We start from the raw sequence: 57001 nt of genomic DNA on the forward strand, positions 1-57001 counted from the left end.
CCAGCCGAAAACCGCATGCTCCAGCCGCTGAGCCAACGCTCGCAACTGTTACAAACCCTGTCGAACACCGCCGCTCGGGCCCTGCAAAAAGTCAGCAGCAGCACCGACCCTGTCGACATGCTCACCTCAACCCGGGCCATGTCGGCGTTTCACCTTGAAACCGTGCTGAGCGCCAAGATGATCAGTAAAACCTCGCAAGCCATAGAAAAGCTCACCAATTTGTCCTAGGTAACCTTATGGCATCGCGCCCGATCAAGAGCGTATTCCTGATGTTCGTGTTGTGTATCGCCGGTTGTGGCGAAAGCGTGGAGCTGCATGGCCGGCTTTCTGAGCAGGAAGCCAATGAGGTGATCGCTGAACTGGCAGACAAACAGATCAGCGCCGAAAAAAGCACCTCCAAAAACGGTGTATCCGTGCGCGTGGCCGCGCAAGATATCAGCCGCGCCATCAATTCGCTGACGGCCGCCGGGCTACCCAGAATCGCACGTTCGACCCTGGGCGATATTTTTCGCAAAGAAGGCGTCATCTCTACGCCACTGGAAGAACGTGCCCGCTATATCTACGCCCTGTCACAGGAGCTTGAAGCTACGCTGTCCAGGATTGACGGGGTTATCGTGGCCCGCGTGCATGTGGTGCTGCCGGAGCGGATCGCGCCGGGTGAGGCCGTGCAGCCTGCCTCTGCCTCGGTGTTTATCAAACATGACGCCAGACTGGACCCCGACAGCATCCAGTCGCAGGTACGGCGACTGGTGGCCAGCAGTATTCCGGGCATGGCCACGGCAATCGACAATCCCTACAAGATAACCACGGTATTTGTGCCCGCCACTGCGTTTCAAGACAAACAGCATCTGGTGTTTTTCGGGCCATTTCTGCTGCCCGAACAACGTCTGGGCTTTTGGAAAAAAGCCTTCGCCGCAGCGGTGTTCGGCTGCCTGCTGGCAATCATTGCCCCACTTGCCTGGCTAACCTTGCGCAACAAGGGGGCGGCATGAACGATACCGACCTATGGCTGCTGTGGTGGGCTTGTGCCTGGCGCCACGCTCACCCGCACTGGCCCACGCTTGTTGCCACGCCCGCCGAACTGCGCAGCCTGCATGCAAATGCCAGCAGCCGTTTCGGCATCACGCCCTGCCTGCCCTGCCCGCCTGCCGCCAGCCTGAGGCAACTGGCGTTGGCGCCACTTGCGCAGCATGACGCATGGTTGCAACGAATCGGGCATATCTGCCGCCCCGCACGCCCCACGGCACTGGACGCCACTGAGCGCCTGTGGTGCCAGCGCCTTGGCAAGGCATTGCGCCCTCAAGGCTGGCTTGAACCGGGCGATGATGTTTTGCAATTGCTCAGGGCATGGGTCGAGCCTGCGGTATGGCAACGCTTGCGATTGCGCTTTGCCCCTGCACGGATCCAGACACTGGAGCAAAAACCGCTGCTGGCCCTTTCTGCGGCCAAACTGCAGACGCTTTGGCAAACCGTGCTCTGGCACACACGGCTCGCTGTCGAGGGAAGCAACCATGCTGTCACGTCGCACCCTTGAACTGCGGCCAGGCACCAGCGGGCTGCCCCAGACCCTGATCGCCAGCCAGACCCTGAGCGACTGCGGCCAGGCCAATGCCCTGCTGGCCCGGGCATGCGCTCAGGCTGATGAATTGCTGGACAACGCGCAACAAGCGGCCCGGACCCTGCTGCAAAAGGCCCACGATGAATTCTGGCAACAGGCCAATGTACAACTGGCGCACTGGCAACAGGAACATGGCGCCTTGTGTCAGGCCATTGAAATTCACGCCTCGCAAGTGGTCAGGCTGGCCCTCGCGCAATTGCTTGATGAGGTGCCGCCGCCTGCCCGTATCGACGCCTTGCTGAGGCAACTGCTGGCAGCCCAGTGCCCGCCCGTGAATGCCACCCTGCGCTGCCATCCACAGATGCTTGCTCCTGTGCGCCAGTGGCTGAGTGCCAACCCGGGCGGTGCATGGCAACTGCACACCGATGAGCGTCTCGACCCGGAGGCGCTGATGCTGGTTACCGCGCAACACGACCTGCGCATTGACTGGAGCCGCACGCTGCAGGCACTGCTGGCGCCCACGCCCGGCGATGGAACCGATGCGCCAGGCACCGCCACTGAGTCGTGAACATTGACCGATGGAGGATGTATGGCTTCGTTCGAAAGTATCCAGCGCCGCATTGATGCCCGCTTTGTTCTGGCGCAAAAAAATCTGCATGAGATTGCCCTGAACAACCAGGGCGGCCCTGAAGACATGGCCCGCTTTCTGGACGCCGCGCGCAAAGTGGCCACTGCCACTTTTTCGATCAACGAGCAAACCCGATTCAAGCACAGCCTGACCAAAAGCATTATTGATGCGGTCCAATGATGAACTGGAACCTGCGCACCTGCAGGCAGGCACTGTTGCCCTGGGCTTTTCTGCTGGCCGCCGAAGCACTGGCCGCTGTTCCCGAAGAGTGGAAAAACACGCCCTATGCCCATGAGGCCAATAACCGGGCGCTGCGTGTTTTTTTGCAGGACTTCGCCCATACCGTGGGCCTGCAACTGCAAATTGACGGGCCGCTGCAGGGTGTCGTAAACGGCAAGCTGCGGGCCGACACCCTGATCAAGCTGCTGGACAGGCTCGCACTCGAACACCGCTTCCAGTGGTTCGTGCATAACCACACGCTCTACATCAGCACCCTGGACCAACAAACCTCAGCCCGCCTTGAAGTGGCGGACGATACCATCGCCGATCTGAAACAGGCCCTGAGCCAGATAGGCCTGCTGGATGAGCGTTTCGGTTGGGGCGAGCTGCCCGATATCGGCGTGGTTCTTGTGTCCGGGCCCAAACGCTATATAGAGCAGATCAGGCAGTTCAGCCGCAAACGTGCGCAGCCGGCGAATAAACAGGCTGTGTTGAATTTCCCGCTGCAGTTCGCCAACGCGGCCGATCGGCAGATCGACTATCGCGGTGAAAAACTGAATATTCCGGGCATCGCCAGCCTGCTGCGCGGGCTGGTTGATGCCAAGCCATCTGCCCCGTTCAATGTTCTCTCCCCGCGCACCTCACCGATACCCGGTATTGCCGCCAACATGCCTTATCCAAGCATGCCCCCCTTGCTCGCGCAGGCCCCCGAGCTGAAATCCTCAGGCCAGAACGCCATTCGCGTGGAGGCCGATGTGCGTAATAACAGCGTGCTGATCTACGACGCCAGCGAACGCCGGTCGCTGTATCAAGCGCTGATCGCCGAGCTGGATGTGCCGCGCAAACTGGTGGAAATAGACGCGGTGATTGTCGATATCAACCGCACCCAACTCAACCAGCTGGGGATAAACTGGGGCTTGCAGAACGGCCGTTTTGGGGCAGCCACAGGCGTGTCGGGCAGTGCCTCGACCACCGTGTCGACGATCCAGATTGATCGCTTTGCTGCCCAGATCAAGGCCCTTGAGGCGCGCGGCCTGGCCACGGTGGTGTCCAACCCCTCGATCATGACCCTGGAAAACCAGCCCGCGGTGATCGATTTCAATCGCACGCACTATATCCAGGCCATAGGCGAGGGGGTGGCCACTATCCAGCCGGTGACCACAGGCACCAGCTTTCAGGTGATCCCCAGGGTGATAGAGGCCAATGGCGCCAGGCAGATTCACCTGATCATCGACATTGAGGACGGCACCTTTGCCAATCAACCAGGGCCGCAATCCACACCGGATGTGCGCAAAGGCAATGTCAGTACCCAGGCGGTAATCCAGGAACAGCAATCCCTGGTCATCGGCGGCTTTCATGTTTCCGAAGCTGTCGACAGCCTCGATCGCGTCCCTGTGCTGGGGCAGATTCCCTGGCTGGGCAAGTGGCTGTTTTCGTCCTCGCACAACACTCAAAATCGCCGTGAACGACTGTTTATTCTGACGCCACGCCTGATCGGCGATCAGACCCATCCCGCACGCTATTTACCGCAAGCGGATCAGGCGCAACTGGAGGCGGCACTTAGCCCCTTGGCGCGGCGTGCAGCCAGGCAACCGGTGATCCCGCGCGCCGAGATTGCCCAGGTATTCAGCCAACTGGTCAGAGGCCATGTTCCCGCTCATTTCAGCGCCATGCCGATGCCTGCACCTGCGCGCAATCTGTGTAAAACACCGGGGTCTACAAGGGTCGATGGCGACCGTCATCAATGGTACGAAAGCGCGGATTACAACGTGGCCGTGCTGGTCATGCACAACCGCAGCCAGCACCGCGTGCGCATCGATGAACGTGACTGCAGCTCGGCCAGCACCCTGGCGGTCAGTGTCTGGCCGAGCCCGTGGCTGGCGCCCGGCGAGCGCGCCGAAGTGTTTATCGCCACCCGGGCGCCCGATATCGATGCCCGCACCACCGAACCTCGACCATCATTGCTGGGGGCCTCGCCATGAGCCGCCTGATCACGTTGGCCATGACCGCAGCCCTGATGGCGCTGCTGCAAGGCTGTACTCCCTATTGCCGGGGCGACCTGTGCGAGCGCCCGGCCTCCAGCGCCAGCGCGCTGGTGATCTGGTGGCCGCCGCAAATGCGCAGTGAAACAGGCCCGAACGCTGAGCGTTCAGACCATCAAGTCGTGCCCCTGGAACGATAAACCCGCCTGCCTGAAGCTCAGGCAGGCGTTTGCCTCAGATCACGGGATTACGCGCATCGCGGATTTTCTGGTCCCGCTGTTCAGGGTGCAGCTCCCGGGCCGGGGCCGGGGGCAAAGTGTCCTTGAACTCCAGGCGTAGCGGCGCATCCGGGTCCTGGCCGTATTTCAGCTCGATGTTGAGCAGCTTGCCGGTATGACCCAACGTGGCACTGCTGGTATAGGCCAGTAAAGGAACAGGCGTCGTCAGGCTGTGGGTCCGGCTTGCGGTGTAGCTCACGGCCAGTTTTTTGACCCGCAGGTTGTCGTTGTTCTCCAGGGCCTTTTGCACCTCCCCTTTAGCGCCTGGCCCATCCTGGAACCGCTGCGCGATCATGCGCAGCACCTGTGGCTTGACCTCCAGTTCCATAACCACCGAAGTACCCTGGCTGCTTTCCAGATCCCTGAGCAGCCGGGCAAACTGCGGCTGCTGCGCAAACAGGCGCACAATCGCATCCTTGTTCGCCGGCGCAGCCTCATTCAGCCACTCATGCTGCGGGCCACCTTTCAACCCCACATATGACACCGTGCGCTCTATCGATTGCAGCTCACGCAAGCCTTGTGCCGCCAGCGTCTGCTGATGCAGGTGATCCTGCAACCTTGCCTGGAGACTGTGGTGCTCCTCAGACCGCGCAGGGGGTGGCGGTACCCGCTCGAACAACTGCTGCAGATCCTGCAGTTGCTCGAACGGTGAACCCTCTTTCGCCAGAGAGGCCAGTTGCTGCTTCAGTTGTGGGGAGTGCCTGGACATATCATTGCGCAAGGTATCGATCTGCGCCTGTTCGATCACCTGGGGTTGTTTGACCGTAAAGCGCATGGTGCGGGCCTTGCTGCCATCAAAACTCAACGAAAATGATGCATCGGCCGCGGTATACGCCACCCAGCTCGAATCGGGACCATTGAGTGCGACCGACGCCGCCGCATTGGCAGGTGCCCCCCCTGAAGAAACACTGCCCTTGGGCAACAACTGGGCATTCAAGCCAAGAGTCCGGGTGATCCCGGATTCACCCAGGGTCACGGCGTTACTTTTATCAAGATGAAGCAAATGAACACTGGCACCGGTGTTGACCATGGCCCGCGCCAGCCCGCTCACTGCCTCCGGGTTTTGCGGCGAGACTACTTGAGCCCGGGGCTGCACATGGGTTGAAACGCTCCAGTCCAGAGAATATTGCGCGCGTTGATGGCTGTTGTGATGACTCCCCAGGTTCAGCAAGTCGAAAACATCCCCTTTTGCCCCCGTCAAAATATCCATCATGGCGGGAAAGTCTGCTTCCTTCACCTCAAAACTAACCCCCTGCTTTTTTTCATGTGCCAGCGCCAGGGTTGTCTCCGCCCCCAGCCTGAGCGGCAATTCATTAGTAATGGGCAACGCCATACCGCCCCCCACTGAACCAGTCGCGGCATGAGTCGTGCCCATGCTGATGTCAAAACTGACCCCCTGATTGGTTCGGCTCATCGTGATGCCGTTGGTCTTGCTCCTTGAAGCCCCCACGATGATTTCCAGCAAAGGGGCGGGCAAAACAAAGGCCGACATGGATTTGGCTTTAGTCCGGCTCGCGGTAATCGACTGCCCGCTGTCCGAGCCCTGGATGGCGTGCAACAGGGCCTCTTTGACTGTCTGCTGCTCGCCAAGCCCCATTGTGCGGGCTATATGAAAATTGAGCGCAGACCCAGGGGTACCAAGGTCCCTGGCCAACAGTTTGAAGTTGTTATAAAGGGTTTCTGCTTGCGCCAAACCGTTGATGTTCTGTGATGTTTTCTGGTGTACCTGACTGTTTTTATAGTCCTCCATCACCGCCTTCAATCCGGCATGGATAGCGTCCTGATCGGGGGCTATACGCTCCAGCCCACCGATCAGATCGGCGAGCCCGGAGAGGGTCCGGGCATGCAGAATCAAATCACTCTCAAGCAGGCCTGTCGGGTTGCTCAGGTCACGCTTGTGGTCGGCATTGTGCGGCGACAAAACCACCCCCTGGCGCTCATAACTGCGCAACAGCGCAGCCGTGGCATTGGTTTTTGACGGCGCCAGGTTTTCGAAGGCACTGCACATCATGCGCAGCCTGCCCGCCGATGGTTTTGCGCCCGCTTGCATCTGCGGTACCAACTGCGCGCCCTTCAAATCCCCCAGGCGTATGGCCAATTGTTCGCTGCAGGCTTCAACCTGCTGCAGAGCAGCCTTTAACTCGCTGGCCAAGGCCTGGATCGACGCCTTCTCGCTCAGGCGATCAAGGCGGGTCGTCATGTCCAGTGCATGGGGCCTCGTGTTCGCCAGCGCCTGCAGTTGCCCGTGCAATTCGCGCTCCTGTGCGTACAGGGCTGCCATGCCGCGACGGCCATTGGCCCGGTGCTGAATGTCGAGGCCGATATTCTTGATGCCCTGCAGTGGCTCCAGATGAGCGCGGGCACCGCTGAAAAAACCTCGATCCAACGGCAGGCCTTCGGTCTTGCTGCCCATGACCGCAGAATTCACCGCCCAGGCAGTCCCATTGTTCTGGCCTTTCATTTCACCGCGGCTCAACATCGACGCCAGTGACGGCGCACGGTTGCTGGCCCGGGAATCAAACGGCTGCCACTGCTGGGTGCCATCTGCTGCCGCAGACAGCTGCCAGTATTGTTCAGCAAAGGCTTTGTGCTTGGGCCCATGCTGTTCCCAACTGGCGACTAACCCCTGGTCGGCATCCATGCGTAGCGACTGCACACGCGCATTGCCCGGCAACGCCAGTGTTGTCCAGGCCAGCGCTGCAGCGGGGGGCGTTTGCCACCGGGCTTTGTCGAGCTTGAGCAACTCTGCGGCCCGGGTCTGGGCATAGAGGTCGCCAAGACGGTCAAGGGCCAACGCCTGGATTTCCCTGGGCGGGGCAAACGTCAACGCGATCTCTTTATTGTCGATATGGGCAACCAACTGGTTGTGTTCATCAAGGGTAACGAAGCGCCTGGCGTTATCGACCGCAAACGCCGCAATTTTGCGCCCGGTGTTTTCCGTCAAAGTGGCATCGAGAGTGACGTGGTTGCGAGCATCATTGATCGGGGCCAGGTCGTAACTTGCGCCGCTGTAGGCCGGGGCTCGCGTTTTATGACTGGCCAGCGCCTTGAGTTCTGCCCCTTGTAATACATAGGCGCGACCATCCAGGCCCGGGGCCAGGAGGTCCACATCCCGATGCGCGGTTTTCTCCCATTGGCAGGCGTGCTCATCCCAACTCAGCAGGGTGCTGCCCTCAAGCGCGACCTTGCCCCGCGCGCCGAGGTCAATCGCGCTGGCCAGCGCGCGCAGGCCGGGCTCGGGCAAACCTTTATCGTTGACCTTGAGCAGCACGTCACTGAGGTTCCAGCCCGTGGCCTGTAGCGGCGTATTGATCAGGGGCGTGCTGTGCAATTGCTTGCAGTGGTTGAGTAACAACGCATTGAGCTGGCCATTGTCGTCATGCATAAAGCCCTTGAAGCTGACCGCCCCCTGGTGCAGATGCTCAAACGCCTCGACCGTCTCAGGCCGCATGACCACCCGACCGTCTTGAGCCGTGCTCAGGCTGGCACGCAACAGTTCGCCCTGCGCCGTTGAGGCGTACAGCGTATCGCCGGCCAACCCTATACGATGCAACGGCACGCGCTCGCCCGTTTCGCTAACTGGCAGCAGATGTAGCTCGGAGCCCTCTGCACTGTGCCTGATGCGCAGGGCACAACCGCCAGGGTCAGGTTGTAGGCACACCTGCGCCTGCCCCTCGACACTCATATCGGTAACACCCACCGGCACTTTTATCAGCCGCCCATCGCTGCTCAGGCCCAGGCGGTTGTAGCGGGCGTCATCCTTGTCGGGCAGCCAGCAATGGCTCTGTGGCTCGAAGCGCAACAGGCGCCCTTCATCCAGGCGAAACTGCTCGCCCGCCCGGGTGGTGTGCACCCCACTGATCTGCCCCAGGTGGGCACGCCCGGGATTGTTCGGCGGCAAGCGCAAAAAACCCGTGGGGCAACTGCTTTTGAGCACGGCCGCAGCAGCAGGCGTGGACTGCAGATGAAACACATTGCGCTCGTTGTCCAGCAAGCGCAGGTCCTGGCGATGACCTGCGTAGGTGGCGTCTTGAATAAACTGCCTGGGCAACTGATTGAGTTGCTCGGCAATGTCCTGCCCCACATGCGAGCCCTGGGTCACAACTTTGCCTGCAACCAGGCTGGCGCTGAACTCCAGGGAAGGCTGCTCATAGTGGCGAAAGCCGGTCAGTTGCACAGCTCCTGTGGCGGGGCGAGCCGTGTGCGGGCAAATAGTGGCGGGGATTTCTGCCAGGACGGGCTTGGCGAGATCAAACGACTTTACGGTCATAAAGGCTCAACTCTGATGGGCTGATGCAGAGTGAGTGACCTTGAAGCAGCATGCAGTTCCTGCCCCGCTCAGCGTTGCTCAAGCTCAGCCAGCTCGATGATGCCGCCCCGGGCGTCATCCTCCAGCTCCCGCAGGGCACGGTAGACCAGCGCCACCGCCTGCAGGGTGTCGCGGCTGATGCAGTGCCCGGTCTCGATGTTGTACAGCGTTCGCGCCAGCCACACACACTGAACCACCGGAACATCCGCAGCCCGTGCCCTGTCGATCATTCGTCGTGCCTGGGCATCGGCCCCCTTGGCGATCAGTGTCGGCAAGGGGTTTTGTGGCGGCCGGTAGTACAGCGCCACGGCAAAATGCGTGGGGTTGATCAGCAGGACATCGGCTTCTTCCAGCGCCGGCGCCCTGGCCGCAGGCGCTTCATGGGCCAGCTCCTGGGCCAGGGCCCGGCGCAACATCTTGATATGCGGGTCACCCTCCATGCCCTTGTACTCCTTGATCACTTCGACATGGGTCATGCGCATGCGCCGGGCAAAAAAATACCGTTGCAACCCGAAGTCCACCGCCGCCAGCACCAGCAGCAGGCCAAGGCACACATGCAGCAAATACCGGAACAGGACGACAAGCGCGGTGATATAGCCCGGCAGGTCAGCGTTGACCAACCCCACCAATGCCCCAAGGGACGGCCCGATTACCTGGTACAGCACCCCACAGATCAGCAGCGCCTTGATCAGGCCGGTGAGCAGGGTCATCAGCGACTGGGGCGAAAACATCTGTTTGGCTTGATTAAAGGGGTTGAGCCGGTTGAAGTCCGGGGTCAGGACCTCGGGGGCAAACAAAAAACCGAATTGCAGCCAACTGCTGGCCAGTTTCATCGCAATGGCAGTCCCCGTCATCAGCAAGGCAAACCCGAAAAAAACCTTACCTGCCTCGGCAACCACAACCTGCAGCGAACGGCTGAACGGCTGCCCGACCAGCGACACGGGCAGCATCAACAATTGCCCGAATTGCTCCAGGCTGTTCTGGGCCATGAGCAAGGCAATTTCACTGATGACCGCCAGCACCAGCAATTTTCCGATGTCCTGGCTTTGCGCGACCTGGCCTTTTTTGCGCTGGTCCTGCAGTTTTTTTTGGCTCGCGGCGTATTTCTTTTCGCCGCTGTCTTCACTCATGGGGACGGCACCTTGAACAGCAGGGCCAGTGCATGTTCAAGATCCCCCAGCAGGCTCATGCGCGCCACAATCAGCGCCTGCAATTGCGGCAGATAGAGCAGCAGGAAACACAGCCCGGCCAGGCTCTTGGCCGGCATCGACAACACAAATACCTGCAACTGCGGGCTGTAAAGGCTCAACAAGGCAACGGCGAACTCGATCATCAACAGCAAGGCGATAAAAGGCGCGGCGTATAGCACCATGTGGGTAAAAGTATCGCCCAGCAGCGCCAGGAACACCCCTGGCCCGTCCGCAGCCGGGGCCGGAAACCAGAGCGCAGCGGGCCAGATCAGGTAGCTGTCCCAGATCACCTGGGTCAGGCTGCCCAACCCCAGGGTGACCATCAGCAAGAAGATGCTCAGTTGCTTGAACAGATGCCCGACCGGCGTGGCATCCGGCCCCAGTGAAGGGTTGAGCTGGCCGCCGATCAACGCGCCACGCTGGTTGTCGAGCAACGCCCCGACCGACTCGAACAACCAGAAAGGCATGGCCAGCAGAATGCCCAGCAACACGCCCAGCACCGCCTCTTTGAGCAACAGACCGCTGAGTGCCAGCAGGCTGTAGTCCATGCCCGCCAACGCGTGATGAATGCCCGGCGCTGGCATCAGTGCCAGGGCAAAAACAATGACATGCCGGGGCATGCCGCGCACATGTTCAAAGCAGAATGCCGGGATCAGGAAACAACAGGGATATAAACGCGCCATCGCAATGGCGAGGCTGGGCAGGTATTCGAGAAACGGGATCTGTGGGGCCATCGCGTGTTCCTTTTACAGTGCCGAGCGGGCGGCCATGTCGAAGGTGAGGTTGACCAACTGAATCAACTCCACCCCGATCCAGCGCCCCGTCAGCGCCAGTGTGACGCCCACCGCAACCAGCTTGATGCCGAACGGCAGTGTCTGGTCCTGGACCTGCATCAGCGCCTGCACCAGCGAGGTCAGCACCCCCACCACAACGGCCACGATCAGCGGCGGTGCAGACAGCACCACCACCAGCAACATGCCCTGCTTGAATAACAATACCGGGTCCATTGGCGCCTCACAGAAAGGACAGAAAAAGGCTGTCCAGCAAGCGCGTCCAACCCGAAACCAGCACAAACAGCAGCAACTTGAGCGGCAGGGAAATGGTCATCGGCGAGACCATTTGCATGCCCAGGGCCAACAGCAGGTTCGAGACGATCAGGTCGATCACGATAAACGGGATATAGATCAGAAAACCGATCTCGAACCCTGCCTGCAACTGCGAAAGGACAAAGGCCGGGACCAGCAGTATCAGGTCATCGCGGCTGACCTGTCGGGCCATGTCGGCGGGCCACAGGCGTACGGTGCTTTCCTGCAGATGGGTCAATACATCCGGGTCGGTGTTGCGCAGCATAAAGCCCTGCAACGGCTTTATTGCCTGCAGCCCGCTGCCCTGCAAGGCTTGCACGCTGCTCATGTCCAGCGGCGACTGCTTGAGAATTTGCGCGGTGTCATAGCCCACCGGCGCCATGACAAACAGCGTCGCTGCCAGGGCAATACCGTAGAGGGCCATGCTCGGCGGCACCTGCTGCACGCCGATGGCGTTGCGGGTGATCATCAGCACGATGCAGATTTTCAGGAACGCGGTACACACCACCATCAGCATGGGCAGCAGTGACAAGGCGCCCAGAAACAGCGCCAGCAGAAAAGGATCGACCCCTTGAACGGTCATTGCGAAAAACTGATGCGCGACAGTTGCAGGCCAAGGCGGCCCTCGACCTCCACCAACTGCCCGTGACCGATCGCGCGGTCGCCGTAATACAACCCCGCCATGCCCGGGTCATAACCTTCGAGGCTCAACACCATGCCGGGGGCCAACCGGCGCAGCTCACCCAGGCTCACCCTGAGGGCGCCACAGCGCACGCTCAGTTCCACCTGCAAGGTTTCAAACGGTTCATCACCGGTTTGCAGTTCAACACCCGTACCGGCAAACATCACTTCGTCCACAACCAACTCCTCGACAGCACAAATGGCCAGGCACCGGTGCCCGCCGTCATCATCAATCTGCGATGCGATCCTCCACCGCCCCAGCCGCAATTGCCCCTCGCCGGCGGCGTTGAACAGCAAACGCTCCGGCACCAGTACGTCGCCGGGGCGCAGGGTGCGCAGTTGTTCAAGCATCAACCCGAGGCAGCCGAGCACGACGGGGGCTGGCACTGCAAAGTCATCCGGCAACGGCGCCTTGACTGCCTGCCACGGCCCCGCCTCGCACAGCGCCAACAGGCTGTGTGGCGAAATCATCAATCGGCCGATCGTTCGCGAGGGCCCCAGCATCACGCTGAAACAGCACTCAAATGCCCCCGCCTGCCGCTCGGCCAGCGGCCGCAAATAACCAAAAAGCGCCGTCAATTGCGCACTCATGCGCTGCTCGAAATATGCCCAAAACCATGACTGCGGGTCATTGCCGGTATCGGCCAGCACCACCGGGCATTCGCCGAACAGGCTAAGCAAGGGGCCGGCCTCAGTCAGGGTAAAAACCCCGCAACGGCTCTCGAACGACAGGGCCGCCCCGCCCTCTGGCGCACGCCCCGGCTCGAGCAAAAGCTCACCGCACTCGCCTGCAACCTGGAACGCATAGCGCAGGCCACGGCCCAGGCGTCGGCTGGCCGCCACCGTGGTTGAGTCCAGCCGCGGGCAACTGATCGGGGACAGGCTCATCACAGGTACTGCGCCATTAACTGGAGGCTGACCGGCTGCCCCAATGCCCGGGCCAGTCGTCGCTGGCATGCTTGTCGCTGCCGGGCGAGCCAGTGCCGGGTACCGGCTTGCTGCGCCCCTAATGTGATGTGCCAGCCTTGAGCGGCATAACCGGCGCTGACATTGACCTGCCCGCGATGCGCCAGATGCAGCACAAACTGCACAGGCCACGGCCCACGCCCGGCTATCCGCGGCATCAGCGCCTCGCCCAAGGCCTGCGCCAGGCCCATGTCCGCGCCTGCCAGGCTGTCTGCAAACAGCCTGCTGTCGGCTGCACGCCCAAGTGCGCCAGTCAGTGGCCGAGGCCATGCCAACGGGCTTATTCCTGATGATTCGGCCACCCCGCCTCCTCTGCCAGCAGCGCCGACAATTGCTCAAGTTTTTCGACGTTTCGCAGACATTCAACCGCGTACTGGCGGGCACTCTCGACATCGAGCACAACCTGGCGCTGCTGCTCCAGCAGCCCCTGCAGGGCGCTGGACTGCTGCGCTGTTTGCGCCGCCAGCTGGTGTTGTGACGCGTGCCAGCCCGATAACATCCTGGGCGATAGCAGTTGCCCCTGATACCGCCCGGCCAGTGCCGCTTGCTGCCGGCTTTCGTGTTGCCTGGCCAGCTCCACAGCCGCGCGGGTCTGTTCGATGCTCAGGCTCAGGGCTTGCTGCTCGCGGCGTTTGAGCTGCAACACGCGTTCGGCCCGATCGGCCCGGTGCTGGCGCAAAAGCCGCAGGGGGGCGGTGGCCTGCGGGCTGTTCTCAGAAGGGCACATGGGCCGTCAACTCACGCAGTTGCTCAAGCGTCACGTCAAATGCCGCAGGGTTGCGCAAGTCCTGACGCAAAAAGGCCTCAACCTGCTGGCGGCTGTCCACGGCCCTGTCGGTCAAGGGATCATTGCCTGGCTGGTATTCACCCAGCTTGAGCATCAATTCGATCTGCTGATGCGCACTCAACAGGCGCCTTAACGCCGTGGTGTCCTGCACATGCCGAGGTGCTGCGACATTGCCCAGGATCCGCGACAGGCTGCCCTGCACATCAATCGCCGGGTAATGACCGCGCTCGGCCAGTTTGCGGGACAACACAATGTGCCCGTCCAGCAAGGAGCGGACTTCATCGGCAAGCGGATCGCCCATCGAATCCTGCTCGATAAGCACGGTATAGATCGCGGTGATAGCCCCTTCTTGAGTCAGGCCGGCACGCTCCACCAGGCGCGGCAGCATGCTGTAGACCGAGGGCGGCAACCCGCCGCGCCCCAAGGGTTCGCCCGCGGCCAGGCCGATTTCCCGCTGCGCGCGGGCAAAGCGGGTCAGCGAATCGATCAGCAGTAACACCCGCTGCCCCTGGCGCCGGAAACCTTCGGCCAGGGCGGTTGCCGTAAAGGCTGCCCGCGCACGCTCCATGCTGGAACGATCAGAGGTGGCGCACACCAGCACGGTTTTGGCCCGCAGCCCGGCGTCCAGCTCATGGTCGAGAAATTCACGCAGCTCGCGACCGCGCTCGCCAATCAGGCCAAAGACAATGACATCGCAATCCACGTTGCGCGCGATTTCGGCCAGCAGGGTGGTCTTGCCGCACCCGGCACCGGCAAACAGCCCGGCCCGCTGCCCCTCACCCAGGGTCAACAACCCGTCGATAGCCCGTACCCCGGTTGGCAAGGCGCGCGCAATGCGCGGCCTCTGCGCGGCCAGGGGCGCATCGCATACGACTGCACGCGCGCCCTCGCAAGGCGCCCTGGCAAAAGCGCTCGCGCCGCCCTCGACAAGCGCCCGACCAAAGCCGTCGAGCACCTGCCCCAGCAGGTCATTGCCGACGCGAACCTGATGCACGGCCGCCAGGGATTCAACTGCCGCCCCTGCGCTAATACCTTCAAGGCTCGCCAGCGCACTGAGCGTGGCGTCTTGCTGATCACAGCCGATGATCTCCGCCAGTATCCATGCGTTGCCCGCCGCCTGAACCCGGCACAGATCCCCTATGCGGGCCTGGGGCAGACGACAGTGTAGCAACAGGCCATTGATCCGCAGGACCCGACCGTACCGGGTCACCGCACAAAAGCCCGCCAGATGCGCAAACTGGCCTTGCTGCCAGCGTTCAAGACGCTGTGCAATGGCGCGGCTCACCAGTTCACCTCATGGCGCTGCCTGCCTTCAAACAGTACGCGGCGGTTGTCGATCGCCGTCAGACGCAACCCCTGCACTTCGTCACCGAAAAACAGGCGGCGACCGTCAGCCAACACAACATGGGCCTTTGGGCCGCCGATGATCTGGACGATCCTGAAGGGCAGCACCGTGCTGGTCTGCTGAACCTGGTTGACGATCGCAACCGGGGTTTCAAACTGCACTTCGAAACGCTCGAGCATCCGCGAGACCAGCGCCAGCGAATCCTGGCCGACCTCACCGCCCAGGGTGATTCGATCAGCGGCCACCTGCAGGCGCACAGTGTTGCCCAGATCACGCTCGATCAACATCTTGAGCAATTGCTGATGGACCTGGGCCGTTGTTGCCAGCTGACGCTTGTTGCTGGCTGGCGATGGCTTCGGGGCAAGGGCCGGTGCCGTGCCCATAGGCTGCCAAGCCAGTGCCATCAGTATCGGTACGAGCACCAGAACCCCCGGTGCCAGCCACTTGCTCTTGCTCTTGCTGCCAGCAGTTACTGGCGCACCCGGCTGTGCCACGGCGTCTGCCGGCTCATCCCGCCAGGCACTTTGCGTATCGGCCACACACAAGCGAATCCCGCCAATGGCAAAAGCCCTGCCAGGCGCCAGATCGGCAATCTGTGCCCGCACAGTACCGGCCTCATCCTGCAGCAGACCTTCCTGGGCCTGCACGGTCCAGCGCCCGGCCATGCCGTGCAACCGCGCATGTCGGGCTGCAACGCCCGGGTCGTACAACTCCAGGTCAGCGTCTTGATCAGCGCCGATGCTCCAGCACTCACCAAACAAAGGCAGTGCAGCCCCCTCATGCAAGCCGCTCAACACTCGCAACTCGAACAGCACAGCAGGCTGCGGCGGCTCGGGCACCACGGCTGCACCATCAGACACCACCGGCCCCGAACTCAAGACACGGCCTCGTGCTGTACACCGTCCAATTGCAGATCAAGACGCCCGAGCACCCTGACCTTGGCCGAGCCCATCAACTCGGAGAAGGACATCACCGGCACATGGTTGAACTCATCGAACAACAAGGTGCGCAACGGGCTGCGCAGATCCTGCGCCACCAGCAGTACCCTGGCGTCGTGCTGGCGGGGGGCAAAGGCCTCCTTGAGCAACTCCACAAGCTGGGTGCTGTGCTCATTGTCCAGAGCAAAGAACACGCCCGACTGGGTTTGGCGCAATGCCTCGCGAAAGATGTTTTCGCTATGGGCAGACAGCAGCCAGGCATGCAGACCGTCAGCCTGACTGTACAGATGATAGATCTGCGCCTTCAGGGCAATGCGCACATAGTCTGCCAGCGCTGTCACTTCGCGTTCGTACTGGCCATGCTCGGTCAGCACTTCGACAATCAGGCGGACCGCGCGCAAAGGCACCCCTTCACTGGCCAAGCGCTGCAGCACGGCAGAAAATCGAGAGACCGGCATGATGCGTTGCAGCTCTTGAGCCAGCTCAGGCTGGCTTTGCTCGAGCCAGCCGAGGATCAATTTGCTCTCCTGCAATCCCAAAAACTGCGGCCCACTGATCATCATGGCCTGGCGCATGCGCTCAATAATCAGGGTATGGGCGCTAAACGACTCGACACCTTCCCGGGCCAGCAGCGGGTCATCGGGCTGCAGCCATACCCAGCCCAGCTCGTCGCGCTGCTCGCTGCCTCTGAGCGCATCCGGGGGCGCCTCGCTGACACTGTCCCGGGCCACGGCCAAACGTTCAGCCAGGGTGGCCTTGAGCATGGGGACTTCGTGAATGCAAAAGCGAAACTCATCTTCAAGCAACACATCGCTGTATTCGATTTCAAAGCTGGGCAGTGTCAGGCCGATGCGCGTGACGATACTGTTGCGCACCTGACGAATCCCGTGAATCAGCCGGGTGGTGCGCTCCAGATGTTGCTGGGCACTGGCGAACTGCAACAGGTAAGGGCGTGTCGGCTCGAAGGACCTGAGGTCTTCGTCACCATTGTGCTCGGGGGCCACCTGCGAAGCCTGCACCGGTTCCGCCTCCCCGCCCTTGCGGCTGCGCGACCACAGGTAAAACCCCAGCGCAAAGGTACACAGGGCAATACCGCCAAACACCGCTGCGGGCATTCCCGGCAGTGCGGCGAAGGCCAGCATGCCTGCCGCTGCGATCATCCAGCTCTTGGGCTCACGGGTTACTTGCTGGCCGATCTGCGCGCCGATATGGCTGCTTGGCGACTGGTCGTCGGGGGCGACACGGGTGATGATCATCCCCGCAGTCAAGGCAATCAACAACGCCGGAATTTGCGCGATCAGACCATCGCCAATGGTCAATACCGAATACAGCGTTATGGCCTCGCCAGCACTCATGCCGTGCTGCAACATGCCCGTGGAAAATCCGCCCAGAATATTGATCAACACAATTACCAGACCGGCGATGGCGTCGCCTTTGACGAACTTCATGGCGCCGTCCATCGCCCCGAACAACTGGCTTTCCCGGGACAACTGGTCACGCTTGTGGCGAGCCTGCGCCCCATCGATCAAGCCGCCGCGCAGGTCACTGTCGATGGACATCTGCTTGCCCGGCAGCGCATCCAGGCTAAAGCGCGCCGCCACTTCGGCGACCCGCTCCGAGCCCTTGGTAATCACCAGAAAATTGACGATGGTGATTATCAAAAAAACCACCAGCCCCACCGCCAGATTGCCCCCCACCACAAAGTTGCCAAAGGCCTCGACAATATCTCCTGCATCCTGCTCCAGCAGGATCAGGCGGGTGGTGGCAATCGACAACGCCAGACGAAACATCGTGGTCAGCAGCAACAGTGCCGGAAACGAAGAAAATGCCAAAGGGCTGGGCAGATAGAACGCCAGCACGATCAACAGGCTGGCGATGCAAATATTCAGCGCGATCAGCACATCCACCAGCCAGGTGGGCAACGGCACGATAAAGATAAATACAATGCCCAGCACCACCGCAGCCCCGAGCACTTCGCCCGGGCTTGCCACAGTGCAAAGGCCCTTGTTGAACCATTGCACCAGCCTCATCGAATCTGTCTCGACAACCCTGGCGACAGCGGGACCCGGCCTTCACTCTGGGTGTGCTCCCCCATCCGGCGCAAAATAGCCTGCAATGCGTCCTGACGACTTTGCGGGTCACTCCACACTGCCAGCGGGAGCTGCTGAATCAACGGGTAAAGCTGATTGAGCGAAAACAATTGGCTGGAAAGGCTGTGCCCAGCCAGCTCCCGACTCAGGCGTTGTACCTCATCGTCAGCGATGCCTGTGCTCGCGTACCCCAGCAGGCGCTGCAACAGGGAGACAGGTGACAGCCCGGCCTGCACGTCAGCGCATGACAATCGCTCGACAAGCAACCGGCAACTGTACAAGAGGCTGCTCAACTGGGTGCAGCCATTAAGCCCGCTCAGCAAGGTACGCAGCTTGATGGTCGGCAGCGAAGGGCGGTGAGCAGCAAGATCATCCGCCAGGGCACGCGCCATCATGCGCACCCCGTCACTGACCCCCTCCTCCCCGAATAACTCCAGCAAGGCCTGGGTGATGCTCGCCAGGGATTGCTTGAGCACCACACTGGTGTAGTAAAGCGTGCGAACAGCCTGGCGCAGCGCGGCATCGCCTTCGGTTGTTTTCAGCGCCAGCGCAATATTCAGGCCCGCCTGGATTTGCCGGGCATAACGGGCATGCAGCTGCTCCTGAACAGTCTGCGCCAGTACGGTGTCGCGTTCACGCCCTTGAGCCCGGGCCTGGGCGGTCACATAGTGCAAGACAACACTGGTACGGGCCGGGTCGTCGCCGGTCAGCCCCAGCAAGGTCTCAACCCCCGCATTGGCCGCCAGTTCCTGACGAACCTGCCGGGCCAGCAGCCCCAGGCTGAGCTGAGCGGGATGCCCCAGTTGCTCATAGAGCGCGTTCAACTGCTGGATCCCCTGAACCTTCTGCACCCGGGCATCCACCGTACGCAGTTCGCGTTGAGCCAATGCCTTGCTGCTGCCCTCGGCTTTCTGGCTGAACAGCATGCCGACTTCTTCGGCAGCACTTTGCGCTGATGACTGCGCTGTCGCCCCCCCAACGGGCCTGGAGGAGAGCAGGATCTGCGCGGTGTCGTTTCGCCCGTCAACTTTCATGGCAGTGCCCAGTCAGGAGGTTTCGATGACCTGTGTGGCTGACCACAGGCAAACAGTTCCCTGGCAACGGCATTGAAATGCTTTTGAAAAAACTGGCGCACGCACAAGGCCTGCAGCGCAATATCCGGCACGGCAGCCGCTTCAAAAAACCATATAAATACTTATAAATCAGACACTTGAAATAAAACAAAAGATTGGCACAGGCGATGCTTAGGAGGTTGTTATCGAAATCATTTCGATCGCACCTACTTTGAGGATAAACAATGGATCACCTTGATGATGCTCCCCCCCCTGCCCCCGACATTCTGGATCTGTCGGCTGACCTGCAAAAAAAGCTCAAAGCGTTTATCCACAAACGCGTGCTGAACCCCGAAGATGCAGAGGATATTTTCCAGTTGACCTGCCTGGAGGCGTGGCGCAGCCAAACACGCTTCAACGGCCAGGCAACCCTCAGCACATGGATGTGCGGCATTGCCCAGAACCTGATTCGCAATCATTTTCGTCGGTTGTACGCTCGGCCGGTGCATTGCGAGTTCGACGAGATGCTGTGCCATGAGCAGGACTGCAGCCGCGACCTGTACGGCCAGTTCGAGACCCATCGCCGGCTTGAACGCACGCTCGTTGCCCTCAACCGGCTGCCCAGCGAAATGCGCGATACGTTGTATGCCTCCGTGCACAGCGGCGGCAGTTATCGCGACACCGCCAGCGCTCTGCAAATCCCCATAGGAACGGTTCGCTCACGCATCTCGCGAGCGCGCGAACAGCTGAAGCTGGCGACCCACTGCTAGTGCCCGCCACGGACGCTCGGAAAGCGCCATGCTTGAAGGCACGTCTGCAGCAAGGCCAGGGAGTGGCCCCCCGCTAACGATTCAGGCTTTTTTCGTTCGCGGCAGCAAAATCGCCAGCACACCGAACAACGGCAGGTATGAACACAGGGTGTACACATACTCGATGCCATGAATGTCCGCCAGATGCCCGAGCAAGGCTGCACCAATCCCGCCAAAACCAAACATCAGACCAAAGAAGATACCGGCAATCATCCCCACATTGCCCGGCACCAGCTCCTGGGCATACACCACGATGGCCGAGAATGCCGAAGCCAGAATAAAGCCGATGATCACGCTGAGCACACTGGTCCAGAACAGATCGGCATAAGGCAGCAGCAAGGTAAACGGTGCCACCCCGAGAATTGAAAACCAGATCACCGCCTTGCGGCCGATCCGGTCACCGATGGGGCCGCCAAAGAACGTGCCCGCCGCAACTGCGCCCAGAAACAGGAACAGGTACAACTGCGAGGTGGCCACTGACACGTCGAACTTTTCGATCAGGAAGAAGGTGTAGTAGCTGGTCAGACTCGCCATGTAGAAGTACTTGGAGAACACCAGCAAGCCGAGCACCACCAGGGCACCGAGCACCCGCTGCTTCGACAACCCGTGAGTCGCCTGCTGCCCGGCCTTGAGCTTGAACAGATTCAAATGGCTGCGGTACCAGCGGCTAATGGCATACAGCAGCCCGACGGCGAACAGCGCAAACAGGCCGAACCAGGCCACGTTACCCTGACCAAAGGGAATGATGATTGCCGCAGCCAGCAACGGCCCAAAGGCCGAGCCGGCATTGCCACCTACCTGGAAGGTTGATTGCGCCAGCCCGTAGCGCCCGCCTGAAGCCAGCCTTGCGACACGGGAAGCTTCGGGGTGAAACGTAGAAGAGCCGATACCCACCAGGGCGGCGGCCAGCAAAATCAGTTCAAAACTGCCGACCTGAGACAACATCAAAATCCCGACCAGGGTGCAAACCATCCCGGCTGGCAACAAAAGCGGATTGGGATGACGGTCGGTGTAGTAACCCACCCACGGCTGCAATAGAGAAGCGGTCATCTGAAACGTCAGGGTAATCAGCCCGATCTGAGTAAAGGTCAGATCATATTTGGCCTTGAGCATCGGATAGATCGACGGCAGTACAGCCTGGATCAAGTCATTGATCAGATGCGCCAGGGCCACGGCGCCGATAATGCGCATGACTAAGGGGCTGGTCTGTGGGGCAGGAGAAGACGCTGTTGTAGTTGTTTGTGCGTTGCTAAGAGCCATTGGGGTTTCCGTACGACTGGTGAATGCGCGCTTGCAGGTGGGTCAATGTGCCATTCTTTTGCAAGATATTGCCATCCAAACGCCGTAAAACCTTAAGCAATTGATAGAACGAAGATTTTTTTTAGATATTTGCTTGACACACCCCCCGTACGAGGGAATAATGCGCGCCATCGGCTACATAGCTCAGTTGGTTAGAGCATAGCATTCATAATGCTGGGGTCCGGGGTTCAAGTCCCTGTGTAGCCACCAAACGCTTGTTTACAGAAGTCTCCATGAGCCTGCAGACAGTACAAGAAGCCCGCCTAGTGCGGGCTTTCTTGTGTCTGGGGGTTTCTCCTTGTCTCCCCCTATACCTTCCCTGCGTGTATCCCCTCCTGTGTATCCCTGGCCAAAAAAGCTACAAAGGGAAAACCAATACCTCAGATAGTCCTGCAGACATGTTGCTGATCTCTAGGCGCGCACCTTTGTTGGATCAATACCTTGTGACACATCGGTCTCCCCGACTCCCCAACTGAATCAGTACAACCTGCCATAATTTGCCAACCTATAGGCAAGTTGCGTACATTTTAAGCCAATAAGAACAGTTTTCTTTGAAACTACAAGCTTCACCGCCACGGTAGGCGACTACCTTAACGACGATGAATATCGGCAGCTTCAGGTAGAAATGCAGGCGAACCCGCTTGCGGGCGATGTGATGCCGCGCACAGGAGGATTCAGAAAGCTACGCTGGCAAGATACCCGCAGAGGGAAAGGCAAGAGAGGTGGGTTGAGAGTGATCTATTACTGGCTGTTGGATGATGGTCAGTTTTGGATGTTTGCAATCTACGACAAAGATGAGCTGGAGAACCTGACCGCCGATCAGGAGAAAGCGCTAAAAACAGCCATCGGCGCAGAATTGAAACAACGAGGTGGGAAATGAAAAAGCGCGATCTGTTTGCCGAACTAATGCAAGGCGTAAACGAGATGGGCGAGCAGCGTGAAGGAAAGATCACCCTTCGCCAGTACGAAATGGAGGCGTTACCAGCTCCTGAAGTAACTGCTGCCGAAATCGTTTCCATCCGCAAAAAACTGCATATGTCCCAGCCAGTTTTTGCCCGGCAGATCAGAACCAGCCCGGACACCCTGAAAAACTGGGAGCAATCAAAATCGAAGCCAAACGCCCAGGCGGCGCTGCTGATCAAATTGGTTGAACGCTTCCCGGATATGGTTGATCGACTCAACGCGGTTTGAGTTGATCACTTCTCGCAGAGCGATGATTATTCTGTGGGAGCGTTGCGCGGTTACTCCAACCTGACAATGTCCACCGATATCTCCACCGCCTCAATCACACCCCTGTTTTCCAGCCAGTGCGTGGTGTGCCTGTCTTCAGGCCAGCCCGCTCCCGGACCATACTCCGTGGCAATACCATTTCGATGGTCAGTGATGACTCCGTGCAAAATGTAGACGGTACCGGGCCTGTCTATATGGTTATGAAGCGGGCCGAAAACACCCCCCGGCTCAATCGTCACCCTGCGCATACGAAGCTGGCGCCCGGCCATTCCCTCGATCTCGGGACCCAGGTCGATGGTTGCCAGCAACTCGACCGTAACGCCTTTCGTTGCGGGTACTGCCTGTTTACTGCTCATCGCGCCCACCTCTTCAAAAGACAAAGCCTTATTGGAAGTAAACACCCTGAAAAGCGTATTGAGTGACGAAGCGACAAAGGGATAGACAGAACAGCGTTTTTCCACCCGAAAACAAAAAACCCCCGACGCCATGAGGCATCAGGGGTTTTGCTGTTGTGGTGCCCAGAGACGGAATCGAACCGCCGACACGGGGATTTTCAATCCCCTGCTCTACCGACTGAGCTATCTGGGCAAGGCGGCAATTAAACGTGTTTTACCGCCGGGGCGTCAAGCACGAAATAAAAAAAGACCAATGATTACCTGCGCTTACGTCCTCGCCCAGGCCCGATATCAGCCCTGGGGCAGGATTTTGCCCGGGTTCATCAGCCCTAGCGGGTCGAGCGCCTGCTTGACCAGGTGCATCACACCCAGCGCCGCGCCATGCTCCAGGGGCATGAACTTTATCTTTCCCGAGCCGATGCCATGCTCGCCGGTGCAAGTGCCCTCCAGGGCAATGGCGCGCTCGACCACCCGCTCATTGAGCGCTTCAGCCTCGGCCATCTCTGCTGCGTTATCCGGGTCGACCACCAGCCCCAAATGAAAGTTGCCATCGCCCACATGCCCGACCATGCCCACGAAAAATGAAACCCTGGCCACATCTTCTGCGGTTTCGGCAATGCATTGGGTCAGCGCTGAAATGGGTACGCAGACATCCGTACTCCAGATCCGCCCATTCGGGCGCATGGCCTGCATTGCATAGTGAACACTGTGCCGGGCACGCCACAAGGCATTGCGCGCATCGGTATCCTCTGCCGCTTGAAAACCCAATGCAGCATTGCTTTCAACGATGTCCCGGGTCAGTTCAACCTGCTCGGCCACACTGGCCGGGGAACCGGCGAATTCGAAAAACAGCGTCGGCGTTTCAACCAGGCCCATGTGCGAGAAACGGTTGACCGCCTGCACCGTGCGCGCATCGAGCAACTCGACCCGCGACACGGGAATGCCGTACTGAATGATCGACACCACCGAACTCACCGCCGCCGCAATCGTCGGGAAGGTACACACCGCCGCGCAGGTGGTTTCCGGTATACCGTACAGGCGCAGGGTGACTTCGGTGATGATCCCCAGGGTGCCTTCCGAGCCGACAAACAGGCGCGTGAGGTCATAGCCTGCGGAAGATTTTCGCGCCCGCCCGCCGGTCTTGATCACCTGACCGTCAGCCAGCACCACAGTCAGGTTCAATACGTTTTCGCGCATGGTCCCGTAACGCACTGCGTTGGTTCCTGAGGCGCGGGTCGCCGCCATGCCCCCCAGGGTACTTTCACCCCCCGGGTCGACCGGAAAGAACAGCCCGGTGGTGCGCAGTTCGGCATTAAGCTGCATGCGGGTAACCCCGGCCTCCACCGTGACATCCAGGTCATCCGGGCGCACGGCGATGATGCGCTGCATGCGGCTCAGGTCGATGCAGACCCCGCCCCGGGTGGCGCCTACATGGCCTTCCAGTGAAGTACCACCCCCAAAGGCAACGATCGGCACTCGCTGCGCTGCGCAGAGCTTGACGATGGCCGCGACCTCGGCCGTGGACTCGGCGTAACACACCGCGTCCGGCGGCAGGCTCGGGTGGTATGACTCACCTCGACCGTGTTGCTCGCACTCGACACGGCTAGTGCTCAGGCGCTCACCGAGCAGCTCGCGCAGGTCATCGAGCAGGGTGGGCATGGAATACGCTTGAAACGCTGGGTTAGAGGCCATGAAAACGTCCATATTATTGTTGGGAGGGACGAATCCAAGGTACAACAAACCGCCACAACGATCACCGCCAGATCAACCAACCCGTGAAAACAGACCGCACATCACTGGCCCTGGGGGTACAACGCTCCGTCAACCAGCCTTGCGACAACCTTGCGCAAGCGTTCGAGCAACACCTGGTTGGCCTCGACCGAAGCCGGGTTCAAGGGCTCACGCAGCAAGGCCATTTCGCACTGATTGCAGGCCTCAGCCAAATTGACAGCGCCCACCGTGGCAAATGAGCCGTGCATGCGGTGTACATAACTGATCAATTTCGAGGTATTGGCCTCCTGCAAGGCCAGCTGCGCTTGCAGCAGATCATCCTGCATGGTGGCGATAAACAGCCGGTGCATGGCGGGCGAAAGGGTAATCCAGTCGTGCAGATCATCCGCCTGCGGCAGTGCTGCGGGTGCTTCAAGGGCACCAAAAGGTGCCTCTGCAGACGGCGGGCACCAGGCCGACAAGGTCTGGCGCAGGGTTGTCAGGCTCAGGGGCTTGACCAGCCACACATTCATCCCTGCTTCCAGGCAGCGCTCACCCTCTTCACGCAAGGCATTGGCGGTGACACCAATGATCGGCACCTGCGGGTCAAGCTCACGCAAACGACGGGTCAGTTGATAGCCATCGAGCTTGGGCATATTGACGTCGGTGATCACCAGATCGAACGACGCCTCCTTCCAGCGGGCCAGGGCTTGCTCGCCATCGTCCGCCAGCGTAACCCTTACCCCCAGGGCCTCCAGTTGCTCCCTGAGGATCTCCTGGTTGACGAGGTTGTCTTCAGCGACCAGCACGCTCAATTCCAGGCTGGCAGCATAAGGCACCACACTGGCAGGCGTCTGGGGCACAGTGCCGTGGGCGATTTGCATCAGCGTTCTGCCAATGGCGCGAATATCGTACGCGTTGACCTCCCAGCCGCGGCCCGTTCTTTGCGGCTGGCTGCGCCCCGACCCGGTCGCCAGCACCCGCTCGCTTGGCCAGGGCACGGTCAGCGGCTGGTCAGGGTCCAGATCGAGAAGGATGGCGGGGGTGTCAGGGGGGGCCGCTGCCGGCAGTACCTGGGCGCGAGCGCCCCAGCGGTTGAGCCAGTCCGCCAGAATCTGCCCGATATCATTGCGCGCAGCACGCACATAAACACTGACACCCTGAAGGTCAATATCGGCACAGTTGTCCAGTGCGCCAGCGATAACCGGCAGGCTCATGTGCAATGAAAAGCTGCTGCCCAACCCCGGTTCACTGACCACCCGCAGGTTGGCGCCCATCATCTCGCTCAAGCGCGCGCAAATGGACAGGCCCAGCCCGGCACCGCCCGCCCGCTCACTGCCGCCCACCTGGGAGAACGGCTTGAACAGGCGCGTCAGTTGCTCCTCGCTGATGCCCACACCGGTATCGGAGACCTGCCACTGCAACGTTGCCTGCCCTTGTTCGATGCCGATGACCTTGAGCCTGAAGACCACCCAGCCGGTGTCGGTGAACTTGATCGCGTTGCTCAACAGGTTATTGATAATTTGCCGTATACGCACCGCATCGCCACGCAACAATGGCGGTAACTGCGCGTCGGCACAGGCAAAGATCTTCAGACCCTTGTTACCCGCCGCGGCGCAATAACTACGCACGCAATCCTCGAACAAATCCAGCGGGCAGAACGTCTTGGCCTCGACAGCCATTTGCCCGGACTCGATTTTTGACACGTCCAGCACGTCGCTGATCAACTGGAACAACACCGTCGATGAACGCTGAATGGTCTGCAGGTATTCACGCTGACGCTCACTCAGAGGTGTAAGGCCCAATAGTTCAAGATTGCCGAGCACCCCGTACAGGGGCGTACGAATTTCATGGCTCATGGTTGCCAGAAACAGAGTCTTGGCCTTGCTCGCTTCGTCAGCCGAACGCCGGGCCTGCTCCATCAGGTTGGCGTCGTCTACATGCCGGGTGATGTCGTTGAAACCGCAGAGCACCACGTTCTTGCCCTTGTAACGGGTGAAGGCAAAACAGGCCTGCAGATAGCGCCCCGCGACTTCCAGCTGGACCTCACCCAGTTCGTGCTCACCATAATCGCGCTTCAACAGGGCTATCAGCTCAGGCGTACCCTGCCATTCGTGTGCCCGCTGGTTTTCCAGCAATACCACGCCGGTGCCGCGCTCGACCACGCACAGTCCCACGGGGGCGCTGTCGAGCATGGCCCGGTTGAACTCTTCGCTCTCGGCCAGGGACTGGCTGGCCCGTTGGGCAGGTTCGATGATTTGCTTGCGATACCAGCGGTTGACGCGCCAGCCGATCAATACAAACACCACGAGCAGACCCACTGCGCCCGCCAGGGGCCACTTGGCATAACCAAAAAAGTTCTGATAACTGATCGCGTACAGCCCTATCCAGGGCGAGGCACCGCCTGAACTCAACTTGAAGCGCAAACCATCGCGGGTAATGCTCAACCCCAGGGGCAGATCCTCGACATCCCCGGCATCCCCCAGCAATACATCGCCGGCAGGCGAGATCAAGGTCAGACGGCTGTTGGTGGGGTGCATCAGCAAGCGCTCCAGATCACTGATATCGCTGACGTCCAGCAACGCGCTGAGGATCACCAGGTCATTGGCTTCAGCCCCCGGCGGCAAGAAGTTGCGCGACAGGTTCAGCCCGATGGCACCGATAATGTACTTGCGCTTTTGAATCAGGCCCTGCGGGGCTTTTAACCAGATCATCTGATCAGCACCAAGGGCATGTTGGCGCGCCACCAGCTCATCATACAAACGCTTGGTCACATCGAAAAAGTTGCTTTTGAGCAGCAGGGGAAACTGCCGCGTGCCATCAATCCCGGGGACCGCAATGGTGAATTGATCGCTGGGGGAAAAAACAAACACCTGCGGCGCCACATAGTGGGAATCGGACCAGTAAGCCGTGAACAGGTCGGTCAACTGCACACCGAACGAGTAAACCCCCTGCATGTCAGCATGGCTGAACTTATCTCGCTGGCTCACCGTAAAAGGCAATGACTTGGCCGTGTCACGGTTCTGGAACAAACGCTCATCCCCCTGGCGAATCAGCGCCTGATGCGAATGCGGCTGGTTATCTATCAGCAGGTTGTCGTTGGCCTGGCTGTAGCTCTGAACGGCAATGCGCAAAAAGGCCTCATGCTCATGGATGCTTTCCATCAGCCGCGCGAAATGAAAGTCCGTCTTCTCGCCCTCCTCCTTCAGCACCCGGTTAACCGCCCAATAACTCATGCTCACCAGCAGCAGGGCAAGCCCTGTCAGCAGCAGCAACAGCTTGTTCAGTCTGAGTGAGCTCAGTGCCAGCGCACCGAGACGTACCTTAGCTTGCTTCATGATTTAGCGCCGTCGTTTACCTGAGAGGAGATTGGCAAGCCTGTTGCCAGCCAAAGGGTTACACATTGCTCCATGCGCCAGCACCCCGTCAGCGGTCGCAACCAGCAGAACACCGGCCCCGTCCCCACGCCCCCGAAACGCTCTGAGCAAGACGAACAGGAATCGTCTGATGGGGATTGTCCGCTGGCAATTGCATCCTGTGCATCACCTGCCGCGGCTAGCCGTTGACAGGAGGGGCAGTAAAAAAATGGAAATCACACATCACTTGTTTGTAGAGGGCTTCTCTCATGTTTCAAAAAATTGGCAAATACACCGCGCTCTGTGGTTCTTCGCTGCTGATCGTGATGGCTGCTGCTACCGCTCAAGCGGCTGATGGCCAGGTTGAATTCACCGGCACTATCAACGACAACGCATGCACCATCAACAGCGAAAGCGTGAAGAAAGCGGTTGATATGGGCCAGGTCCGCATTGCCGACTTCCCTAACACCGTTGGGGCTGTTGCCACTGCTGGCGCCACCCCTTTCTCGATCTCGCTGGAAAACTGCAGCGGCTCGACCCTGAAAAACGCTTCCATCAAATTCAGCGGCCAGCAGTCCGGCACTGATGCCACCGTGCTGGGCATGACCGGTGACAACCAGGTTTCCGGCGTCGGTATCCAGATCAACGATGCCCGCACTGGTAACAAGTTGCCGCTCAACACGGCCAGCAACGACTACGTTCTGCGCCCGCAGTCCAACACGTTTGACTTCACCGCGTCCTATGTACGCCTGGTTGCCGACACCGAAGCCTCGGGCGACACCCCGGGTGTACGCGGTATCGGCACCGGTAAAGTCAATGCACTGGCCAGCTTCGACGTTACCTACAAGTAATTCATGAGCTTGACGAAGGAGCTCGCGGTCTATCGCGAGCTCTGGCGTTAACAAGAGGACACCTTGATGCGTTTAAAAGTTGCAGCCTTTTTGGCACTGGCAGCAAGCTTCTGGCTGCCCCAGGTTCAGGCAGGCGTCAACGTGGGTTCCACGCGCGTTGTGTATCAAAGCAAGGAGAAGGAAGCCAACCTGGCACTTTCAAACTCGGGTGATGACGGTGTGCCATATCTGGTGCAGTCGTGGGTCAGCCCGTTCGATGACCGCGACGCGAGTGCCGATGAGTTTATTGTCACGCCGCCCCTGTTTCGCCTGGATGCCAAGAGCCAGAACATTCTGCGGATCATCGCCACCAACGCACAGAACCTGCCCGACGACAAAGAAAGCCTGTTTTTGCTCAACGTCAAAGCCATCCCGGCCAAGAGTGAGGAACAGCGCAACCAGAACGTGCTGCAAATAGCACTCAAGACCACGATCAAACTGTTTTATCGCCCCGCCAACCTCAAGGGCACCCTGCCCGAAGCGGTGGAGAAACTGCAGTGGCGGGCAGAAGGCGGAAAACTCACGGTGCATAACCCGTCGGGTTACAACGTGGTGGTCAGTGAATTGCTGATCAACAACAGCGCCAGCAAAGGCATGCCTGAGGTCATCAAGCCCGGCAGCACCGCCACCACCCCGATTGCGCTGAAAAACAGCGACAGCCTCGAACTCAGCTACATCAACGAGTACGGCAGTACGGTCAAGGCAAAACCCGTTACACCTCATTGAAAACTGCCGATCAGTCGACTGGAAGGACTCACTCATGCTGCGATTGCGCATGTGCGCCTTCGCGCGCCGAATAAAGTGCTGGAGCACGCTCACCGCTGCTGCTGCGGGCCTTGCAACCACCGCCGTGCATGCTGAATACAGCTTCGATTCATCCTTTCTGGAAATTGGCGGCGGCAACGCTTCGAGCGAAGTGGCCGAGCAGGTAAAAGCCATGAGCCAGGGTCAACTGCCGGGGATCTACCGGGTTGACCTGTCAGTGGACGACCGGCTTGTGGAGCAGCGCGACCTGCACTTTGTGCGAGAAACCGCAAGCCAGGTCTCGACCCCCAATGGTCTGTTCCCCTGCTTCAGCCTTCAGGCCCTGACGGATTTGGGGGTTGACCCCACACGCCTGAAAAACGCCGACATCAGCACTGACAACTGCGTGTACTTCAACCGTGACCTTACCGGCGTCACCTACGATTACGACTTCAACAAGCAGCATTTGAGCCTGCAGGTTCCCCAGGCGTATATCGGCAGCGTGCCGTTTGAAACCCGGCGCAAGACCTGGAGCGATGGCGAGCAGGTGGCCTTCGCCAACTACAGTTTTTCCGGCAGCAACTACGAGAACCAGTTCGGCAGCCGCCAATCCCAGTTCGGCAGTGTTCATAGCGGGTTCAACAGCGGCGCCTGGCGCTTTCGCAATTTCTCGACCTGGCAAAAAGGCACTAACGTCGACGGCAGCTGGAAATCGGTGGACACCTATGTCCAGCGCGACCTGGGCAACCTGATGGCCATTGCCACGGTGGGTGAGAGCGCCACCGACAGCGATCTGTTCGACACCATCTCTTACCGCGGCGTGGGGATCGCTTCTGATCTGGACATGCTGCCCGATGATGCGCGTAATTTTGCCCCCGTAGTGCGTGGGGTTGCCAACGGCCGCTCGCTGGTGACATTGCGCCAGCGCGGTTATGTCATCAGTGAACAGTGGGTGCCATCAGGCCCGTTCGCCCTCAAGAACCTGTACTCGACCGCGGGCAACGGCGATATCGAAGTCACCATCGAAGGCCCCAATGGCGAGCGCCAGGTCTACATCCAGTCATTTGCCTCTGTGCCTTACATGTTGCGTGAAGGCCAGCAAAGCTACGCCGTGACCGCAGGCCAGTATCGCCCGGCAGAAGGCGCGCAGAATTCGCCCAAGCCCAGTTTTGTACAAGGCACCTATCGTCGTGGCCTGACCGAGGGCACCACGCTGTTCGGCGGCAGCATCGTCAGCGAACAATACACATCGGCGCTGCTTGGCTTTGCCCACGATTTTGCCGGCTTTGGTGCCATTTCCCTGGACGTGACCCATGCCATCAGCGAAGACATGGGCACAGACGCCAAAACGCTGTCGGGCCAGTCATATCGCTTCCGGTACTCCAAATCCATCGACCTGACCGATACCAGCTTCAGCCTGATTGGCTATCGCTACTCCACCAGCGGTTACTACAGTTTCAACGAGGCGATCAACGCACGCTCCAACAACTCGCTCGTGCCCTATGTCGATGAAACTTTGAGCAACAGTGCGGCGTTTTCACCGTATTTGACCGGCCATATGAAAAGCAGCTTTACCGCCAACGTATCGCAACAATTCGGTACCTGGGGCGGCATGTACGCCAACCTGACCAAAACCGATTACTGGAACCGGGCCAAGAGCAATACCTCCATTCAGTTGGGCTACAGCTTCAGTATTGCCAGCGCCTCCTACAACCTGGGGCTGTCTCAGAACAGCGGTATGGGCGACGACATCCGCAGCGTGTCGCTGAGCGTCAGCCTGCCGCTGGGCAACCCGGGCAGCAGCAGCCGGATCGGCCTGAGCACCAACCAGGACTCCGCCGGCAATGCCAGCCGCAATGCCACCTTCAGCGGCTCGCAACTGCAGGACGATGCCCTGTCGTACAACCTGGGCATCAATCAGCAGATCAGTGACGAAGACCGCGTGCTCGGCGGCTCGGTGGCGGCCCGCTACAACGCGGCCAATGCCATTTGGCACGGTTCCTATAACAAGGATCAGAACACCCGGCAGATGGACTATGGCGTGGAGGGTGGCGTGGTTGCCATCCGCAATACCGTGATGTTCACCCAGCCATTGGGCGAGACCAACATCATTGTCGCCACCCCCGGCGCCGCCGATGTGGGCGTGCTGACCAAGAGCGGGATCAAGACCAACGGCAGTGGCTACACGATTATTCCCTCGGCGCAGCCGTACCGCAAAAACAAGGTATCGCTCAACACTGACTCACTGTCGGACAACACCGACATTGCCAACCTGGTACAGGAAGTCACCCCCAATCGTGGTGCCTTTGTCCTGGCCAACTTCGAAACCCATAACGGCCGCCGCCTGCTGGTCAGCGTCAGCTCAAGCACTGGCAAGCCCGCCCCTTTCGCCGCCGAAGCGCAGCTGTATGACCTCAAGGGCACGCTGCTGAGCAGCGCGATGGTAGCCGACAAGGGCCGGGTATTTATGACTGGCGTGCCGGACAAGGCGCGGCTGCTGATCAACGTCAACGGCCAGCCTTGGTGCGCCAAGGACCTGGACCTGAACACCTACAACCTGTCAGAGACCGGCATCGGGCAACTGCACATTCGTTGCGATGCCCTATCGCCAGACACTCAAGGTACTCCCGATGCATGAATCAACCGTCAAATCATCTCGTCCGGGCCGGGGCAAAGTCAGCATGCTGCTGCTTTGCCTGTTGCTGGGTCTTGTCAGTCAGCAAGCGTTTGCACTGATTCAAAACAACCTCGCATGCACCGCTACGGGCACCACCGGCATCATTCAGCTGGGCGACCTTGCGCCATCCACCAGCTACACCGCCAACATGACAGCCAACTGCCGGGTGACCCGCTGGTATCCCTATGGCTCGTCACTGCAGCACAGCCAGTTCTACAACCAGGGTAGAGGCAGCAAGGTCCAGGTGTTTCACACCAACTCCGGGCTGATGGTTCCCGAGCTGCCCATCGGGACTGCGAGCAGTACATGCATGCCCTCAAGCTGTGTGCAGCTGTTCGTGGGCAATACCTTTTCCTACAACGTTCTGCTTTATGGAACGGCGCCCGTCACGCCTGGCAACTACATGGTCAGTGTTTCGCTCACAGACACATCTATTCGAGGTTATGAGGCTTATGGCGACTACTTGCAGACCGTCATTCTCAGCTTCCGGGTCATCCAGCCCGCCTGCTCGATGGGCTCGGCAAAAACCCTCAACCTGCCCTTTGGCACACTCAGCAGCAATGACTTCGCCAGTTCACAGCAAATTGCCAATATCACCATGAATTGCACTCGCGGTACGCAAGCGACCGCCACGCTGGTACCCACCCAGGCGGCCATCAGCGGCAGCCCGGGGGTTTCAGCCACAACCCTGGCCGGTCTGTCGATGGCCGCCACCTGGGCTGACACCAACACGGCAGTGACCTTCAACAGCCCACGCACGCTGGCGCTGACCAATGGCAGCAACAACATCCGCCTTGGTTTTCGCCCGCGCCTGAATACCAGCGTTTCGCCGACCGGAAATTTTTCCAGTCAGTACACCCTCAACATCACCTATCTCTGATCAGGCACAGGAACTCGACCATGAAATTATCCGTAACGCTGGCCGCAACACTGTTCGCAGGCCTGCTCAGCGCAACCGCCAACGCCGCAACAGACACCGTGACCATCAACCTGAGCGGAACCCTGACCCGCCCGCCCTGCACCCTGACCAGCAGCAAGACGCTGACCGCCAACTTCGGCAGCCTGCGCTATGACCAGGTGGCCGATGCCCCGCTGATCGACATCCCCCTCACCATGACCTGCCCGGCCAACTCGGTGCTGGCGGTGAGCATTCTGGCAGCCCGCACGATTCAGGGCTCAACCACACAGGCCTCAACGGGCAAGGCCAATCTGGGTTATTCATTGCTCTGGAACAGCGACAGCACGGCCGCCAACGTTACCGGGGTCAAACGTAACCTGACCAACCAGAGCGGTACGGTCGACCTGAGCATGAAAGCAAAGTTGATTGCCCAGGGCGCACTGACCGAGGGTGCATTCAGCACCTCGGCCGTTATCAGTATCGAGTACCTGTGAGGTGTCCATGCTAGCCAGAGTGAGCCTGTGGGTGGCGCTGCTGTCCACCGCCGCACTGCTGCTCAGCCCGGCCAGCTGCGCAGAGGATGCGGCCCGGATAGAGGTGGTCGGCACCCTGATAAAACCGCCCTGCACGGCTAATTTCCCGGCCTCGCAAAGCGTGGATATCCCCAAGACAAACCTCAACTCGCTGAACTCGGACATCACCGGCTGGACCGATGTCAGCCTGGACTTCCAATGCATCAAGGGCAGCCAGGTACACCTGCGTTTCAGCGCCGGCAATGGTGCTTTTGACAGCAGCACACTGCGCACCACACTCGACAGGCTGGGGCTGAAAACCCGCCTGAGCGACATGACCAGTACATTGAAAGTGATTGACTTGAAGCTGGGCGAGCAATTGATCTTCCCGGTTGAAGAAACGCGGCTCAAGCTCCAGCTCTCTGTGCGGCCGGTCAAGACCGGGGAGGAACTGCCCGCAATCGGCAGTTACAGCTCAACGCTATTGATGGAAATAATCTATCTGTGAACCGCTGCGTCAGGCAAACAGATTGGCCTTGACGCACAAGATCAGCAGCGCCTGATCATTGTCGACATTGAGTTTGCGCATCGCCGAAACCTTCAGGGTGCTGATGGTTTTAATGCTGCGGTTCAGGCTCTGCGCAACATCGCCCACACTCACCCCCGTAGAGAACAGACGCAGGACCTCAAACTCCTTGACCGTCAACTGGCTGAGCCTTTGCGAAAGGTCATCGGTATCTTCACTCAAGCCACCTTGCGGCTGGTCCTGCTGGTAGTGCCCCTGGCGATAGAACGCGTCCAGCGCCACCAGGATCTGCTCAAGCCCAGCGCTCTTTGAAATGACACCGCTGATACCCAGCTCATACAGCCAGGTCAGCACTTGGGCATTGGTTATAACGGTCAGGATCAACACCTTGGGTTCGGGGAAATGCCGGCGCAGGTATTCCACCAGGCGGGTGCCATCACCGTATTGATCATCACCTGGCATGTTGTAGTCGGTAATAATCACGTCAGGCTTGAGCAACGAAATCTTGTCGATCAACTCGGACGAACTCATTGCTTCACCCACAACCTTGAAGCGCGGGTCACGCTCAATGATTTCACGCACGCCCATCAACACAATCGGATGGTCGTCGGCCAATAAGACTTTCATTTGCGGCATGGCAAACATGACTCCTGCACGGGAAGAGCGCTACAACTATTCGAAGGGGTCCGCTTTGATGCAATAGGTCAGCAAGGCGTGGTCGTTAAGCACTTCCAGCTTCTGCATGGCGGCTACTTTTTGGGTGCTCACGGTTTTGACGCTGCGGTTCAATTGACGGGCAATGTCGCCCACACTGTTGCCGGCCACAAACAGCCTGAGCACTTCGACTTCACGAGGTGACAGCGTGGAGAAACGTTCATCAATGACCTTGGGGTTGGTCACCACCGAAATGGCTGCAGCAGCCGGCGGCGCATAGCCCCGATCGTTGGCCAGCGCACTCAGGGCCTTGCCTATTTCTTCGCGAATATGGCTTTTAGCAATCACGCCCGCCACGCCCAGCTCCAGCAAGCGCGAGATAATCAGATGATTGCTCATGACGGTCAGCACCAGGATCTTGACCCCGGGAAAATGCTCAATGATGTACTCGATCAGTTGCAGCCCGTCGCCATAGATGTCATCGCCGGGCATATTGAAATCAGTAATCAGCAGTTCAGGTTGATGCAACTGCAACTGCTCGACCAACTGCGACGAACTCAGTGCCTCACCTGCCAGGGTGAAATACTCATCGCGCTGGATCATCTCCCGAAGCCCCAGCAATACCACCGGATGATCGTCGGCAATCACTACCTTTAATTCGCGCATTGCCTGGCTCCACTTTGATGACATGGCAAGTCCGGCGCCCCCGGGTTTCTACAGATCGAGCGCAGAACAAGACCCGTGGCGCCGCACTCAGCTACCCCGGTGATGGCTTAGAGCTATCGTCCAGTAAAAGAGTTTCAAAATCGGCGCACGATATAGCGCCGCAAATCAGGAAACCTTGCACTTGATCACACTTGATACTGCGCAGGAATTCGAGCTCGGCCTGAGTCTCGACCCCTTCAGCGACAACGGTCAGGCCCAGCTTGCGGCTCAGCTCGACAAGGCTGCGCAAGGCTGAGGCCAGATTCTCGTTTTCAACACAGCCATGTACCAGCGAACGATCGATCTTCAGTTCACTGAACGGGGTGGAAACCAGATTGAAGTAAGAGCTGAACCCCTTGCCAAAATCATCCTGGGCCAAACCGAAACCCATCATGCGCAGGCGACAGGCACCCGCGTAGTAATTGCTGAGTTCCTCGGTGGTGGAGCTTTCCATCAGTTCAAACACGATGCTGCGCGGCTCGCCACCATCGGCAATCACAGCGTCGCGCAGGCGGTCGGCAAGCGCATGGTTATCCAGCAGATGCGTGGGCAGGTTGATAGACACCGGAATGTCCCAGCCCTGCTCACGCCATTGTCTTTGCGCCTGCAGGGTTTGTTGCAGCATCAGCCACAACAGTCGCTCTTCCAGGCCGTGGCTGATCAGCACACTCAGAAAGTCCTTGGGCAATAACAGGCCGGCCTCAGGGTGTACCCAGCGCACCAGCGCTTCTGCACTGAGAATATTGCCATTGCTCAGGGACTTCTTGGGCTGGAACCACGCTTGAATCTGCCCGTTGCCCATCGCCCATTCGATACTCAGCGGGTCAACCTCAATGGCCAGGGCGGGGTCTGTCTCACCATTAAGGCGAAAAAGCTCCAGCCGCTCTTTCAAGCGCATGACAGAATTGAACTCGACTGGTTTGGAGATCAGGCCAATCACTGAAATACCCAGGTTCTTGGCTGCCAGCCCCGCACTGATCAACATGCGCCGCGACGAGGCACTCATCAGTGCCAACGCCGGTTTTCTTCTCAGGGCGGCAACTTTCTGAATCAGTTGCACGCCATCCATGACCGGCATGAGTAAATCACTGAGCAGCAGGTCATAGTCATTGCGCGCCAGACACTCCAGCGCGCCATCGCCATCCCAAACGGTGTCAACTGTAAAGCCACCCACCTCATTGAAAACGTTGAGCAAATACTCATGCTGAAAAGGGTGATCCTCAACGACCAGTACACGATAGGGCTTCACTGGATCCTCCTTTAGAAGTGCTGAAGACAGTTGTATAGGGTGTGCAGCGTAAAAGGCTTGATCAGGCAATGATTCATCCCCGCATTCAGACAGCGCTCGCTCTCCTCGCGCATGGCATTGGCCGTTGCCCCAATGATCGGCAGCGTGATGTTCATGGCCCGCAACCGGGCCGCCAGCTCATAGCCATTCATTTTCGGCATGTTGACGTCGGTCAGCAGCAGATCAAAATCCTCATCCCGCCAACGCTCAAGTGCTTCCAGGCCATCGCTGACCAATGTCACGGTGCAACCCAACTCTTCAAGCTGATCGCGCAGAATCAGTTGATTGATCACGTTGTCTTCGGCAACCAGAATGCGCAAATCCAGTTTGAGTTCCGTCTTCGCCGTACCCGGCTCAAGATCGGCCCCCATTCCCATGCCCTGAGCCTTGCACAGGGCGCGATAGACGTTCTGCAAACTGCTCAGGTCCGCTTGCCAGCAAGGGTTGTCAACGGCGGGAGCTACCGACATGTCACTGGCGGCTACCACCAGCGGTCCCGTCCACCCAGGTTCAAGCAATTGCCGGGCGGCACCAGGATGCAGCTCCAGTAAAACAGCAGCATCGGGTGCATCCCCTGGTTTCGGTGCGCCCAGATAAGCCCGCGCGCCCCAACGGCGCAACCAGGCGCAATAACACTCGGCCAGCTCGCGCACGGGTGAAACCACATAAACAACGCTGGCAGCCAATTCGCCGAAAGGGCTCAAACGCGCCGGCTCGTTAACCTGCACCAGGGGCAGATGCAGGGTAAAACTGCTGCCCAGCCCCGGCTCGCTGACCAGGCGCATGGTGCCGTTCATCAAGTGCATAAGACGCTTGCAGATGGACAGGCCCAGCCCGGTACCGGCGACCACGTTTTTGGCTGACTCCACTTGATAAAAAGGCTCGAACAGATGGGCCTGCTCTTCATGGGCAATACCTTTGCCAGTATCGGAGACCTGCCAATGCAGCATGACGCGCTCATCGTCACGGCTGTCCATTTTCAGGCGCAGGACGATTTTCCCGTAGTCGGTGAATTTCAGGGCGTTGTTGAGCAGGTTGTTCAGGATCTGGCGGATACGGGTGACATCGCCGCTGAGCCATTCGGGCACCGTCGAATCAATCAATGCAAACAACTGCAGGCCCTTGGCCTGAGCCGCGCCACTGTAGCCCTGAACCACCTCTTCTATCAGCTCCAGGGGGCTGAAGGTATTGAGTTCCAGTTGCAGTTGACCCGCCTCGATCCGTGACACATCCAGCACGTCGCAAATCAGCTGCAACAAGTTGCCGGATGAGCGTTCGATGGCCTTGAGATAGTTGTTCTGCTGATCGTTGAGATCGGTACGCGCCAGCAGCTCCAGGGTGCCCAATACGCCGTACAGGGGGGTGCGGATTTCATGGCTCATGGTAGCCAGAAACAGGGTCTTGGCCTCATTGGCCCGGTCCGCCAGCTGCCGGGCACGTTCGAGGGTGACTTCAATCTGCTTGCGTGCGCTGATGTCACTGAACGCGCAAATCAGTACGTCCTGACCTTTGTAGCGTGTGGGCGCAAACGCCAGGTACAGAAGGCGGCCATCTTCCATTTCGATCTCATCGCTGTTGCGCAAGTCACATTCATCGAACGCGCGAGAAATCCAGCCATGACATAACTTGCTGCGCTCAGTGCCGTTACCCAGCCACTGTTGTGACAAGGAGTTTTCCAGCACCACAGTGCCGTCTGTGCGCCGAATCACACACAGGGCCATCGGTGCAACTTGCAAGACGGCACGACTGAACGCCTCACTTTCAACCAGCGCCTGAATGCGTATCTCACCCGGGGTGATCAGGCGCCGATCAATACGCACAATCAGTAATCGCAAGCCGATGCAAATTGCAATAAACAACAACACACAGCCCAGCAAAGGCCCGCCCAATACAGGCAATAACGATTTGATATCTACGGCATACACAATTTGCCAGCCCGAATAGCCCAGCTTCTTCCTGATTGCCAGGCTATCGGGCAACCAGCCACTACCGATAAAGCCAAACGAATTCTTGGGTTCCAGCGTCTGCAATGAACCGACCAGCGTGGATTGTGCGGCGTTGGTGAACAGAATCTGGCCTTGACCGTTGAGCAGCATGAAGTCTCCGGCACTTTCACTGCGCAAGGCCTCCACCAGATCCGGCACTTCGACCTCAATGCCCAGCCAGCCGGAAGACAGGTTACGGTTATCAAGACGGGAGAATAAATAAAAGGGCGAATCCAGGACCCGGTTATCCGTGAGCCACAGATCATCACCAAATGAATAGGCCTTGGCGCCCTCATCGACCAGACGTTGCAGCACTACCTGGGGCAACGGTTCCAGGCTGCCGGAAGCGTCAAACAAACGCACCACCTTGGGCTTGTCTGTTTGTGGCACGTACAGCAGATTGACTTTGCTTTCGTGCAGATAGTCCGTCATCCGCCGGGTCAGCCACAGGCTCCAGTGGCCGGCTTCGCTGCCCAGATTGATGTTGAGCTCTTCTTCTGGATCAACGCTGACAAATGCTTCATTACCTTTCTTGTCAGGCACAGTCGCCAGCACCAGGCTCTTGAGCAGCGTCTGGCGACTGACGAAAAAATCCTGGGCATTGAATACCGCCTCGTTCATAAAACTGCGGCGCAGGGACACTTCCTGGTTAAAGACCGAGCGCAAATAAATGAACGAACTGGCGATGGCCGCGACGATCAAACCGCTGGCAAATAAGTGCAGAAGTTTTCGGGCGGCTTGAGGGGTCGATTTCATGCCGCAAGCCTGAGGCCGGGGCAGGAAAAAAATAATCAGACAATTCCTGAAACCAGTCGTCGCTGACTACGCTCTGCGTAGCAGCTGACGAGCGGAGCGAGGCTGCGATCGGCTGCGTAGCAGTCGCAAATCCTGTGACTGCGGTGTATCAGTTAAACCCGGTCGTCTGGGTTTGCGACTGCTTTGCAGCCGATCGCAGCCTCGCTCCGCTCGTCAGCTGCTACGGGGGGAAGTGAAGCTTGTTACGGCCGCACCGCACTCAAATCCATGCGCCCGTCTTTCATCGGCGGGCACCAGTAGTAGCCACCATTAAGCGGACGGCTGTAGCGATACAGGCCATCGATAATGCCGTCTTCCAGGCCGCTCATACGCCGCAGTTGCACTTCAAAGGCGTTCAGCGTGCGGCCAAAGGCAACAAACATCAGCCCGGACTTGCCGTTTTCTGTCCACGGCATCGAGCGGCGCACAATAAAGGCCTCTGGCGTGAAGCTTTCCTGGGCGGTGCGTTTGACGTGGGCAGACTCTGGCGCATCGTCCAGCTCTTCGTTGTCGCTCTTGCGACGGCCCATGATGTTGTCCTGCTCCTCGGACGGCAGTGCGGCGAAGCCGTTGAGGTCGTGCTGCCACTGCTGGATGGCCACAAAGCTGCCCCCGTCCAGTCCGGCGCCCGCATTGGCCACGAGGGCGGCGTCCACAGCCGCTTCGTCCACCGGGTTTTCAGTGCCGTCTTCGTAGCCGGTCAGGTCACGGTCAGTGCCGTAACGGAAGCCTTCGGTCACTTGCAGCAGGTTGAACGCAGGCGCCAGTGCAGTCTCGATGGCCTGGCTGCGGTGCAGCAGCTCCCCGCGGTCATCACCCAGCAACCACAACCACAGGGCGTGCTGGGTCGACGGGTTTTCAACCATCGCATTGATAGCAGGAAACACTCGCAAGCCCGGGACTTTCGCGCCCAGTGCCAATACCAGCGGCGAACCAAAACCGGCCACCACGCCTTTGCCATCCACCCACTGCGACAAGGTGTCCAGTGCAGCCGGCAAAGCTTCTACTGACTTGAGGGCGAAAAACATGTAACGCGCTTGCGAAGGTATCGGTTTGGCAAGAATGCTCGACTGGTAGTGACTCATAGAAACTCCTTTGGAAAGTTCCGAGTTTACTCCTACCAGTACTTTTTCCGTCACTTCACGCGGATTTTTCTTAAGTTCAACCCCAGCAAATCAAGGCTCAGGACGACAGTTGGTTGGCAAACTGCCCTACGGCGTTGACCACTTTCTGCGCGCCATCCTGAATTTCGACAATCACCGTGCCCGCTTCGGCGGCCAGCGCCAGCCCTGCTTCGGCCTGGAGTTTGCCATCGGCCATCAGGGCCACGGCATCACGCGCCATGTCCTGGTTTTGCCGCACCACGCCGATGATTTCTTCAGTGGCTCTGCTGGTGCGCGAGGCCAATTGCCGCACTTCGTCAGCCACGACGGCAAAGCCACGGCCCTGCTCCCCGGCCCGCGCGGCCTCGATGGCGGCGTTGAGCGCCAGCAGGTTGGTCTGGTCGGCAATCGAGCTGATGGTCTTGACGATGCTGCCAATCACTTGCGACTGATCGCTCAGGGCTTCAATACCATCACCCGCCTGCTGCATATGCCGGGCCAGGTCGCGCATGACTTCCACCGCCTCGGTCACCACTTTGGTGCCGCGCTGGGCGCTGTTGTCGGTTTGCAGTGAAGTGCTGTAAGCGATGCCGGCCGCGTCAGAAACGGCTTGCTCTCGATGGATCTGGTCAGTGATCACCGTGGCGAATTTCACCACTTTGTACAGGGTGTTGTTGGCGTCCCGCACCGGGTTGTAGGTGGCCTCCAGCCAGACATCACGGCCATGGCTGTCGATGCGCTGAAAACGTGCCGCGACAAACTCACCCGCGTTCAATCGCTGCCAAAAGGCCTGGTACTCGGCACTGTTCTGTTCTTGCGGGGTGCAGAACATCCGGTGATGTTTGCCCTGGATCTGCGCCAGGGTGTAACCCATGCCTGCAAGAAAGCGCTCATTGGCAGTCAGCACTTCACCCTTGAGGTTGAACTCGATCACCGCAGTGGAGCGCATCAGCGCGCTCATCAGGTTTTCATGATCGCGGGAGGCCTCAATGGTACGCGTCAGGTCGCTGGAGAAAATCGAGATGCGCAACACCCGGCCTGCGGAGTCCAGGATCGGTTGCATGATCGAACGCAACCACGCCTCCTGACCGTTGCCGCGCAGCAAGCGCACGTTGCCGCTGTAATGCTCCTTGCGGTTCATGGCGGTTTTGAAACGCAGGGTGTGCTCGTCGTTTTTCAGGTAGGCCGGCACCAGTTCATCAATATGCAGGCCCAGCAACGCGGTACTGCTGTAATGCATCTGCTGGATGAAATTGGGGTTGGCCGTCTCGATGCGTCCATCCGCGCCCAGGGACAGCACCAGCATTTCGCTGTCAAGGCTCTCCCGGACTTGCTGAAGACTGGATATTTCTTCGCGAAGAGCCGACAGCTCTTGCTTCAAGCGTGTGTTGAACATGAGGTACCTGGAGCAATGAAAGAATGCGTGCAACAGAATCGGCTTTGAACGGCTTTTCTGGAGCGGCAAAAACGACCGTTCATCCAAAATTCAAGCGACTGAACAACCCTGCAAATTCATTGCCATGCCACAGCAGGCCATCGGAATTGCTGACGGATTGATTTACTGTGCTCAGGCCATCCCATAACCATAAGAAATCCGAGGTACTCCCCATGGCCGCTGAGATTACAGACAGCCGCTCTGCCCGCTTTGCCCTGCGCTGTTCGAACTTTGCCGAACGCTGGTTTCCTGATTCCTGGGTGTTCGCCGCTGTGGCGGTGATCACCGTGGCACTGGCCACAATGCTGATGGGCGCCAAACCCACCGATGCCGCAATGGCGTTTGGTGACGGCTTCTGGAGCCTGATCCCGTTCACCATGCAAATGGCCTTCGTGGTCATTGGCGGTTATGTGGTGGCCAGCTCGCCACCCGCCGTCAAATTGATCGATAAACTGGCCCGGGTGCCGAAAAACGGGCGCCAGGCGGTGTGCTGGGTAGCGTTGATTTCAATGGTCGCGTCATTGCTCAACTGGGGGCTGTCGCTGGTTTTTGGCGGGTTGCTGGTACGGGCGCTGGCCCGGCGCACCAACCTGCGCATGGACTATCGCGCCGCTGGCGCTGCTGCGTATCTGGGCCTTGGCGCAGTGTGGGCGCTGGGGTTGTCGTCTTCGGCGGCACAGTTGCAAGCCAACCCTGCCAGTTTGCCGCCATCGATTCTGGCGATCACCGGGGTTATTCCCTTCACCGAAACCATCTTTCTCTGGCAGTCCGGCGTGTTGCTGGCGGCACTGGTGGTGGTATCGCTAATCGTGGCTTATGCCACCGCCCCCGGCGCTGAATCGGCCCGCGACGCGGCGGCCTGCGGTATCGACCCCAGCTTCAGCTCACCCGAGCTGCCACCGCGCACACGGCCCGGCGAGTGGCTGGAGTACAGCCCGCTGCTGACCCTGTTACTGGTATTGCTGGCCGCGGGCTGGCTGTTCCATGAGTTTTCGACCAAACCGGCGATCAGCGCCATCTCGGGGCTCAACACCTACAATTTTCTGTTCCTGATGCTCGGCGCCCTGCTGCACTGGCGTCCGCGCAGCTTTCTGAATGCCGTGGCCAGCGCCGTGCCGACCACCACCGGGGTGATGATCCAGTTCCCGCTCTATGGCTCGATTGCAGCGCTGATGACAGTGGTCAAAGGAACTGACGGGCAAACCCTGGCCCATCATATTTCGACGTTTTTCGTGCAGATCGCGTCCCATGACACCTACGCGTTATTAATGGGTGTGTATTCGGCGATTCTGGGCTTTTTTATTCCATCGGGCGGCGGCAAGTGGATTATCGAAGCACCGTATGTGATGCAGGTGGCCAATGACCTGGGCTATCACCTGGGCTGGGCCGTGCAGATCTACAACGCCGCCGAGGCGTTACCCAATCTGATCAACCCGTTTTACATGCTGCCGCTGCTGGGCGTACTGGGGTTGAAGGCGCGGGACTTGATCGGTTTCTCGTTTGTGCAGCTGCTGGTACACACGCCCCTGGTGCTGTTTTTGCTGTGGGCATTGGGAACAACGCTGGTGTATACGGCGCCAGTGATGCCGTAAGTGAACTCATAACCCAATGTGGGAGCGGGCTTGCTCGCGATGGTATCGACGCGGTTTTCCTGCATTACCGCGCCGCCTGAATCGCAAGCAAGCCCGCTCCCACAGGTCAGGCCTGCAAACTCAGACCGAACCCGCCGGCCGCAAGCGATACTGCGGCGGCAACTGGTCAAGACCGCTGATGGTGGTGTTCAGGCTCTTCCAGCGGCCGTCCTTGATCCCGTAGATGCAGCCATGCACCGACAGCTTCTGCCCGCGATGCCAGGCATTTTGCACAATATTGGTGTGACCGACGTTCGCCACCTGCTGGATCACATTCAACTCGCACAAACGGTCGACGCGCTCTTCCTCGGTGGGCAGCAGCGCCAGCACTTCGCGGTTTTCGTAGTACAGGTCGCGGATCGAGCGCAGCCAGCCATCAATCAGGCCCATCTGCTGATCCGTCATGGAGGCGCGCACGCCGCCACAGCCATAGTGGCCGGTGACCAGAATATGTTTGACCTTCAACACATCCACCGCGTACTGAATCACCGACAGGCAATTCAAGTCCGTGTGCAACACCACGTTGGCCACGTTGCGGTGTACAAACAGATCGCCGGGCAACATGCCGACAATTTCATTGGCCGGTACGCGGGCATCCGAACAACCAATCCATAGGTATTCCGGCGTTTGCTGGCGGGCCAGCTTGGCGAAGAAGTCGGGATCTTCCTGCTTGATCGCATCGGCCCAACGCTCGTTGTTATCAATCAGATCTTGTAGTTCGTTCATGCTGTGAGGCCTCAAGAGTTGATGCGCTGTTTTGACAGCCGACCAGCGGTCGGGGTCACTTGCGCCATGACATTCCGGCGGTCAGTTGGGTGGAATCTTCAGCAATGGCTACAGTCATCCTATCAAGACCCCGGACTTTGAGGATTTGCCATGACTGATTCACGTCGCCCCTACGGGGCACCGCAACCCGCGCCCATAGACGATATCGAAGACGCAATGGGCTCGGTTGAGCCACTGGATTTTGACGAAGACGATAGCTATGAGCCTATCAGTGATCTATTTGTCGACGACGTTGGCGTCAAGCACAGGGCAGCGCTGGATGACGAACTGGATCTGGGCCTCAACGATGACGACCTTGAACAGGAGATGCTGATCCGCGAAGACGGCGCCCGCGATGCCAAGGAGGCGGCCCAGAGCCCGGACGGTGCGGCCGACTGGGATTTGAGCCTGGTCGACGAAGACGACATCGGCGCCGGCAAGGGACTGGATGAAGCCGAACTGGCGGAAATCGACCCGGTGGGGCGCAAGCGCTAAAAGGCAGGACCTGTGGGAGCGGGCTTGCTCGCGATAGCGATCGACACGGTGTGTCACTGAAACACCACTGCTCCCACAACAACCATTTATAGCCGTCAGTCGACCAGCGTACAGGCCATCACCACCGCATCTTCACGCCCACCCACTGCCGGGTAGTAGTCGCGGCGACGGCCGATTTCGTTGAAGCCGTAACGTTCATACAACTTGAACGCCGCGGTGTTGCTGTCGCGCAGCTCCAGGAAGCACTCACGGGCCTCATGCTGGTAGGCAATCGACATCAAGTGCTCAAGCAGTTTAAGGCCCAGGCCGCGGCCCTGGCTTTCGGGCTTGACGGTGATATTGAGCAGATGCGCTTCGTCGAGAATGATCTGCACCACGCCATGCCCTACCTGCTGCTCGCCTTCAAACATCAGCCAGATATGGTATTTGCCCAGACCGTCGAGGAAAATCCCCCGCGTCCACGGATGGCTGAAAGCGGCGTATTCAATTTTCAAGACTGCATCAAGGTCCGCCTCGGTCATCGGGCGAAAAGTTACCGCATCACTCATCATTGTGTTTCCAGCGCGCCATCAGCCGGCGCATGGCTTGCCACACATGCGCTTTGCGCTGTGGCTCATCCATCAAGAGTTCCAGGCCCGGCAGCGCCCATGCGCTGCCCAGCCCTTCGATTTGCAGTTCAGTGTTGAACGCTTCGGCATCGGCTTCACCGGCAAAGCGCACGGCGGGCAGCCCGATCAGCCATAAGCAGGCACATTCGGCCTCTTCCAGGCGGGCCATGACGAAGCCCTGCACAAACTCACGGGCCGCGTCCGGGCCCTGATCGACATTGCCACGCCGCAACAACGGCCAGCGCACCGGCTCGCCGATGATTTGCGGGCTGTCGGGCAAGCCGGCAGCACGCAACATATCCTTTAACAATAAGTAGGCCGGATCGCGACTCTGGAAGGCGCCACCTGTGGGTAACTCCACCAGCACCAGGCAACGCCCGGCCCGCAGCAACTGCAAGGCAAAACGCGGTGGTGGCAACGGTACTGCCTTGGTCGTGACAGGTGCCGGCCCGGCTGCGACCACCGGTTTGCTGACAGGGCGACTGACCGAAGGCCTGGGCACTTCGATTTTTGGTCGCTCGGCAGGTTTGCCCGGCGCAACCGCCGCCTTGACCGCAGGCCTTGCGATCACAGGCTCGGCGGGCGGCTCAGGGAGCACCAGTAGTTCTGGCCGCGAAGGTGCGGCAAACGGCAACTCAGTGCGCGGCAACCAACTGACCACTTGCATGGCAGTCAAGAAAGCGCGGCGGCGGGACTCGTTCAACAAAGGTCGGCCATCTGTGGATAACTAAAGAGAGGGGATTCTACCGCCCTTCTGCCCTTCCCGCCCGCAGTTGATCCGCCAAGTGATGACTCGACCGCACGTTGCAGTACAATCGCGACCTTTCATAGCCAATTGACCGGCCCTCCCATGATCGAACCCAAGCGCGTATTACGTGCCCTCGCCGAGCACTGGGCACTCCTTGAGCCGTTGTGTGAACACTTCGACCAGGGCACCTTGAGCCTCAACGAATTGCGCCTGCAACTGGCCGCCCATCAGGTGGACAGCACCCCGCAGGACATCACCGCCGTGCTCGATGCCTGGATTCGTCTGGATATTCTGGTGCCGGTCGCCAAAAGCCCCAACCGTTTCGAACTCAACGCCCAGATCCACGACTTCCTCGCCTATCTGCGCCACGAGCACCGCCTTGGCCTGTGCCTGGAAATCGAAGCCTACCTGCGCCATCTGGAGCGGCTGGCGGGTTATATCCAGGACGCCTTCGACATCCGTGACGGCCACGATCTGGCACGCCAGCTGCGCTTGCTCGACATGCGCGTACGCGATGTATTGAAAAAACTCGCCAACGATGAACAGGCGCTGGTGGCCGTGGCCGAACGGGCCAAGACCAGCGACCGGCAAATTCCGTTGCGCCAGCGGTACGCCGAGGTATTGGCAACGTGGGACGAATACGTCGAACCGATGATCCAGCTGGTCAACGCCGACGGTGCTTTCGAACAAGGCGTGCGCAAAGTCGAAGTGGTGCTGCTGCGCATGCTCAGCGAACAGCAACGTCTCGGCCATCTGGTGGACGACGACATGCTATTGCGCACCCATGCGCGCATCCTTGAAATGCAAACCAGCGCCCAGATGACCCTGCGCCATGCCCGCGAGCTGCTGCTGCCGTTGCGTGAGGAAGCCCGCCGGCACAACGCCGTGACCCGCGGCGCGGCGCTGGCCCTGGCGGCCATCCGCCGTAAAGGCCTGGACGCCGTGCCGCAAGCCTCGATGCCAATGTTCACCCGCCCGCAAAGCACTTTTTTGGGCAGCGCCAGCCAGGTTGAGGCTTATGTGTATGCCCTGGCCCGCTTCGAGCCCAAGCCGGCGAAATTTCCTAAGGCACACAAGGTCCATCGGGGCGAAACACCCAAGGCCCCGCGCACGGTCAAGGAAATGCTCGATCGCTGCAGCGATGCGCTGCCGATGCCGGACTTGATGAGCTGGCTCCTGGCCCAGGAGCCCGAGGGCGACACCGACGAATTGCTGTACTGGTTCTCGCGCCTGTCCCGGGAAAAACGCTTCGTGCGCGAACGCCTTGAGCGCCGCGATTACCACACCCACGAACATTTGGTCAGCCTGCGCTCCTTCGCTCTGCTTTCCCACAGCGAAGATGCAACCCAGACTACTGCGAGCCCTCTGCATGCATCTTGATCTTTCCGAACTGTCCCAACTGGCACCGATTTTTCGTGAGCTGTTCAAGGGTTATCACGTCAGCCGCCGCGACCCGGAGCTGTACGCGCAACTGTCGAACTTCCAGGATCAATACCGCGCCCTGTTCAAAGCCCTGGGTTTTGAACTGGTGTGTGATACCCGCGGTTTTTATTACTTTGTGCCCGACACTGCCACCGCCCAGGTAAACAAGACCGCACAGCGTCTGGCGCTGTTCACCTTCATCATTGTCGAGCACCTGGCCGATCAGGGCCGCGACCCGATTGCCGTGCTCGACGGTGGCAGCCTGGGCCGCGACGAGCTGCCCGCGCTGCTGGAAAAATACCGCGACCTGTTTGTCCAGGCTGAAGTTACCAGCCAGGACGAACTGGAAGAAAAAATCATGCGCCGCATGACCCAGCTCGGTTTTGCCAGCGAAGAACCCGGCATCTACCGCTTTCTGCCGCCCATGCACCGTTTTCTTGATGTATGCCTGTCGGTACAGCAAGACCGCGATCTGGCCGCCAGCCTGCACAGCATCCTGCCGCTACCTGCACCGGTACTGGCCGATGACGACAGTGAAGACGACGAAGCCGCATTGGCCCGGGCCATTGCCGACGAACAACAGGAGATGGACGCATGAGCCAGGAACGCTACGGCATTCGCCGCTTTGCCCTGTTGAACACCGCCGGTTACAGCCTGGGGCTGTTTCCACTGGAACATCCGCTGTCAGTCTATGGGGCAAATAACCTCGGTAAATCGGCATCGATCAACGCCTTGCAGTTCCCTATTCTGGCGCGCATGTCAGATATGAGCTTCGGCAAATACAGCCTTGAGCAGTCGCGACGCTTCTACTTCGCCTCGGACACCAGCTATATCCTGGTCGAAGTGTCCCTGCCCCACGGCCCCCATGTCATCGGTGTTGTAGGGCGCGGCCCGGGTGGCGGCTTCGGTCACCAGTTTTTTGCCTACGCCGGCAAACTGGACCTGGCCCATTACCAGAAAGACGATACCTGCCTGCGCCAGAAGGAGCTGTTCAACAACCTTGAGCGCAATGGCCTCAAAGCCTACGAGCTAAAGCCTGATGAACTGCGCCGCTTGCTGGTGGGTGGCCATACGTCGATCCCGCTGGACCTGACCCTGATCCCGCTGCGCTCCACCAGCGAACAAAGCCTCAAGACCTTCCGCGCACTGTTTATCAACTTGCTGCATATGCGCGAAATCACCGCCGCCAAGCTCAAGCAACTGTTCCTCGATGCGTTCGAACACAGCCTGCGCTCGGGTAGCGTGGATTACATTGCGGCATGCGAAGAAGCCTTCCGTGATGTACGACGCATGGAACAGGACTACAACGCACTGGTCGGCGCCGGACCGTTGGTCGAGGCATTGGCCGCAGGTGTTCGCCAGCGCGACCTGCTGCGCGGCAAACTGCATCGCCTGTCACCGCTGCTCGACTCCCTGCTCGGTACCTGGCAGGACTACGCCTGCGCCCGCAAGGAAGAGCTGCTGATCCAGTCCGAGCACTACCGCAACCAACAGGACGCCCTGCAAAACGACCAGCGCAGCAGCACCCAGGAGTTGATGCGTCTGGAGCGGGAAATTTCCGGTATCCAGCGCTGGCTCGGCGAGTTGTCGGTGCTCAAGCATCGCTTCGCCCTGGTCGACGATGTCAAAGTGCTGGAGCAACAACTGCTGAGCGCCAAGGACGCCCACGACGAACTGGCGGGCGCCCTGGCGCAATCGCGACAGTTCAGTGCCGAGGATCTGGACGAGCGTCTGCGCGACCTGGAAAAACGCCTCAAGTCGGTCAAGCAGCAGCTCGATCACGCCGACAACAACAGCTATGCCCGCCTGCGTGAAGAGTTTTCGCAGCAGGATGTGGAACGCCTGATGCGTCTATTCAACAGCGCCCTGTTCAGCCTGCCCCTGGGTGAGCACGGGATTGCGCTGGATGACAGCGACGCCTGGGTCAAGTCGCTGGAGCTGATCCTCGACGGCTTTAAAGGCGAGCGTTTTGAAGCGCCGGGCCTGTCCATCGACCTCAGCCATATCGAGCCCCCTGCCCTGCAGGCCCTGGCCGACCGCGCAGCCTTGCGCGAGCAGAAGGAGCGTCTGGAAAAAGAACTCAAGCAACTGAAAACCCAGCAAGCCGTGACCTCTGATCGCGCTGCGAGCAAGAGCGAAGCCGAGGCTCTGTATCAACAGGTACTGGATGCGCAAAAGGCCCTGGAAGATTTCCGCCGTAGCCAGACGCTCAGTGCCGAAGAAGGCGAAAAACTTGAACAACTGGCCCAGGCCGAAGCTGCGCAGGACGAGTTGAAGCGCTCCAGCGATGCCTTTACCGAGCGCGTCCAGCAGTTGTCGGCCAAGTTGCAACTGGTCGCCCGTCAGCTGGGCGACATGGAAGCCAAGCAGCGCACCCTGGATGACAGCTTGCGCCGACGCCAGCTGCTGCCAGCCGACCTGCCCTTTGGCACGCCCTTTATGGACCCGGTCGACGACTCGATGGACAACCTGTTGCCATTGCTCAACGACTATCAAGATAGCTGGCAAGGCCTGTTGCGTTGCGACGGTCAGATCGAGGCACTGTACGCGCAGGTGCGCCTCAAGGGCGTGGCCAAGTTCGACAGTGAAGACGATATGGAGCGGCGCCTGCAGTTGTTGATCAACGCCTACGCCCACCGCACCGAAGAAGCCCTGACCCTGGGCAAGGCGCGCCGCGCGGCCGTCACCGATATCGCCCGTACGCTGCGCAATATCCGCAGCGACTACGACAGCCTTGAGCATCAACTGGCGCTGTTCAACCGCGAGATCAACAAACGTCAGGTATCCAACCTCAAGAGCTTCCGTATCGTATTGGCGCCGAACAAGGAGGCCCTCAAGCATATCGACCAGATAATCCACAGCGCCGGCCAGTACGAAGAAGGCGAAACCCTGTCGGTGTTCGACCTCAGCCAGAGCGCCGAGCAAGACAACAAGAACGAAGAGGCCAAGGAATACCTGGCGCGGCTGGTGGCAGCCAATCATAACCAGCTGGGCCTCAAGGACCTGTTCGAGCTGGCGTTCGAGATCACCAAGCTCAATGGTCAGCCGGTGATCCATACCGATATCGACGGTGCCGCGTCCAACGGTACGACCATGACCATCAAGGCACTGACCAACATGTATTTGTTGCTGCACTTGATGGACCGTGATCAGGCCGGGCGTATCCGCTTGCCGTACTACCTGGACGAAGCCGCGGACATCGACGAAAAAAACCAGACCGCGCTGCTGGAAACCAGTTTGCAACTGGGCTTTGTGCCGATCCTGGCCAGTGTCAAACCGCAGGTCTGCGCCCATGTGGCCATCGACCTGGAGGGCGGCAGCGGCCCCAACGGGATTTACATCGATGAAGACGACTGGAAGTACATTCGTCGTCATGACGAGGTGAAACCTGATGCACTGACGGTGGTTGCAGAACCCGAACTGGATGAAGTCTGAGGCTGATTCCCGAGCATAAAAAAACCGCGATCATTGATCGCAATCTTGCTCACTTAAGAGCGACACAGCTCAAGTGTGGGAGCGGGCTTGCCCGCGATGGTCTTCAGAGCACCGAATTTACTCAGTAAATACGCGTCATCGTTTACGACCATCGCGAGCAAGCCCGCTCCCACAGAGGCAGAAATCGCTTAAATGAACAAGATTGCGATCAGTGATCGCGGTTTTTTTATGCAGCTTATTTGCCTAGCGGGATCTTCGGCGCCCATTGCAGCCATTCGTCTTCGAACTTGTCGAAGAGCGGGAAGGTTTGCTCAGGGCGGGCCTGGTTACCCAGCTTGTCACCCTCCGGCGTGGCAAAGGCAATGCCACCCTGAACCAGGGTTTCCAGGGATTCAGTGCGAATCGTCGCGCCCTTGAACAGGCCGAAGTCGACACCGAAACCGCTGGTGTTCCAGAAGCGGCTGCCGCTGCGCACCAGCGGTGCGTAACGCGGCTCGATCAGGATATGTACCAATACACGATCGGCGGTGTTGCCCAGCTCATAGCCGGTGACTTTGCCTACAGTCACTTCACGGTAGGTGACAGGTACACCTTCTTTCAGCGAGCCACGACGGGCAGCACTCAAAACCAGGCTCAAGCCGGCTTGTGGTACGGCGGCATCCGGGGCCTGTTCCAATGCGACAAAGCTGGTCTGGCGTCCCAGTTGCTTGCTCGCCGGTTGCACTTCAAGGTACTGGCCGGTGACCAGGGTTTCGAGGTTCGCCGTTTTCATCAAGCCAAGTTCTGGTTTGACCACCCAGAACTGGCTGCCCACCCGTGCGATGCGATCCGGGACTTCGGTAATACGCGCCTGCAGCATCACCGATTGCAGATCGTCACTCAGGTCGACACTCTCAATCTTGCCAACATCCAGGCCCTTGAAACGAATCGGTGTGCCAGCACGCAGGCCATCGGCACGCGCAACCTTAATGGTCACGGGCACGCCTTGCTGCATGGCCGCATCACGGTCAGTGAACAGGCGGAAACGCGGAATACGTTTTTGCAGCGGTGCCTTCGCTTCTGGCGTCTCAAAGGCAATGCCGCCGGCCATCAAGCTTTGCAGCGATTCGCTTTTAACCTGGATACCACCGGTCAAGCCACCGGTCAGGGTGATACCGCTGGCATTCCAGAAACGGGTCGAGGCGTTGACCAGGTTTTCGTATTCCTTCTCGATATGGACACCGATCACCAACTGCTTTTTGGTGCGCGAGAACTGATAACTCTGAACCGAACCGACTTTAACCTGCTTATAGAGAATCGGGCTGCCGACATCCAGCGAGCCCAGGTTCTCGGTGAAGAGCACCATATGCAGGCCCGGCGAGCGCAGATCCAGCGGTGGCGCCTTGGGCCGTGCGACGAATTCGCGCTCGGGGGTGCTGCCCTTGTCACCCGGGCGAATGGCAATGTAGTTGCCTTTGACCAGTGCCTCCAGCCCGGTAATACCGGCCAGCGAGATGGATGGCTTGACCACCCAGAACTGGGTGCCCTGCACCAGGTAATCTTCGGCCAACGGGTCCAGGGTCAGCTCGGCACTGGCGCTGGTCAGGTCCGGGTCGACCTTGAGGCCCTTGAGGCTACCGACCTGGATACCTTTGTACATCACCGGCGTACGGCCAGCCTGCAGACCTTCAAAGTCGCTGAGTTTGACTTTGACCTTAATCCCCGCCTGCGCGGCATCGAAGTCTTCGTAAAGACGAAACGGCAGGCTCGAATCGGTGGGCGGGCTGTCCTTGCGGTTCTCCGGGGTGGCGAAGGCAATACCACCGGCCACAATACTGGCAAGCGATTCGCTGCGCAGTTTCACACCCGACAGGTTGGCGTCGATGCTGATACCGCTGGCGTTCCAGAAGCGCGTATGTTTGCGCACCAGATTGGCGTAGGTCGGCTCGATAAAGACTTTGATTTCAACAGTGCTCTGGTCTTCGGAAAGCACATAGCTTTTGATCTGCCCGACCTGAATCTGCTTGTAGAACACCGGGCTACCACGGTTCAACGAACCCAGGCGTTCAGCCTTGAGCGTCAGGTGCAGGCCGGGTTTGGTGTCGGACAGCGGCGGTTCTTGCGACAGCGCCTTGAACTTGCGTGCTGGCTCGCCATCGGCGGGACTGACCGCAATATAGTTGCCGGACACCAGCGTTTCGAGCCCGGTGATACCGGCCAGGGTGACACTGGGTTTGACCAGCCAGAAACGGGTATTGGTTTTCAGGTATTGCTCAACGTCCTTGTCCATTTCGACGGTAGCAATCACCCCTTTGCTGGGGCCAGACTCGTCGAGGGCCAGGGTTTTCACCTTGCCCACGGGCATGCCTTTGTAGACCACCTCGGTCTTGTTGGCGACGATGCCTTCGCCGCTCTCGAATCGCACCTGAATATCGATGCCGGTTTCGCTGTAGGCACGCCATCCCAGCCAGCCACCGATGACCAGGGCAATCAGCGGGAGAATCCAGATCGCCGACCAGTTGGAAGCCGGGCGGGTTTTAGCAGTAGGCAAGTCACTCATGGTCGTCGTCCGACTCCGTATTATCCCAAATCAGTCGGGGATCAAAAGTTACAGCTGCAAGCATCGTTATCACCACCACACTGGCAAAGGCCACAGCGCCAAGATTGGCTTCGATGCTGGCTATGCGTCCAAAATTCACCACGGCCACCAAAATGGCAATGACGAAAATATCCAACATTGACCAGCGGCCAATGAACTCGATAAATCGGTACATGATGATACGTTGCCGGGCAGACAGAGGCTGATGGCGCTGTACCGAAAACAACAGCAAGGCAATGCCGACCAGCTTGAAGGTGGGCACCAGAATACTGGCCACAAACACCACGGCGGCAATCGGAATCATGCCGTGCTGCACCAGCTCAATGACACCCGCCATGATCGTGCTCGGTGAACCCTGGCCCAACGAGTTGACGGTCATGATCGGCAGCAGGTTGGCCGGGATATAGAGAATGGCCGACGTCAGCAACAAGGCCCAGGTGCGCATCAGGCTGTCGGGCCGCCGCGCATGAACCACTTCGCCGCAACGGGTACAGGTTTGCTCGTCGGTGTCGGGGTCTTGCCTGTTCAGTTCGTGGCACTCGCCACAGATCAAGATACCCGCATCAATCGCCCGCATGAATATCCTCCCCGGACAGCGCCTGCCAGATCTGGTGAGGTGACATCACCACTTCCAGCCAGACTTGTACCAGCAACAAACTGACAAAGCAGACCAGGCCCAGACCCAGGCTCAGTTCAGCCAGATCGGACAGTTTTACGATGGCCACCAGCACGCCCATGAAGTACACCTCAAGCATGCCCCAATCACGCAGATGGTGATAAATGCGGTAGATCAACAAGCCGTAGCTGCGCCCGATATTCCAGCGAATACTCAGCAACACGGCAAGCTGGCAGAGCAACTTGAGCAGCGGTATGCCCATGCTGCACAGGAACACCACGACAGCGATGCCCTGCATGCCGGTATTGAACAAGCCAAGCACACCACTCCAGACCGTGTCTTGCGACGCCTGGCCCAGTAGATTGAGTTGCATGATGGGTAAAAAGTTCGCAGGTATGTAGAGCAGCAACGCTGCGATCACAAGCGCAAGGCTGCGTTCAACCACCTTGTACCTATGGGCGTAGAGTTCGTAACCGCAGCGCGGGCATTGGGCTTTCTCACCGAGAGCGAGATGCGGCTTGCGCATCAACAGATCACACTCATGACAGGCCACCAACTCGTCCAGCGGTAATTCTGACACCCTGCGGGGGTCAACCGGATCTGGCATATAGGGAGTCTCAGGCTCAGAAAATGACTGGGCCTATTCTAGTGCGCGGGCTACAAAATAACTGTGCCTATTTGCAGGACTTTAGCTGCAGGCGATCTGAAGCCTGGCGCGGACGCGCCGAAACTTTTCTCGACGCAAAAACAAACCCCCTGTCTGCGTTAGCAGACAGGGGGTTTGGAATTTAATCTTGACGATGACCTACTCTCACATGGGGAAACCCCACACTACCATCGGCGATGCATCGTTTCACTACTGAGTTCGGGATGGGATCAGGTGGTTCCAATGCTCTATGGTCGTCAAGAAATTCGGTAGCCAGGTCGTTTGCCTTACGGCGCACGCTCCAGCGAATGGGTATGTAATAGATTTGGTGTTTTGTGAACCGCAAACTTTCGGTTTGTATCGTCTTCACACACCGCAATTCGCTCTAAGCAAATTGCTTGGGTGTTATATGGTCAAGCCTCACGGGCAATTAGTATTGGTTAGCTCAACGCCTCACAGCGCTTACACACCCAACCTATCAACGTCGTAGTCTTCGACGGCCCTTTAGGGAACTCAAGGTTCCAGTGAGATCTCATCTTGAGGCAAGTTTCCCGCTTAGATGCTTTCAGCGGTTATCTTTCCCGAACATAGCTACCCGGCAATGCCACTGGCGTGACAACCGGAACACCAGAGGTTCGTCCACTCCGGTCCTCTCGTACTAGGAGCAGCCCCTCTCAAATCTCAAACGTCCACGGCAGATAGGGACCGAACTGTCTCACGACGTTCTAAACCCAGCTCGCGTACCACTTTAAATGGCGAACAGCCATACCCTTGGGACCGGCTTCAGCCCCAGGATGTGATGAGCCGACATCGAGGTGCCAAACACCGCCGTCGATATGAACTCTTGGGCGGTATCAGCCTGTTATCCCCGGAGTACCTTTTATCCGTTGAGCGATGGCCCTTCCATACAGAACCACCGGATCACTAAGACCTACTTTCGTACCTGCTCGACGTGTCTGTCTCGCAGTCAAGCGCGCTTTTGCCTTTATACTCTACGACCGATTTCCGACCGGTCTGAGCGCACCTTCGTACTCCTCCGTTACTCTTTAGGAGGAGACCGCCCCAGTCAAACTACCCACCATACACTGTCCTCGATCCGGATAACGGACCTGAGTTAGAACCTCAAAGTTGCCAGGGTGGTATTTCAAGGTTGGCTCCACGCAAACTGGCGTTCACGCTTCAAAGCCTCCCACCTATCCTACACAAGCAAATTCAAAGTCCAGTGCAAAGCTATAGTAAAGGTTCACGGGGTCTTTCCGTCTAGCCGCGGATACACTGCATCTTCACAGCGATTTCAATTTCACTGAGTCTCGGGTGGAGACAGCGCCGCCATCGTTACGCCATTCGTGCAGGTCGGAACTTACCCGACAAGGAATTTCGCTACCTTAGGACCGTTATAGTTACGGCCGCCGTTTACCGGGGCTTCGATCAAGAGCTTCGCGTTAGCTAACCCCATCAATTAACCTTCCGGCACCGGGCAGGCGTCACACCCTATACGTCCACTTTCGTGTTTGCAGAGTGCTGTGTTTTTAATAAACAGTCGCAGCGGCCTGGTATCTTCGACCGACAGGGGCTTACGCAGTAAATGCTTCACCTCCATCGGCGCACCTTCTCCCGAAGTTACGGTGCCATTTTGCCTAGTTCCTTCACCCGAGTTCTCTCAAGCGCCTTGGTATTCTCTACCCAACCACCTGTGTCGGTTTGGGGTACGGTTCCTGGTTACCTGAAGCTTAGAAGCTTTTCTTGGAAGCATGGCATCAACCACTTCGTGTTCTAAAAGAACACTCGTCATCAGCTCTCGGCCTTAGAATCCCGGATTTACCTAAGATTCCAGCCTACCACCTTAAACTTGGACAACCAACGCCAAGCTGGCCTAGCCTTCTCCGTCCCTCCATCGCAATAACCAGAAGTACAGGAATATTAACCTGTTTTCCATCG

General features: G+C 59.1%; 49 protein-coding genes, 2 tRNA genes, 2 rRNA genes and 1 pseudogene (2 of these 54 only partly in view). 22 read left to right on the forward strand and 32 right to left on the reverse strand.

The features are described 5' to 3' along the window. The 7 genes in view from BLU25_RS10525 to hrpT are tightly spaced (at most 21 nt apart) and all read left to right on the forward strand, a layout consistent with a single transcriptional unit that may run on beyond the window. On the forward strand, window positions 1-228 hold the 3' portion of the coding sequence (locus tag BLU25_RS10525; protein ID WP_016781743.1) for an EscI/YscI/HrpB family type III secretion system inner rod protein. Its footprint begins 141 nt before the window's first position; the window shows 228 of its 369 coding nt (coding positions 142-369); its start codon lies beyond the left edge, outside the window; the stop codon is at window positions 226-228. Between the two features lie 8 nt (window positions 229-236). Beyond that, a complete protein-coding gene (gene sctJ, locus BLU25_RS10530; RefSeq protein ID WP_016781742.1) occupies window positions 237-992 on the forward strand; it encodes a type III secretion system inner membrane ring lipoprotein SctJ in 756 nt (251 codons plus the stop codon). After that, window positions 989-1534: a hypothetical protein gene (locus tag BLU25_RS10535; RefSeq protein WP_016781741.1), complete on the forward strand. Its 546-nt coding sequence runs from the start codon at window positions 989-991 to the stop codon at window positions 1532-1534. Before sctJ ends, BLU25_RS10535 begins: the two co-directional genes overlap by 4 nt. Continuing rightward, a complete protein-coding gene (sctL, locus tag BLU25_RS10540; protein ID WP_016781740.1) occupies window positions 1512-2126 on the forward strand; it encodes a type III secretion system stator protein SctL in 615 nt (204 codons plus the stop codon). The genes BLU25_RS10535 and sctL overlap by 23 nt, the downstream gene beginning before the upstream one ends. A gap of 21 nt (window positions 2127-2147) precedes the next feature. Next, window positions 2148-2366 carry a hypothetical protein gene (locus tag BLU25_RS10545; RefSeq protein ID WP_016781739.1) on the forward strand — a complete coding sequence of 73 codons (219 nt, stop codon included), beginning with the start codon at window positions 2148-2150 and terminating at the stop codon, window positions 2364-2366. Then, a complete protein-coding gene (gene sctC / locus BLU25_RS10550) occupies window positions 2363-4387 on the forward strand; it encodes a type III secretion system outer membrane ring subunit SctC (RefSeq protein WP_016781738.1) in 2025 nt (674 codons plus the stop codon). The genes BLU25_RS10545 and sctC overlap by 4 nt, the downstream gene beginning before the upstream one ends. Then, window positions 4384-4587: an HrpT family type III secretion system protein gene (gene hrpT / locus BLU25_RS10555; RefSeq protein WP_016781737.1), complete on the forward strand. Its 204-nt coding sequence runs from the start codon at window positions 4384-4386 to the stop codon at window positions 4585-4587. Before sctC ends, hrpT begins: the two co-directional genes overlap by 4 nt. A 34-nt stretch (window positions 4588-4621) precedes the next feature. Here hrpT and BLU25_RS10560 read toward each other — a convergent pair whose 3' ends face one another. From BLU25_RS10560 to sctW, 12 genes are all read right to left on the reverse strand, one after another. Next, window positions 4622-8935, reverse strand: coding sequence for an AvrE-family type 3 secretion system effector (locus BLU25_RS10560; RefSeq protein ID WP_228795886.1), 4314 nt, complete (start codon window positions 8933-8935; stop codon window positions 4622-4624). A gap of 68 nt (window positions 8936-9003) precedes the next feature. Then, complete coding sequence (gene sctU, locus BLU25_RS10565; RefSeq protein WP_083369634.1) at window positions 9004-10104, reverse strand: type III secretion system export apparatus subunit SctU; 1101 nt, start codon at window positions 10102-10104, stop codon at window positions 9004-9006. Beyond that, complete coding sequence (gene sctT, locus BLU25_RS10570; RefSeq protein ID WP_016781734.1) at window positions 10101-10898, reverse strand: type III secretion system export apparatus subunit SctT; 798 nt, start codon at window positions 10896-10898, stop codon at window positions 10101-10103. Before sctT ends, sctU begins: the two co-directional genes overlap by 4 nt. A 12-nt stretch (window positions 10899-10910) precedes the next feature. After that, complete coding sequence (sctS, locus tag BLU25_RS10575) at window positions 10911-11171, reverse strand: type III secretion system export apparatus subunit SctS (protein ID WP_016781733.1); 261 nt, start codon at window positions 11169-11171, stop codon at window positions 10911-10913. Window positions 11172-11178: 7 nt separating this feature from the next. Beyond that, on the reverse strand, window positions 11179-11832 hold the full coding sequence (gene sctR / locus BLU25_RS10580; RefSeq protein WP_016781732.1) for a type III secretion system export apparatus subunit SctR: 654 nt from the start codon (window positions 11830-11832) through the stop codon (window positions 11179-11181). Beyond that, a complete protein-coding gene (locus BLU25_RS10585; RefSeq protein WP_016781731.1) occupies window positions 11829-12818 on the reverse strand; it encodes a FliM/FliN family flagellar motor switch protein in 990 nt (329 codons plus the stop codon). The genes sctR and BLU25_RS10585 overlap by 4 nt, the downstream gene beginning before the upstream one ends. Continuing rightward, window positions 12818-13171: a type III secretion system HrpP C-terminal domain-containing protein gene (locus tag BLU25_RS10590; RefSeq protein ID WP_016781730.1), complete on the reverse strand. Its 354-nt coding sequence runs from the start codon at window positions 13169-13171 to the stop codon at window positions 12818-12820. Before BLU25_RS10590 ends, BLU25_RS10585 begins: the two co-directional genes overlap by 1 nt. Window positions 13172-13176: 5 nt before the next feature. Beyond that, window positions 13177-13623, reverse strand: coding sequence for a hypothetical protein (locus tag BLU25_RS10595; RefSeq protein WP_016781729.1), 447 nt, complete (start codon window positions 13621-13623; stop codon window positions 13177-13179). Continuing rightward, window positions 13610-14968, reverse strand: coding sequence for a FliI/YscN family ATPase (locus BLU25_RS10600; protein ID WP_016781728.1), 1359 nt, complete (start codon window positions 14966-14968; stop codon window positions 13610-13612). The genes BLU25_RS10595 and BLU25_RS10600 overlap by 14 nt, the downstream gene beginning before the upstream one ends. Further along, entirely contained in the window at window positions 14965-15906 is a 942-nt protein-coding gene (locus BLU25_RS10605) for an FHA domain-containing protein (protein WP_228795885.1), read from the reverse strand. The genes BLU25_RS10600 and BLU25_RS10605 overlap by 4 nt, the downstream gene beginning before the upstream one ends. Beyond that, entirely contained in the window at window positions 15903-17996 is a 2094-nt protein-coding gene (gene sctV, locus BLU25_RS10610; protein ID WP_016781726.1) for a type III secretion system export apparatus subunit SctV, read from the reverse strand. Before sctV ends, BLU25_RS10605 begins: the two co-directional genes overlap by 4 nt. Beyond that, the gene (sctW, locus tag BLU25_RS10615) at window positions 17993-19090 is read right to left on the reverse strand and encodes a type III secretion system gatekeeper subunit SctW (RefSeq protein WP_029611527.1); all 1098 of its coding nucleotides are present in this window, start codon (window positions 19088-19090) and stop codon (window positions 17993-17995) included. Before sctW ends, sctV begins: the two co-directional genes overlap by 4 nt. Before the next feature lie 263 nt (window positions 19091-19353). Here sctW and BLU25_RS10620 point away from each other — a divergent pair, with 263 nt between their 5' ends. After that, window positions 19354-19878 (forward strand): RNA polymerase sigma factor, encoded by a 525-nt coding sequence (locus BLU25_RS10620; RefSeq protein ID WP_016781723.1) that lies wholly within the window; start codon window positions 19354-19356, stop codon window positions 19876-19878. A gap of 81 nt (window positions 19879-19959) precedes the next feature. Here the strand turns inward: BLU25_RS10620 and BLU25_RS10625 are convergent, their stop codons facing one another. Next, a complete protein-coding gene (locus BLU25_RS10625) occupies window positions 19960-21177 on the reverse strand; it encodes an MFS transporter (protein ID WP_029611526.1) in 1218 nt (405 codons plus the stop codon). Window positions 21178-21349: 172 nt separating this feature from the next. Here BLU25_RS10625 and BLU25_RS10630 point away from each other — a divergent pair. The 3 genes from BLU25_RS10630 (at window position 21350) to BLU25_RS10640 (ending at window position 22407) form a co-directional block, all read left to right on the forward strand. Then, window positions 21350-21426: transfer RNA gene (locus BLU25_RS10630), tRNA-Met, on the forward strand. Between the two features lie 325 nt (window positions 21427-21751). Further along, on the forward strand, window positions 21752-22096 hold the full coding sequence (locus BLU25_RS10635; RefSeq protein WP_029611525.1) for a toxin: 345 nt from the start codon (window positions 21752-21754) through the stop codon (window positions 22094-22096). Then, on the forward strand, window positions 22093-22407 hold the full coding sequence (locus BLU25_RS10640; protein WP_016781720.1) for a helix-turn-helix domain-containing protein: 315 nt from the start codon (window positions 22093-22095) through the stop codon (window positions 22405-22407). Before BLU25_RS10635 ends, BLU25_RS10640 begins: the two co-directional genes overlap by 4 nt. A 50-nt stretch (window positions 22408-22457) precedes the next feature. On the opposite strand, the gene BLU25_RS10645 is transcribed toward BLU25_RS10640, so the two are convergent. The 4 genes from BLU25_RS10645 to BLU25_RS10660 form a co-directional block, all read right to left on the reverse strand. After that, on the reverse strand, window positions 22458-22802 hold the full coding sequence (locus BLU25_RS10645) for a cupin domain-containing protein (RefSeq protein ID WP_029611524.1): 345 nt from the start codon (window positions 22800-22802) through the stop codon (window positions 22458-22460). Window positions 22803-22958: 156 nt separating this feature from the next. Continuing rightward, window positions 22959-23034 (reverse strand) — tRNA-Phe (locus BLU25_RS10650). 98 nt (window positions 23035-23132) lie between these two features. Beyond that, window positions 23133-24533, reverse strand: a complete 1401-nt coding sequence (locus BLU25_RS10655) for an FAD-binding oxidoreductase (protein ID WP_029611523.1) — start codon at window positions 24531-24533, stop codon at window positions 23133-23135. A gap of 101 nt (window positions 24534-24634) precedes the next feature. Next, complete coding sequence (locus BLU25_RS10660) at window positions 24635-27889, reverse strand: hybrid sensor histidine kinase/response regulator (protein ID WP_016781717.1); 3255 nt, start codon at window positions 27887-27889, stop codon at window positions 24635-24637. 287 nt (window positions 27890-28176) lie between these two features. Here BLU25_RS10660 and BLU25_RS10665 point away from each other — a divergent pair, with 287 nt between their 5' ends. From BLU25_RS10665 to BLU25_RS10690, 6 genes are all read left to right on the forward strand, one after another. Next, window positions 28177-28758, forward strand: a complete 582-nt coding sequence (locus tag BLU25_RS10665; protein WP_016781716.1) for a fimbrial protein — start codon at window positions 28177-28179, stop codon at window positions 28756-28758. 66 nt (window positions 28759-28824) lie between these two features. Next, window positions 28825-29523 (forward strand): fimbrial biogenesis chaperone, encoded by a 699-nt coding sequence (locus BLU25_RS10670; protein WP_016781715.1) that lies wholly within the window; start codon window positions 28825-28827, stop codon window positions 29521-29523. Between the two features lie 34 nt (window positions 29524-29557). Continuing rightward, window positions 29558-32179, forward strand: coding sequence for a fimbria/pilus outer membrane usher protein (locus BLU25_RS10675; RefSeq protein ID WP_083369635.1), 2622 nt, complete (start codon window positions 29558-29560; stop codon window positions 32177-32179). Further along, on the forward strand, window positions 32172-33098 hold the full coding sequence (locus BLU25_RS10680; protein WP_016781713.1) for a hypothetical protein: 927 nt from the start codon (window positions 32172-32174) through the stop codon (window positions 33096-33098). The genes BLU25_RS10675 and BLU25_RS10680 overlap by 8 nt, the downstream gene beginning before the upstream one ends. A 20-nt stretch (window positions 33099-33118) precedes the next feature. After that, a complete protein-coding gene (locus BLU25_RS10685) occupies window positions 33119-33610 on the forward strand; it encodes a fimbrial protein (RefSeq protein ID WP_016781712.1) in 492 nt (163 codons plus the stop codon). A 7-nt stretch (window positions 33611-33617) separates the two neighbouring features. After that, the gene (locus tag BLU25_RS10690) at window positions 33618-34136 is read left to right on the forward strand and encodes a fimbrial protein (RefSeq protein WP_172832035.1); all 519 of its coding nucleotides are present in this window, start codon (window positions 33618-33620) and stop codon (window positions 34134-34136) included. 9 nt (window positions 34137-34145) lie between these two features. Here BLU25_RS10690 and BLU25_RS10695 read toward each other — a convergent pair whose 3' ends face one another. From BLU25_RS10695 to BLU25_RS23945, 7 genes and pseudogenes are all read right to left on the reverse strand, one after another. Beyond that, window positions 34146-34790: a response regulator gene (locus tag BLU25_RS10695; protein ID WP_029611521.1), complete on the reverse strand. Its 645-nt coding sequence runs from the start codon at window positions 34788-34790 to the stop codon at window positions 34146-34148. A gap of 36 nt (window positions 34791-34826) precedes the next feature. Continuing rightward, window positions 34827-35474, reverse strand: coding sequence for a response regulator (locus BLU25_RS10700; protein WP_016781709.1), 648 nt, complete (start codon window positions 35472-35474; stop codon window positions 34827-34829). Between the two features lie 91 nt (window positions 35475-35565). Then, complete coding sequence (gene pvrR, locus BLU25_RS10705) at window positions 35566-36762, reverse strand: response regulator cyclic di-GMP phosphodiesterase PvrR (protein ID WP_016781708.1); 1197 nt, start codon at window positions 36760-36762, stop codon at window positions 35566-35568. A gap of 11 nt (window positions 36763-36773) precedes the next feature. Beyond that, window positions 36774-39542, reverse strand: a complete 2769-nt coding sequence (locus BLU25_RS10710; protein WP_016781707.1) for an ATP-binding protein — start codon at window positions 39540-39542, stop codon at window positions 36774-36776. A gap of 242 nt (window positions 39543-39784) precedes the next feature. Beyond that, entirely contained in the window at window positions 39785-40666 is an 882-nt protein-coding gene (locus tag BLU25_RS10715) for a Dyp-type peroxidase (protein WP_016781706.1), read from the reverse strand. Window positions 40667-40763: 97 nt separating this feature from the next. Next, the gene (locus tag BLU25_RS23940) at window positions 40764-41195 is read right to left on the reverse strand and encodes a methyl-accepting chemotaxis protein (protein WP_369782767.1); all 432 of its coding nucleotides are present in this window, start codon (window positions 41193-41195) and stop codon (window positions 40764-40766) included. Between the two features lie 156 nt (window positions 41196-41351). Further along, window positions 41352-42080: pseudogene (locus tag BLU25_RS23945) on the reverse strand (PAS domain-containing protein); the annotation flags it as partial. 212 nt (window positions 42081-42292) lie between these two features. On the opposite strand from BLU25_RS23945, the gene BLU25_RS10725 reads away from it, so the two are divergent. After that, window positions 42293-43711: a short-chain fatty acid transporter gene (locus BLU25_RS10725; RefSeq protein WP_083369636.1), complete on the forward strand. Its 1419-nt coding sequence runs from the start codon at window positions 42293-42295 to the stop codon at window positions 43709-43711. A 120-nt stretch (window positions 43712-43831) separates the two neighbouring features. On the opposite strand, the gene can is transcribed toward BLU25_RS10725, so the two are convergent. Further along, entirely contained in the window at window positions 43832-44476 is a 645-nt protein-coding gene (gene can / locus BLU25_RS10730; RefSeq protein ID WP_016781703.1) for a carbonate dehydratase, read from the reverse strand. Window positions 44477-44626: 150 nt separating this feature from the next. Between can and BLU25_RS10735 the strand changes: the two genes are divergently transcribed. Beyond that, window positions 44627-45010 carry a hypothetical protein gene (locus BLU25_RS10735; RefSeq protein WP_029611519.1) on the forward strand — a complete coding sequence of 128 codons (384 nt, stop codon included), beginning with the start codon at window positions 44627-44629 and terminating at the stop codon, window positions 45008-45010. Window positions 45011-45105: 95 nt separating this feature from the next. Here BLU25_RS10735 and rimI read toward each other — a convergent pair whose 3' ends face one another. Together rimI and BLU25_RS10745 are read right to left on the reverse strand one after the other, a co-directional pair. After that, complete coding sequence (gene rimI, locus BLU25_RS10740; protein WP_016781701.1) at window positions 45106-45558, reverse strand: ribosomal protein S18-alanine N-acetyltransferase; 453 nt, start codon at window positions 45556-45558, stop codon at window positions 45106-45108. Then, window positions 45551-46324, reverse strand: coding sequence for an SPOR domain-containing protein (locus BLU25_RS10745; protein WP_083369637.1), 774 nt, complete (start codon window positions 46322-46324; stop codon window positions 45551-45553). Before BLU25_RS10745 ends, rimI begins: the two co-directional genes overlap by 8 nt. 144 nt (window positions 46325-46468) lie before the next feature. Between BLU25_RS10745 and mksB the strand changes: the two genes are divergently transcribed. From mksB to mksF, 3 genes are read left to right on the forward strand one after another with little or no spacing between them, the layout of a single operon-like run. Then, on the forward strand, window positions 46469-47746 hold the full coding sequence (gene mksB / locus BLU25_RS10750) for an Mks condensin complex protein MksB (RefSeq protein WP_016781698.1): 1278 nt from the start codon (window positions 46469-46471) through the stop codon (window positions 47744-47746). Further along, on the forward strand, window positions 47736-48386 hold the full coding sequence (mksE, locus tag BLU25_RS10755; protein ID WP_016781697.1) for an Mks condensin complex protein MksE: 651 nt from the start codon (window positions 47736-47738) through the stop codon (window positions 48384-48386). Before mksB ends, mksE begins: the two co-directional genes overlap by 11 nt. Further along, the gene (mksF, locus tag BLU25_RS10760) at window positions 48383-51223 is read left to right on the forward strand and encodes an Mks condensin complex protein MksF (RefSeq protein ID WP_016781696.1); all 2841 of its coding nucleotides are present in this window, start codon (window positions 48383-48385) and stop codon (window positions 51221-51223) included. The genes mksE and mksF overlap by 4 nt, the downstream gene beginning before the upstream one ends. A 235-nt stretch (window positions 51224-51458) precedes the next feature. On the opposite strand, the gene BLU25_RS10765 is transcribed toward mksF, so the two are convergent. From BLU25_RS10765 to BLU25_RS10785, 5 genes are all read right to left on the reverse strand, one after another. Next, window positions 51459-53762 (reverse strand): PqiB family protein, encoded by a 2304-nt coding sequence (locus tag BLU25_RS10765; protein WP_016781695.1) that lies wholly within the window; start codon window positions 53760-53762, stop codon window positions 51459-51461. Next, entirely contained in the window at window positions 53755-54378 is a 624-nt protein-coding gene (locus BLU25_RS10770; protein WP_016781694.1) for a paraquat-inducible protein A, read from the reverse strand. Before BLU25_RS10770 ends, BLU25_RS10765 begins: the two co-directional genes overlap by 8 nt. Then, complete coding sequence (locus BLU25_RS10775; protein ID WP_016781693.1) at window positions 54365-55024, reverse strand: paraquat-inducible protein A; 660 nt, start codon at window positions 55022-55024, stop codon at window positions 54365-54367. Before BLU25_RS10775 ends, BLU25_RS10770 begins: the two co-directional genes overlap by 14 nt. A gap of 185 nt (window positions 55025-55209) precedes the next feature. Next, a 5S ribosomal RNA gene (gene rrf, locus BLU25_RS10780) occupies window positions 55210-55325 on the reverse strand. 147 nt (window positions 55326-55472) lie between these two features. Continuing rightward, window positions 55473-57001 (reverse strand): 23S ribosomal RNA (locus BLU25_RS10785) (it continues 1365 nt past the right edge of the window).

The organism is Pseudomonas fragi (genome assembly GCF_900105835.1).
Lineage (GTDB): Bacteria > Pseudomonadota > Gammaproteobacteria > Pseudomonadales > Pseudomonadaceae > Aquipseudomonas > Aquipseudomonas fragi.

Coding starts and splice junctions, on each gene's coding strand:
- sctJ (WP_016781742.1), top strand. CDS start 237: ATGGCATCGCGCCCGATCAAGAGCGTATTCCTGATGTTCGTGTTGTGT.
- BLU25_RS10535 (WP_016781741.1), top strand. CDS start 989: ATGAACGATACCGACCTATGGCTGCTGTGGTGGGCTTGTGCCTGGCGC.
- sctL (WP_016781740.1), top strand. CDS start 1,512: ATGCTGTCACGTCGCACCCTTGAACTGCGGCCAGGCACCAGCGGGCTG.
- BLU25_RS10545 (WP_016781739.1), top strand. CDS start 2,148: ATGGCTTCGTTCGAAAGTATCCAGCGCCGCATTGATGCCCGCTTTGTT.
- sctC (WP_016781738.1), top strand. CDS start 2,363: ATGATGAACTGGAACCTGCGCACCTGCAGGCAGGCACTGTTGCCCTGG.
- hrpT (WP_016781737.1), top strand. CDS start 4,384: ATGAGCCGCCTGATCACGTTGGCCATGACCGCAGCCCTGATGGCGCTG.
- BLU25_RS10560 (WP_228795886.1), bottom strand. CDS start 8,935: ATGACCGTAAAGTCGTTTGATCTCGCCAAGCCCGTCCTGGCAGAAATC.
- sctU (WP_083369634.1), bottom strand. CDS start 10,104: ATGAGTGAAGACAGCGGCGAAAAGAAATACGCCGCGAGCCAAAAAAAA.
- sctT (WP_016781734.1), bottom strand. CDS start 10,898: ATGGCCCCACAGATCCCGTTTCTCGAATACCTGCCCAGCCTCGCCATT.
- sctS (WP_016781733.1), bottom strand. CDS start 11,171: ATGGACCCGGTATTGTTATTCAAGCAGGGCATGTTGCTGGTGGTGGTG.
- sctR (WP_016781732.1), bottom strand. CDS start 11,832: ATGACCGTTCAAGGGGTCGATCCTTTTCTGCTGGCGCTGTTTCTGGGC.
- BLU25_RS10585 (WP_016781731.1), bottom strand. CDS start 12,818: ATGAGCCTGTCCCCGATCAGTTGCCCGCGGCTGGACTCAACCACGGTG.
- BLU25_RS10595 (WP_016781729.1), bottom strand. CDS start 13,623: ATGTGCCCTTCTGAGAACAGCCCGCAGGCCACCGCCCCCCTGCGGCTT.
- sctV (WP_016781726.1), bottom strand. CDS start 17,996: ATGAGGCTGGTGCAATGGTTCAACAAGGGCCTTTGCACTGTGGCAAGC.
- sctW (WP_029611527.1), bottom strand. CDS start 19,090: ATGAAAGTTGACGGGCGAAACGACACCGCGCAGATCCTGCTCTCCTCC.
- BLU25_RS10620 (WP_016781723.1), top strand. CDS start 19,354: ATGGATCACCTTGATGATGCTCCCCCCCCTGCCCCCGACATTCTGGAT.
- BLU25_RS10625 (WP_029611526.1), bottom strand. CDS start 21,177: ATGGCTCTTAGCAACGCACAAACAACTACAACAGCGTCTTCTCCTGCC.
- BLU25_RS10640 (WP_016781720.1), top strand. CDS start 22,093: ATGAAAAAGCGCGATCTGTTTGCCGAACTAATGCAAGGCGTAAACGAG.
- BLU25_RS10645 (WP_029611524.1), bottom strand. CDS start 22,802: ATGAGCAGTAAACAGGCAGTACCCGCAACGAAAGGCGTTACGGTCGAG.
- BLU25_RS10655 (WP_029611523.1), bottom strand. CDS start 24,533: ATGGCCTCTAACCCAGCGTTTCAAGCGTATTCCATGCCCACCCTGCTC.
- BLU25_RS10660 (WP_016781717.1), bottom strand. CDS start 27,889: ATGAAGCAAGCTAAGGTACGTCTCGGTGCGCTGGCACTGAGCTCACTC.
- BLU25_RS10665 (WP_016781716.1), top strand. CDS start 28,177: ATGTTTCAAAAAATTGGCAAATACACCGCGCTCTGTGGTTCTTCGCTG.
- BLU25_RS10670 (WP_016781715.1), top strand. CDS start 28,825: ATGCGTTTAAAAGTTGCAGCCTTTTTGGCACTGGCAGCAAGCTTCTGG.
- BLU25_RS10675 (WP_083369635.1), top strand. CDS start 29,558: ATGCTGCGATTGCGCATGTGCGCCTTCGCGCGCCGAATAAAGTGCTGG.
- BLU25_RS10680 (WP_016781713.1), top strand. CDS start 32,172: ATGCATGAATCAACCGTCAAATCATCTCGTCCGGGCCGGGGCAAAGTC.
- BLU25_RS10685 (WP_016781712.1), top strand. CDS start 33,119: ATGAAATTATCCGTAACGCTGGCCGCAACACTGTTCGCAGGCCTGCTC.
- BLU25_RS10690 (WP_172832035.1), top strand. CDS start 33,618: ATGCTAGCCAGAGTGAGCCTGTGGGTGGCGCTGCTGTCCACCGCCGCA.
- BLU25_RS10695 (WP_029611521.1), bottom strand. CDS start 34,790: ATGCCGCAAATGAAAGTCTTATTGGCCGACGACCATCCGATTGTGTTG.
- BLU25_RS10700 (WP_016781709.1), bottom strand. CDS start 35,474: ATGCGCGAATTAAAGGTAGTGATTGCCGACGATCATCCGGTGGTATTG.
- BLU25_RS10710 (WP_016781707.1), bottom strand. CDS start 39,542: ATGAAATCGACCCCTCAAGCCGCCCGAAAACTTCTGCACTTATTTGCC.
- BLU25_RS10715 (WP_016781706.1), bottom strand. CDS start 40,666: ATGAGTCACTACCAGTCGAGCATTCTTGCCAAACCGATACCTTCGCAA.
- BLU25_RS23940 (WP_369782767.1), bottom strand. CDS start 41,195: ATGCGCGACCTGGCCCGGCATATGCAGCAGGCGGGTGATGGTATTGAA.
- BLU25_RS10725 (WP_083369636.1), top strand. CDS start 42,293: ATGGCCGCTGAGATTACAGACAGCCGCTCTGCCCGCTTTGCCCTGCGC.
- can (WP_016781703.1), bottom strand. CDS start 44,476: ATGAACGAACTACAAGATCTGATTGATAACAACGAGCGTTGGGCCGAT.
- BLU25_RS10735 (WP_029611519.1), top strand. CDS start 44,627: ATGACTGATTCACGTCGCCCCTACGGGGCACCGCAACCCGCGCCCATA.
- rimI (WP_016781701.1), bottom strand. CDS start 45,558: ATGAGTGATGCGGTAACTTTTCGCCCGATGACCGAGGCGGACCTTGAT.
- mksB (WP_016781698.1), top strand. CDS start 46,469: ATGATCGAACCCAAGCGCGTATTACGTGCCCTCGCCGAGCACTGGGCA.
- mksE (WP_016781697.1), top strand. CDS start 47,736: ATGCATCTTGATCTTTCCGAACTGTCCCAACTGGCACCGATTTTTCGT.
- mksF (WP_016781696.1), top strand. CDS start 48,383: ATGAGCCAGGAACGCTACGGCATTCGCCGCTTTGCCCTGTTGAACACC.
- BLU25_RS10765 (WP_016781695.1), bottom strand. CDS start 53,762: ATGAGTGACTTGCCTACTGCTAAAACCCGCCCGGCTTCCAACTGGTCG.
- BLU25_RS10770 (WP_016781694.1), bottom strand. CDS start 54,378: ATGCGGGCGATTGATGCGGGTATCTTGATCTGTGGCGAGTGCCACGAA.
- BLU25_RS10775 (WP_016781693.1), bottom strand. CDS start 55,024: ATGCCAGATCCGGTTGACCCCCGCAGGGTGTCAGAATTACCGCTGGAC.